The organism is Burkholderia sp. Ac-20392, assembly GCF_017104585.1.
GTDB classification, from domain to species: Bacteria; Pseudomonadota; Gammaproteobacteria; order Burkholderiales; family Burkholderiaceae; genus Burkholderia; species Burkholderia lata.
Map to the genome: position 1 here is coordinate 1 of NZ_JAAGPB010000014.1, position 55604 is coordinate 55604.

The window sequence follows — 55604 nt, forward strand, 5'->3', positions numbered from 1 at the left end:
CGGCCCCGGCTGTACCGGCATCGGCATCGGCTTCGGCGCCGGCCGCCGTCGAGCGTCCGCTCGTCCGGTTCCAGTCGAAACCGCTGTCGATCAATATCAACGGCAAGTCCGTCGGCCCGATGCAGGTGCCGGAAGGGCTGATGATGATCGAGTTCCTGCACGAGTACGCGGGCCTCACCGGTTCGCGGCTCGGCTGCGGGCAGGGCATCTGCCACGCGTGCGTCGTGATCGTCGACAAGCCGGACGGCACGAGCGAGGAAATGCGCACCTGCATCACCGGCGCGCACTTCTTCCACGGCCGCTCGATCCGCACGATCGAAGGCCATGCGAAGCGCAACGAAGCGGGCGAAGTGGTCGAGCTGTCGCCGATCCAGCAGAAGTTCCTCGAGCACTTCAGCTTCCAGTGCGGCTACTGCACGCCGGGCTTCGTCAACGCGGCGACCGTGCTGATCGAACGCCTGAAGCGCGAGCCGATTGCGAAGGCCGACGTCGAGCGCACGATCACCGAGGCGCTCGACGCGCACCTCTGCCGCTGCACGGGCTATGTCCGCTACTACGAAGCCGTCAAGGACGTGGTGCTGACGACGCCGGGACTCGTGAAGGACGCCGCATGAAACGCACATTCGCTCATCGTGTCGCGCGGGCTGCGGGCTTCCCCGCGCTCGCCGCGGCCTGCGCGCTGCTGCTCGCTGCGTGCGGCGGCCATGACGCACCGGCCTCGAACGCGGCTTCCGGCGCGCCGGGCGCCGACCAGATCGCGCGCGGCCGCTATCTCGTCAAGGCCGCCGACTGCGCGGCATGCCACACCGCGAAGGACGGCGCACCGTTCGCCGGCGGCGCGCCGCTCGAATCGCCGTTCGGCACGTTCTACGGCTCGAACATCACGCCCGACAAGGATCACGGGATCGGCAGCTGGAGCGCGGACGACTTCTATGCCGCGCTGCATGACGGCAAGGCGCCGGGCAAGCGCCTGTATCCGTCGATGCCGTACACGTCGTACCGTCAGCTCACGCGCGCCGATTCCGACGCGATGTACGCGTACCTGAAGACCGTCAAGCCGGTCGCCCTGGAAAACCGCGAGCACGAGCTGAAGTTCCCGTACAACCTGCGTTTCGGAATGGTCTTCTGGGACATGGTGTTCCTGAAGGACAGCCTGCCCGATGCATCGGCCGGCCAGTCCGCCGACTGGCAGCGCGGCCGCTATCTGGCGGGTGCGCTCGGCCACTGCGCGGAATGCCATACGCCGCGTGCGTTCACGGGCCAGCTCGACAGCGCGAAGCCGTTCGCCGGCGCCGCGCTCGGCCGCGTGGCCGCGCCCGACATCACGCCGGCCGGCCTGGCCGCGCGCGGCTGGACGGGCGCCGACCTGCAGACGTTCTTCGGCGTCGGCATCGCGCCGCAAGGCTCGGCGTTCGGCGAAATGTACCCGGTCGTGCACCTGAGCACGCAGTACATGACGAAGGACGACCTGCGCGCGCTGTCCGTGTACCTGCTGGGCGATACGCCGCCCGCGCCGCAACCGGTGAAGCCGGTGTCGGCCGACGCCGCGCAGCTCGCGGCCGGCCGCTCGGTGTATCTCGCGGTCTGCGCCGGCTGTCACGGCTTCAACGGTGAAGGCAAGCCGCACGTGGCGGTGCCGATGAACGGCAATTCGACGGTGCGTCAGGGCGACTCGCGCAACCTGCTGGTCGCGATGCTCGACGGCATCGGCGAGCAGAAGTTCGCCGGGTTCGAGAACCTGCAGCCGATGCCCGGTTTCGCGCACACGCTGAGCGACGATGAACTCGCACAGCTCGCGAACTACCTGCGTGCGACGTGGGGCGGCCAGCCCGCGAGCGTCACGCCGGCCGACGTGAAGGCCATGCGTTAAGTCGTGCCGCAGGGCGTGGCGTCGCGCGCGATTCAACCGGTTTCCGGTGCTCGCGCGCGACGCGTCGCCCGTTTTTTCGCGGCGGTTCTTCAGTAGCCGCTGCCACTCCCTCCGCTTCCGCTGCCTCCCGAGCTACCACCGCCATACCGGCTCATGCCCGGTCCCTGCGCAGGGCCACTACCCGACGACATACATCCCGCCGACAGCACGAGCACCAGCGCGGCGATCAGCGCCGCGGCCAACCTTGACGATTTCATGTCCGCCTCCTTGCCACGCGCAGGCCGAGGGAAAGGCCGGTTCGCGTGAACCACGCGTCTGCGTGCTGACGGAACATGAAACGTTTCGGGCGGGCGGTTTATTCCATGTTTTTTGCGGATCGTGGCCTGTGACGGGGGCAGACCGGAAGCATCTTGCCGTGCCTTGGTACACTCCGGCGGCCGCCATTCCGATTACAAAAAACATGAGTGCTACCGCAGAACGTCCGCCGTCGCGTCTGTCCAATCCCGTCGTGTTCGGCTGCATGTCGTTTGCCGTCGGCGGCCCGCTGGTCGCATCGCTCGCCTGGCCGGCCGTGATGCTGATCGCGTGGTCGTTGATCGACGGTCCGTCGTGGGAGGTACTGAAAGTCAGCGCCGGCATGGTGCCGCTGATCTTCTTCGCGTCGTTCCTGTTCGGCTATTTCGTGCCGGCGGCCGTGGCGGGCGGCATCATGGGCGCAATCGGCACGCGGATCCGGCGGCGCTGGTTCGTGCTGCTGGGGATGGTCGTCGGGGCAGGCGCGATGATCGGCTTCGTCGAACTCGTGGCCTACCTGCTGAAATCCGACAAGGTCGGCGACATCAACGCGATCGCCACGCTCGATGCGATCGTGACGTCGGCCGTGCTGTCGTATTGGCTGCATCGGCGGCTCGAACGCCGGCGTTGAACGTGACGCGGTGCGCGATCGGGCGCCCGCGTCGATCGCGCGCCTGCAGTGCGGGCGCCGCGTGGCCGCCTGCGCGGCCAGCGGGCCGGGATGCTGTTCCTGAAGCGGAGGCTGCCGTCGCGGCGGCCCGCGATCAACGATAGACGAGATCGGCGCGGCGGTTCTGCGCCCACGAATCCTCGTCGTGGCCGAGCGCAACCGGTTTTTCCTTGCCGAGGCTGACCGCCTCGAGTTGCGTGGCCGGCACACCGAGCGTTTCGAGCCCGCTCATCACGGCCTGCGAGCGGCGTTGGCCGAGCGCGAGGTTGTATTCGGACGTGCCGCGTTCGTCGGTGTTGCCCTGGATCAGCACGTGCCGCGACGGATGGCTGCGCAGGTAGTCGGCGTGTGCCTGCAGCAGCGACTCGTATTCGGGCTTGACGGAATACTGGTCGAAATCGAAGTAGATGCTGCGCTTCGCGAGCGGGCTGTTCGGATTATTGAGCTCGTCGGCCGTCACCGTTGCGACGGCTTCGCTCGAGGGCGTCGGCGCCATGCCGGCATTCTCGGGCGTCTTGGCCGCGTGGTGGCAACCGGCCAGCAGTACCACGGTTGCCAGGACCGCAAATCGGTTCGTTTTGCTCATCGTTCGTCTCCAGCGGTTGACTGCGTTGAACGCGTGGGGCGTGCGATCGCCACGCCCGTATCCGGCCGCAATGGCGCGAAAGGTCCGGCACTTACGACGTGAATCGTGTTCGTAAGCCGGTGGTGCGCCATATGAAAGAGTGTCGCGACCGGAACGCCCAATCTCGGCGTCGCTGCAAACAGATTAGGAAAAATGTCACAGCGTGACCAGTTTCTCCGCATTTTTTTGCGCCGACGCGACAGAGCGGGCGGCATTCTTGCCTCCGTGCGGGCGCAACCACAGTGAAAAAGGCCGCGCAGGGCGCGGCCTTTCCGGCTCGAGGCATGACGATCGGACTGTGCTGGAACGCTAGCCTTGCACGATCGGCGCAGCAACGTTGCGCCGCGCTGCGCGGTGCCGTGTGGCGTCGTCAGAACTTGTGCCGCAGCCCCAGTGCGACGACGACCTGGTTGCTGTTCGCCGACGGCGTCAGCGTCCAGACGGTTGCGTTGAACGCGGGATTGCCGTTGCCGCCGCTCACGCTCTGGTAGACGCCTTCGAGATACGCATCGGTGCGCTTCGACAGCGCATAGTCGGCTTGCGCCACGACCTGATTCCATTTCGGGCGCGTCTGGCCGGTGCGCGTGTCGAAGCGGCCCATCGTGTACGTGTAGGCGGCCGAGAGGCTCAACGCCCGCGTGACGACGTAGCGCCCGTCGATCGAGAAATTGTCGAACACGAGCGATTCGCCCTTCAGCGGCGCGATGCCGCCGCCCTGAAGCACGCCCGTCACGCCGTCGGTGGTCGAGTGCGACCACGCGGCGCCGACCGAATGCGGCCCGAATGCATAGCGGCCAGCCACGGCCCAGATCTGCTGGTTGCCGCCGGTGATCGTCGCCGAGCCGTCGACCGTGCTGAGCGCGCCATTCGGGTTCGGCGCATTGCGGTCGCGGCTGATCTTCAGGTAGCCGGCGCCGAGCTTCAGCGGCCCGTTCGCATACGACACGCCCGCGCTCCACGCCGCGTTGTTGGCGAACTGGCCGGCCGTATTCGAGAACCCGACCATTGCGCCGAACGTCAGCCCGCGGTACGTCGGGCTCGTGTACTTCACCGCGTGGTTGATGCGAAGGTTGCGGTTCGAATCGTCGTTGTCGTACGGGTGAACGGCGAGGTTGCCGCCCCAGCCGGGGCCGGACGCGCCGAGCGGCGTCACGAAATCGAGGATCAGGTCGTACTGGCGGCCGAACGTGAGCGTGCCGGCCGTTTTCGAGCTCAGGCCGATCCATGCCTGGCGGCCGAACAGGTCGACGCCTTTCTGCGACAGCGCGCCGGTGGTGCCCGAGAAGCCGTTCTCGAGCGTGAAGACCGCGGCCGTCCCGCCACCCAGATCCTCGCGGCCGCGCAGCCCCCAGCGCGACGCGTTCAGTGCGCCGCTCGTCATCGCGACGGTGCCGCTGCCCGGCGAGCCGGCGCCGTGCGTGCGCTGATTGGTCGCGTAGGTGATCGACGTGTCGATCAGGCCGTACAGCGTCACGCTGCTCTGTGCGTGTACACCGCCCGATGCGAGGGCGGTCAGGCAGGCGGCAATGGCGGTCCCCGCGAGTCGAGTGCTGGCGTGCTGGTTCATCTTGTAGGAATGCATAGGAGTTTTTATCGTTTTCCCGGCCCGGTGGCCGGCGGATCGAGCGGCCATTATTGGAGAACGTGTGGCGGTCGATTAAGGCGTTGCACAGGAAAGGTCCTCTGCGAAATCGCGTGGAATCGCGGCGAGGAGCGTGCGGTGCGCGGGGAAGAGCGTTGCTTCGTTTGCGATGCGTGCGCGGGCGACGTCGGGTGATTCAAGCCGCCGTCACGTGATGGTCTGTCGAGCGATCGACGGCGGACAGGTTAGCGGCGGGCAACCGGCAGCGCGGTTTCAACGCCACCGCTTCGATACGCGGCACGGACGGCGATCGTCCGGGCTTCGAGCGCTTCCGGCGAGAGCCAGCGTCGTAACCGGACCGAGACACGCGGCAACGCGGCAAGCTGATCGCGCAGGTGCATGATCGACCGACAGCCACGGAATGTCGACGTGCGCGCATCGGGGCCTGTCGCCGCATCCGCAAGCCCGGCCGTCCACTCGACGCCGCGATGGCCCCTGACTGCGTCGAGGTGCGGCAGATGCCGCGCGTCGCCCGATAACGCGATCAACAGCGCGGCCCATTGCGCGCCGCGCCAGCCGTGATCCGTGTCGCGCGTGAGGTCGGCCAGCAGTGCGTCGTCCAGCACGGACAGGCTTTGCTGGCACAGGTAGTGGAAGTCGAGCGGCTGGTAGCGGACCTGCGGATAGTCGCGCAGCACGTGCCCGAGTTCGGCGCCGGTCTCGACGGCGGCGGCGAGAAACCGTTCGGCCGGCGCGGGACGGTTCAGCAGCAGCGTCGGCACGCTCCGGTAGAGCCGGTGGATGTCGTCGGGGTGATAGTGCATCGCGAATGTCGGGGTGCTCGACCGGCGCGCGGTGCGCCGTTCAGGTTTTCTGCGGGTCGCCGGACAGCAGCGCCGTATAACGCCGCTGCATTTCTTCGGGTTCGACCGCTTCGATCGTATGCCCGATCAGCCAATCGTAACCGAACGGGTCGCGAATCTTGCCCGAACGCTCGCCGTAGAACTGATCCTGGATCGCGCGTGTCAGCTGCGCGCCGGCCGCGATCGCGGCGGCGATCGTCGCGTCGGCGTCGTCGACATGCAGGTGAAGCGACATCGGCGCCTTGCCGTCCGGATCGAGGGCGAAGATATCGTATTCGGGGAACTCGTCCGAGATCATCAGCGTGCACGGCCCGAGCTGCAATTCCGCGTGGCCGATGCGTCCCGACGGTTCGACGAGACGGAATTTCTCCTGCGCGCCGAACGCCTTCGCATAGAACGCGATGGCGTCGTCCGCGCGCTTGGCGCGCAAATAGGGAAAGACTTCGTGAATCGCCATGATGCCCTCCGGTGGGTGGTGTGGGGGTCGCTCGATCCTGTCGGGCCTCGCGGGCCTGGGCTTGAAGAAAATTTGCTGGCGCGCCTGACTCGGAAACGGCGGGTACGACGCCCGGGCCGAAGCGATGAAGGGCCGCAGGGCTTCGCCAGGGCGGCAGCTGACGATCATGTCATTTACCGTGTCGTGCACGGCTAGCACGCTGATTCTACAAACGAATAGCGTGGGTGGGGGAGCGGCGGTGATGGGGCGGCGAATGCGTGACAGGTGGACTGTCGTCCGCAATCTACCGGTCGGCCATCATAGCGATTCCACAGCAGGCCGAAAGCGATCCCGATACGCACCCGGACTCAGCCCGACCTTCTCCTTGAACAGCCGGCAGAATGAACTCGTATCGCTATACCCCACCTGGGCCGTGATCCGCTCGAGACTGAGATCGCCGGCCTCCAGCAAACCGCGCGCGGTTTCGATGCGCAGGCTCTGCAAATACCGCAAGGGCGGCTGATTCAGCGTGGCCTGGAATCGGCGGATGATCGTGCGCTCGCTCACGCCGAGGTCATGCGCCATCTCCGACATCTTCACGTCCTTCGTCATGTGTTTCTGCAGCCAATGCTGCGCGCGGTGAACCAGCGAATCGGCGTGCGTCTTGTCCGTCAGCAACGGGAGATACGGTAATTGCTTCGTCTGGCTGACGTCGATCAGCATCGCTTTGGCGCACTGCGCGGCGATGACAGCCCCGGCGAAACGTTCGATGACATGAATCGTCTGCAGCAGGTAGGACGCCGACGCGCCCGCACAGATCAGTCGATCCGCTTCGGTGACGACGGGTTCCAGCTGAAGGTCGACCCGGGGAAACCGGCTGCGAAACTGGTCCGCCAGCCACCACGTGGTCGTCGCGGGCCGCCCGTCCAGGAGGCCGGTGTTGGCCAGTACGAAAGTGCCGGTGCAGTTTGCCGCCAGGTGGGCCCCCGCGTTCCATTGCGAAACCAGCCAGTCGCATGCGGCCGACTGTCGGGCCAGCAACTGGTCGAAGGCCTTGCCGCTCGCGTAGTGCGCACTGGGAATGAAAACCAGGTCGAACGTGTCGCGCGGCCGGATCGGCTCCGTGTTCAGTTGCAGACCGTTGCTCGCCATGACGGGCTCCCCGGTCGGAGAGACGAACCGCCATTCGAATTGCGCATGTCCATCGCCTCTCTGGCGCCGCACATGCGCGTTCGCAATCTGAAGGATGTCGGCGAACCCGCCCACGCTGGAGGCGTAGCAATCGTCATACGCAAGGATGGCGGCGCGGGGCATGATGTGTCGAATATCGCATGCAATGTGTCAGTTTAGCCAATGTACGGCAATTCGAACTGCGAGGAAACTGTCGGTATCCACCTGGCACCGGCCGCCGGGCGGCGACTCGATCGTCAAGCGCAGGGCTGGCGGTTTCGCATGCCATCAGGGCTGCGCGAAGGCGAAGGCGGCCGGCGCCCGGGTATCTCCGGCGCGTCCGTTGCCTGGCCGCGTGGATTTCCATCGGCTTCGCACCGGCGATTCAGCCGTGCAGTGACACGCGTCGTGGTCGCAGCGCGTTCCCGGCATGCGAAGGCGCGTTCGTCTCAACCTGAACCGAAAACATCATGAAAACCAGGATCACCGAACTCTTCGGCATCGAATATCCGATCATCCAGGGCGGCATGCACCACGTCGGGTATGCGGAGCTGGCGGCGGCCGTCTCCAACGCAGGCGGCCTTGGCATCATTACCGGCCTGACCCAGCGATCGGCGGCAGATCTGGCTGCCGAAATCCGGCGTTGCCGCGAGATGACCGACAAGCCGTTCGGCGTGAACCTCACCTTCCTGCCGACCGTCACGTCCCCCGACTATCCGGGCTATATCCGGGCCATCGTCGAAGGTGGCGTCAAGATCGTCGAAACGGCCGGCAACAACCCGCAGCCCTACCTGGCCGCGCTCAAGGACGCGGATATCAAGGTGATCCACAAGTGCACGTCGATTCGCCACGCGCTCAAGGCTGAGGCCATTGGCTGCGATGCGGTCAGCGTCGATGGATTCGAATGCGGTGGCCATCCGGGCGAGGACGACATTCCGAACTTCATCCTGCTGCCGCGCGCTGCCGACGAGCTCAAGATTCCGTTCGTGGCCTCCGGCGGCATGGCTGACGGGCGGTCGCTGGTTGCGGCGCTTTCGCTTGGCGCGGATGGCATCAACATGGGTACGCGCTTCATCGCCACCCGTGAGGCGCCGGTGCACGAGAACGTAAAGCAGGCGCTGGTCGCGGCGACCGAACTGGACACGCGCCTGGTCATGCGTCCGTTGCGCAATACCGAGCGCGTGCTGCGCAATGCCGCGGTCGATCGCATCCTCGAAAAGGAAAGCAGGCTCGGCGCCAGTATCCGGTTCGACGATATCGTCGAAGAGGTCGCCGGTGTGTATCCACGCATCATGAAGGAGGGCGCGCTCGACGCGGGTGCATGGTCGTGCGGCCTGGTCGTTGGCCTGATCCGCGATGTCCCGACCGTCAAGGAACTCGTCGATCGCATCGTCAGCGAAGCGACGGAGATCATTCGCAGTCGATTGGCGCGTGTCGCGGGTTGACCTGCAGGCTGCCCGAATTCAAGCAGACGCGCGACCGGCCCCGGCCGGTGCTGAAGCACGGCAACGCGCTTCCGGCCTCGCCCGGCCCCATTGGGCCAGGCGAGGCTGGAGAAGGACGAGCCGCAGGCCGCCATCTTCGCGCGCAACACCACAAAAGCCCGCCAAATCCTGCCGACCTCCGTCGGCGGCGACGGCATTGCTGTCCAACGAGCGCCTCGTGCCTGATTTGTTGTAATGGCTCGTCAGAATGCCGCCGCCAGCCCGGCCGTATCGTTGTTTTCGGCGTCGATGCGCCGTTGTCGTGCGGGGCGTAGGCAAGGGTGGCGCCGCTGGTCAAGGGCTTCGGGCATTCGCCGTCGGCGAACCGCGCCCGTGCCTCCTTGATTGGCGTGCATCTTAAATGAGCGTGCGCAGCGAAAACTGACAAGTTCTGACATCCGGGGCGCGCGCGGCATCGGGGTGCCGGCGGGCGTCGCGGGTTCGGTTATAGTGTCGCCCGATCGCAGACACCCGTACGAATCGCGTGATGTTCCGGCTCATCCTCCTCATCTTGATTACCTGGGCCTCGGGGGCCTTCGCGGCAACGCCGATTACGCTGCCGGACGGCGGGCAGGTCGGCATCCGGAACGGCTGGGACCTGTTGCGCGATCCGGGCGACACGCTCACGGTCGAACGCATGTCGCAGCCCGAGATCGCGCGTGCGTTCGTCGGCCAGACGGCGGAGCCCGCGCTCGGCTATGTCAACGGCGCGGCGTGGCTGCGCCTGACCGTGACCCGCCCGGCGAGCGCACCGCCGATGTGGCTCCTGGAATTGCGGTCGTCGCTGCTGAACGACGTCACGCTGTACGTGCCGCAGCCGGACGGCGGGTACCAGCGCCACGTCGCCGGCGATCGCAAGCCGGTGGAACAACGCGACATCGCGTACCGTAACCCCGTGTTTCGCCTGGACCTTCCGGCGGGCCAACCGGTCACGCTCTATCTCCGGATCCGCAGCACCAGCACCATGAGTTTCTCGATGGCGCTGTGGTCGCCCGACGCGTTCATCTCCGCCACGAGCAAGGAATCCCTGCTGTTCGGCTTGCTGGACGCCGCGCATCTCGTACTGCTCGTCTCGAGCCTGTGGCTGTTCCGGGTGACGCGCGATGCGTCGTTCGGGCTCTACGGGCTGAGCGTCGTCGTGAACCTGCTCACCGCGCTCGGCGCCGAAGGCTACATCTATCAATACCTGCTGCCGGGCTTTCCGGCCGCGAGCAATGCGGTCTACCTGCTCAGCTGGCTGCTCGGCACGCCCGCCGGCACGCTGTTCACCGCGCACTACCTCGGCCTGTTCAACGGGCGCTGGCGGCGTCCGACGGTCGCTTTTTCCGCACTGACGATCGTCGTGGCGCTGGCTGCCGCGCCGCTGATGCTGGTCGTCAATGTCTGGTGGGTGCGCCCGCTCTACCTGTTCTGGCAGATCGCGGTCATTCTCGTCACGATGGGCGTTTCGCTCTGGCTCACCGCCCGCGGCCACCGGCATGCGCGCGTGGTCGTGCTCGTGCTGCTGCTGTTGCTCGGCGGCAGTGCACTGCGTGTCGCGCGCAACATTGGCTGGATCCCGCCGGGCTTGCTCGCCGACAACGCCGGATATCTGGGGATGCTCGCGTTCATGCTGATCATGAATTCGGCGATCAGCTCGCGCTACAACGCGATGCGCAATGCGATGGAAGCGGCACAGGCCGACGCATTGCGTGTCGCGCGTCAGGCCGAGCGCGATCTGGAGGCAAAGGTCGCGCTGCGCACCCAGGCGCTTCGGGAGGCGATGGAACAAGTGGAAGCGTCGCTGGCGATGGAAAAGCGCGCACAGGATGAGCAGCGCCAGCTTCTGGCAACCGTCTCGCATGAACTGCGGACGCCGCTGGCCGTCATCGATGCCACCGCCCAGAATCTTGACCTCGACGACTCCGGTTCCGATCCGCTGACCTCGTCGCGCTACCAGAAGATCCTGCGCGCGACGCAGCGCTTGACGGTGCTGATCAATGACTCGCTGCACGAGGACGGGTTCGAGCTGCTGCGACGCGGAACCCGCATCGGCGACACCCGGCTGGCGGCGCTGCTCGACGATGCGGCGACCGCCGCGGGGGCGCTGTCCGACGGCCACCGCCTTGAAATCGACGCGAAAGACCTGCCGGACGCCTTCGTGTGTGACGGCAGCCTCACGCGCCTCGTGCTGCGCACGCTCGCCGACAATGCCGTCAAATACACCCCCGGCGGCACCCGGATCGTGCTGCGCGGCCGGCGTGTGCCGGGCGGCGTGGAGCTGGAAGTCGAGGACGACGGCCCCGGCATTGCGCCGGCGGACCTGCCATACGTGTTCGATCGTTTCTTCCGCGGCCGCAACGTGGGCCGCAAGCCGGGAACGGGCCTCGGCCTCCCGCTGGCGCGCCGCATGGTCGAGATGCAGGGCGGCACGTTGAACCTGGTCAGCGAGGCGGGGCACGGCTGCCGGGCTACGGTCTTTTTGCCCGCGAACGCCGACAGGGCGGCCATTGCCGGTCAGGCGAGCATCAGCGGCGCGGCGAACGTGTAACCGGTGCGATGGACGGTCTTCAGCGGTAGTTCCGAACCCGTCTCGCTTCGCCAGCGCTGCCGCAGACGGCTGACCATCGTCTCCAGCCTGCGCTCGTCGTAGTCGATCCAGTCGAAACCGAAATCCTCGGCGATCTGCCGCCGGCTCACAGCCTTGGCGGGATGCCGCGCCAGCAGGGCGAGGAGGGCGATCTCGCTGGCCGACAGTTCGAGCCGGCCGCCGACCGGCGCGGACAGCACGCGCGCCTGGCAGTCGAGCCGCCAGTCGTTTGCCACCCGGCGGCCGAGTGCCTGGAGAATGGCGTCGAGCTCGAGCAGTTTCACCGGCTTGACGAGATAGTGATCGGCTCCGCCGATCAGGCCGTCGATCTTGTCCTGCGTGTCCCCGCGGGCGGTCAGCATGACGATGCCGCAGTCGCGATGCCGGGCCCTGAGCCACACGGCCGCATCGAAGCCGCTCCCGTCCGGCAGCATCACGTCGATGATCGCAAAGGCGAGATCCGACGCCCGTTCCTGGAACTCCGCGACCGTGCCGGCCTGATCGACCGTCCAGCCGCGTCTTTCCAGGAACGCGGCGATTTCCTCGCGCAACTCGACCTCGTCGTCGAGCAACAGCACCTTAGCCATACTGCTACCTTGGATCCGCGTTGTGAGTTTGCGGAGTCTTTGCTTATGTCTGCTCCGATCGGCGGCCGTGCCGCGCTGGATGGCGCGATGCAGCCGTCGTCGGCCCCGCGTTCGCCTGCGCTTTGCAGGCGCGGGGATTTTAGCCGACGGAGGCGGGTGCGATCGTGTTTCGCGGAAAAATCGAGGTGCGGAATGAGGGGGAGGCCAGCCCCGGTAAGCCGTGCCATCACGTGAGCCCGACTTTGCAACGAGAGGCGCGGCGAGCTTGCCGCGCCTCGTCGGGCCGTGCCGTGTTACTTGACGGAGCTCGCGCTGACCTTCGCGAAATCCAGGCTGCCGAAGCCGGTGTCGTCGTCCCAGCCGGCCTTCGCGGTGTAGCCGTGGCTACTGTAGCCGTTGTTGCCCGACGTCACGTCGTGGCGTAGCGACGTATTGGTCGGGAGGCCCTGATAGAACGCCGAAGTCGGCAGGCCGAGGCTGTTGTTGTTGGCCGATTCGACACGCGCCCAGCCGCCGACGAAAATCGGCGATGCGAGGCTGGTGCCACCGACAAGCTGGTTCGTCTGTCCGTTGATGACGATGTATGCGCCCGTCGACTGCGCGGCGTCGAACGCCACGTCGGGCAGTACGCGCTTCGTTACCGTGCTGCCAAGCGCGGCGGTCTGCCAGCTCGGTGCGGTCTCGAACGTGCTCACGCCGCCGCCCGTTGCCCAGATCCGCACGGCGTTGTCGACCGGGTTGCCGTTGCTGTCAAGGTCGGCATAGGCGACGCCTTCGTTCCACACGGTTTCGCCGGCCCACGTCGTGGTGCCGGTGGTCGAGAGCGTCGTGCCGCCGACGGCGACGACGTACGGCGAGCTCGCGGGCGACGACACGCTGTACTTGGACAGGTTGATCGTCGTCTTGACCGACGTGCCGTTGTACGTGCCGATATAGCCGGGTGCGCCCTGCGGTGACGTCGACCACTGATAGACGCCCGCGTCGCCTGCCGAGACGGAGAACACCTGACCTTGCGCGACCGCCTGCTTGAACACCGCGTCGTCGGCGGCGAGCGAGCCGTCGGAGTTGGCGGCGGTTTCGTCGAGGCCGAGCGACACGTTGATGACGGTCGCCTTGTTGTCGGTTACCGCCTTGTTGTAGGCGGCGGTCAGCGTCGCGTCGGTGAGGCCGCTGTCGTTGCTGTCGCCGTTGACGGCCGAGTAGAAGATCAGCTGTTTGACGCCGCCCGAGGTGCCGATGATGTCCTGGCTGTCGAGATCCCACTCGCCCGGATCGCCGTCGTCGGCCAGCGTGCCGGAGCCGCCCGCGACCACTGCCGTGTTGACGGTCGCCAGGCCGGCGTTCTGCGTGAAGGTGTTCAGGTCGGCGATGGTCTGGGTCATGTCGCCCCAGGTGATGATGCCCACCGTGGTATTGGTCGCGGCGGGCAGGCCGCTCGCGTCATAGATCTTTGCGAAATCGGTCGGCTGGTGGCCGACTTGCGAGCCGGCAGTCGCATTCTTCGAGACCACATTCGGCTCGACGACGGCGGACGGCGCGAAACGATGGAGCAGGCGGTGCGGCACGGCGGCGTTCTGCAGGCCGAGCACTGAATCGACGACCGAGCCGAGCGACGCCGGGATCAGCGCCGCCGAATCGTTCGCGTAGACCGGCTTGCCTCGATAGTTGAAGCGCTTGATGCTCGCCTGGAAGCCGCGCTGCACGTTACCGGCATTACCGTCGGCGGCGATCAGCGTGTTGTTGTCGGAGACCGTGATGTTGCTGAAGCCGTTTGCCTTCAGGTGAGCGACCACGGTTGCGACCTGTGCGTCGGTCGGCGAGAAGCGTGCCTTGAACTGGGCCGGCGTGAGGTACTTGTGATAGCTCGCGCTACCCGGCTGGTTGACGTCGCGAAGGAAGGTGTCGAGCTGGTCCGCGTTGCGGTTCTTCAGGACCACGGTCACGTGCAGCGGCTGGCTCAATTCGAGCGGCGTCACGTGCGTATCGGTGAGCGCCGGCGTGCCGACGCTGTTCAGCGAGTAGCCGGGTGCCGCGGCGGACGCGGCCAGTGCCTGCGAGGCGGCCGTGGCCGGTGCATTCGACAGGAGGAACGCGCTGGTGCGCGTCTGGACCCAGTTGGTTGCCGCCTGGGCGGACAGCGGGACCATCGTGGCTGCTACTCCAACTGCAATTGCCGTCAGCGCAAGGCGTTGCAGGCGTTTGCGATTGGCGTATTGAGTTCTCTGCATTGTGAGCTCCGAGATTTCGACGAAGAACGGGTACAGCGCGCGGCCCGAATCGCGGGTAGCGAAGGGCGGCCGATGCAACCTGACGCAAGCCAGAACGATCAGCAGAATTCAAGGCGACATGAATATTCCTCCCCACCCACCATCAGGATCGGAGGCCGGTCGGGTATCGGGCTCGCGTATCGCGGGCACCGATTCTGCGCTCGGCCCTCTTGTTTGTCGGGCTGCGCCGCGATCCTGCGTGCGGTGGTCCGACAATTGCTATGGGCACAGTCCGCGGTGTGCGGATAGAACAGCTTCGATTCGTTATCTATTGCTTAGGAATGCAATTTATTGGAGTCGGAAAAGACGATATTGCGATGCCGTTTGACGACCTGGGCTGCTACGGTTGTTCCAGGCGATTGCAATGCTGCATGCGACTGATGAGGCAACTTCGCGTGGCGCGAACGGTGCGGCTCGGCAAGCCAGGCGCGGCGGATGAGACCTGCCATGCCGTCAGGCAGAACGTGATGCCGGCGACTTCCTTGCGGCGCATCGTAACGAAACGGTCCAGCCTGAAGCGAAGCTGGATGACGGTGAATCGAGAACCTTTCCCTGGCGGAAGCAATTGCAGCTTTGCGAGCCGGATATCGCGCTCGCAATGTCGTAATTAAAATGGAAGTTATTTGTCGGGTTTTTGGTTTATTTGCGCCATTCAAACTCCCGTCGGTATTTCTTGCGGGAAAAGATAGCAAGGAAGAAAACGGAGCGTCAAATATTTTTTGATGAAATCTAAAATGTTTAGATCACGGTTTGGCGGGGTTGCCGAGAAAGGTTTCAAAGCTTGCGGTAGTCGTAAGTAGAACGTAGGGCGTCGCGCTGAATGCGCGGGGCGACGCGAACCGGTTCCTTGGGTGAACGTCGCGGGCGGGGAATCAAGAGGCTCGCTTCGACGCTGTTCGTTCGAGCGTGGGAGCGCTGTAAACACCTGGAAAGCGTGACAACGCGTGATCTATTGACATTGACAGTGGCAATACACGTGGGACGAGGTCGTGCAACCCAGTCAGCGATTTCGTCGATACCCGACGTGTTTCACGTCAGGTCAACACGATGTTCAGATTCTCGTCATCCCGCTGCGGCCGATGCGCATGGAAATCGCTCGTCGGCGGCTTCGCAAAGTGCGTGTTGTAAGCAGCGATAAAGGAGGCCGCATAAACGTTGGCGTCGTTGACCGTGCCGATTCCACGCAATCTCAACTCCTTGACCAGCCGATCCTGCCGCGTCCGGTGCGCACGCTCGACGCGCTCCTTGGCCGAGCTACTGTTCGCGCAGAACGTGTCGATGTTCATCGCGTACATCGACCGACCAAAAGGCGTCACGCATGCGTCACGCCTTTACCTGGCGTCGCCAGTATGGCCTTTGCAGTAGAACATGCCGGCCTTGCCGCTATAGAACGCGATCGGCTTGCCGTGCGAACCGACAGGGCCTCGAAATAGCTGAACGTCGATTCTGTGGTCTCGTGCCACCCCTAGCATGGCCGCTTCGTCCGTGATCTCGAGCCACTTCAGGGCGGTCGCGGTAAATGACGTGTCGTAACGCGATGCGCAGTAGCTGAGCAAGTCGATTGTGATGGGATGACTGCCACGTCGATTAGCGCTGGTCGTCTCAGGCTGGCCGCTCAGGTTGCTTTTCAGCCAAACCTGTCCGCACGTACTGCGTCAGGGTCCACCGCACGGGGTCTTCTGGCCCGATCCGGCAGCCATTGTGACAATGAACCCGTATCGGTCGAGTGTCAGGAAGTGCCGAGTGGAGGCGCCTATCAAGCATGTTGAGCGGTGTTGCCGTATCAACACGCTGCCATTGGAAGGACTGCTTATCGTCTATTCAGCCATGCGCCGAGACGCCGTCTGCTTCGTTAGCGAAGGGTAGAAACCAACCCATTGCTTTGCCGGAAAATTGTTTGGGGCGCAAGGCAAACCCTTGACAGGCCCAAGGGTATCTAGCCGGAAAAACGCATGGAGATCACAGGCGCCCCTGATCGGTTTCCTGACCGTCTCCTTGGCCAGCCGAATGCCATCGGCCGGTGCCGAAGTCGGTCAGCGACAGCGCCACGCGAAGCGCCGGACGGAACACGGTAGCGGGCTCGGCACATTTCGTCGTCTTCGCATTCGCTTTGAGCGTCGAGCCGACATTCACGAAGCGTTCATCAAACCTGGTTGCGCGCTTGTCTGATGAGTCAGATTCGGGTATGTCGATTATATTTTTAAAATAATCTTCAAATATATTTCACTCGCATTCTAATTTTGCTTGGTGGGGTATAACCCGTCAAGTTTGACAGGTGATTATTTCTTGGGTTTATCCTACGCTTGGCCGTCCCGTTTGGAAGCCATGGGAATGCCCGGCATAATGGGGCGGGATTTATATTTATGTCATTAAATGGGGCGGGAAACCTGATGCCCCCGGTTTACGCCGAAGGCCTGCCTCGATTTGTTAGATATAGCTCGGCGCCCGCTAAATAGGATCGAGAGTTGGAAGTACAGGCGAAGCTGAAAAACGTGTGCGGTGCTCCGTTGTGTAAAGAGGCGCCGAGACGCCCCATCAGTCGGGCTTTGAACCGGAACTCGACGAGGCAGTATGGCTTACGAAATACTGACACGTCCGGTCGAGTTAAATAAAAACGTAACAGTAATTTAAGAGCGCTGAAATAAAAGTGCCCTTTCTGATTGGTAAGGCAAAGCCGGATGCCGATCTCATGGATGTTGTTGCGCGATATTTTCTGAATTCCGGGTGCACGCACTAAAGGTAGTGACTCTTGTTTGTTTCGATTTCCTGGTTAATTGATAGTTAAATTTATCGTAGCCCTTATTGTTTTAAATTTTTTAATAATAGGAATTGTAAGTTTATTCTGGAGATGCCGTGAGCACGATACAGACCTCGCAGTGCATGACTCGTGAAATGACAAATGAACGCACCTCGCAGGAAGGGAATTCGGCCGGACATGACGCCATTGCGCTCGATGAATCGGTGGTCGAGCATGAGCAATTGATCGCGAAGGCGGCAGAAGTCGCCAGCGTGCTCGCGGAAGAATCGCGCGCGGCCGATACCGGGCGCCGCCTGACCGAGCGTGCCGTCGACGCGCTGACCGAGGCGGGGCTGATGCGGCTCTTCACGCCGCGCCGGCTCGGCGGCTACGAAGCGGGTCCCGCCACGCTGTTTGACGTCTGCTACGAGCTGGGGCGCGGCTGCTGCTCGGCGTCGTGGGTCACGAGCGTGCTCAACATGGGCAACTACATGATCGCTCACTTCCCCGAGAGTACGCAGGACGACGTATGGGGTGGTAACCGCGACACGCGCACCGCGCTCATCATTGCGCCTTCGCGCGCCCAGGTCGAACGCGTCGACGGCGGTGTCGTGGTGACGGGAGAGTGGGCTTATGCATCGGGCAGCCTGCACGCCGAATGGATCGGCGCGCTGATCCCGAAAGGCGTCGATGCCGACGACGAGACGATAAACCTGGTCCTCATGCCGATGAGCGAGCTCGAAGTCCGCGACTCCTGGCATATCACGGGCATGCGCGGCACCGGCAGCAACACGGTAGTGGCGAACCGGCAGTTCATTCCGCGCCATCGCGTGACACCCTACGCGCCGATAGTGCAGGGCCGGTCGCGCCTGCCGTCGGAACGGCACCGTTTATATAGCGGCGCGTTCTCAGGCTTGCTGTCGATCGGTCTGCTCGGGCCGCAACTCGGGGCGATCGTCACCGCGCTGGAACTCGTGCGCGATCAGGCCCACGAGCGCCGCGTCGCCTCGTCAACGTTCAAGAGCCAGGCTGTTTCGCCGGCGTTCCAGACCGACCTCGCCGAAGCTTCGATGATGATCGACGGCGCGCAGCTGCATGCCCGCCGCATCGTCGAAACGGTCGAACACCACGCAACGGCCGGCGTCCTGCCCGACGAAGTGACGCGTTCGCGCTTTCGGATGGAGTCGACGCGCGTCACGCGCCTGTGCCGCGAGGCCATCGATCGCCTCATGACGGCCTACGGCAGCGCCGCCTTCATGGAATCCAATCCGCTGCAGTTGATCTGGCGCGACCTGAACGTGGCGAGCCGCCATGCGGGCTTTGGGATGGGCATTCCGCAACTTGTCTACGGCCGCGCGCTGGTCGGCCTCGATCCGCGCGAAATCAGCTACCTCGTGTAATCCCACGCGGCCTCCCGGTTTCCGGCGGGGCGGCCCTCTTTGACTTCAGGAGCTTGCATGTCAGACGTCGAATCCCTCGAAAACACGTCGGAAAATCACGCGCACGTCGCGGCCCGACAGCACAACCGCAAGATCGTCGAGCAGTACATGCACACTCGTGGCGAAGCGAGGCTCAAGCGCCACCTACTGTTCACGGAAGATGGCGTCGGCGGCCTGTGGACGACCGACAGCGGCCAGCCGATCGCGATTCGCGGCCGCGAGAAGCTCGGCGAGCACGCCGTGTGGTCGCTGCAATGCTTCCCCGACTGGGTCTGGACCGACATCCAGATCTTCGAGACGCAAGACCCGAACTGGTTCTGGGTCGAGTGCCGCGGCGAAGGCGCGATTGTTTTCCCCGGCTACCCCCGAGGCCAGTACCGCAATCACTTCCTTCACTCGTTCCGCTTCGAAAACGGACTGATCAAGGAGCAGCGCGAATTCATGAACCCTTGCGAGCAATTCCGTTCGCTGGGTATCGAGGTTCCCGAAGTGCGCCGGGATGGTCTGCCGAGCTAACGCATACCCAATGGAGGAGACGAATGGCTGGTATCCCGTCGATTCAACCGTACGCGCTGCCCGATTCGAGCAGCCTGCCCGAGAATGTCGTGTCATGGAGTGTCGACCCGTCGCGCGCGTTGCTGCTCATTCATGACATGCAGAACTATTTCCTTTCGCCGTTGCCGCCGACGCTGCGCGAGACGTTGACGACCAATGTCGCGTCGCTGCGCAAACGGTGCAAGCAGGCCGGTATTCCCGTCGCATACACGGCTCATCCCGGGCGCATGACCGAGACGGAACGCGGTTTGCTGCGCGATTTTTGGGGGCCGGGCATGGAGACGACGCCGGCCGATCGGGACGTCGCCGAGGCCGTCGGCCCGTCCCCGGATGACTGGATGCTCACGAAGTGGCGCTACAGCGCATTTTTCCGCACCGACCTGCGCGAGCGTATGCGGGAGAGCGGTCGCGATCAGCTGATGCTGTGTGGCGTCTACGCGCACATCGGCGTAATGATGTCGGCTGTCGATGCGTTCACGAACGACATTCAACCGTTCTTCGTTGCCGATGGCGTGGCGGATTTTTCCGAAGACCATCATCACCAGGCGCTGGAATACGTGGCCCAGCGTTGCGGCAAGGTGGTGAGCACCGAGGAGGCGCTGGCATGAATGCCGCTCCGAACCGCAACCTATTCGATCGCGTTCTCCACGGACAAGCGCCGTGCTTCGCGTTGATCGCGCGTTCGACGGGTAGCGCCGGAGAGCGCGCGACGATCGACGTCTTCGCCGGCGCGGTTTCCTATCCGTCCTCCCTGGCCGAGCTTCCGTTGGCCGCGCCGACGGCGACGGGCGCGGACCGTCAGGAACTGCTTGTGATCGTGCCATACCGGCAGCTGCACGAGCGCGGCTTCAAGACACACGACGACGGCGCTCCGCTCGTCGCCATCACCTGCGACGAGCACGAAACGGTGTCCGCGCAGCTTGCGCTCGCCGCCATTCCCGATGCCGATACCGCGCTCGGCGAGCGTCACTTCGATATCGACGACGAGGCCTACGCCGAGATCGTCGAGCGCGTCATCACCGACGAGATCGGCACCGGCGCGGGCTCGAACTTCGTCATCAAGCGCACGCTCGAGGGCGATCTCGACGACTATTCGCCCGCCAAGGCGCTGGCGGTATTCAAGCGTCTGATGCGCCGGGAGGTCGGCGCGTACTGGATCTTTGTGATTCATACCGGGGAACGCACGTTCGTCGGCGCCACGCCGGAGCGCCACCTGACGCTGCATGAAGGTTGCGCGACGATGAACCCGATCAGCGGGACTTATCGGTATCCGCAAAGCGGGCCGACGATCGATGGGATCAACGCTTTTCTCGGCGATCGCAAGGAATCCGACGAACTGTACATGGTGCTCGACGAAGAGCTCAAGATGATGGCGCGCATCTGCCCGGCCGGCGGGCAGGTCACGGGGCCGCACCTGCGCGAGATGGCGCGGCTCGCCCACACCGAATACTTCATCGTCGGGCACACCGAGGCCGATGTTCGCGACTTGCTGCGCGAAACGATGTTTGCGCCGACGGTCACCGGCAGTCCGATCGAAAGCGCGACCCGCGTGATCGCGCGGCACGAGCGGGCCGGCCGCGGCTACTACAGTGGCATTGCAGCGCTGATCGGCCGCGATGCGCACGGCGGGCGCACGCTCGACTCCGCCATCCTGATCCGCACCGCGGAGATCGACCGCGCCGGCCACGTTCGCATCGGCGTCGGCTCGACGCTCGTCCGGCATTCGGACGCGGTATCGGAAGTCATGGAGACGCATGCCAAGGTGGCCGCGCTATCGAACGCATTCGATCCGCCGGAAGCCGGCCCGTCGCTAGGCCAGCATCCATCGGTGCAGGCGGCGCTGCGCGAGCGCAACGAAGGCATCGCGGACTTCTGGTTTCGGCCGTATGGCGGGCGACACGGTGAGATGGCCGATGAGTTGGCTGAGTTGAGCGGCTGCCGCGCGCTCATCGTCGACGCCGAAGATCACTTCACGGCGATGATCGCCCAGCAACTGTCGTCGCTCGGCCTCGCCACCGAAGTGTGCGGCGTTCACGACGCGGTGGACCTTGCGCGTTACGACGTCGTCGTGATGGGGCCGGGCCCGGGAGACCCGAGCGACGCCGGCGATCCGCGCATCGCCCGCCTCTACGCGTGGCTGCGGCATCTCATCGACGAGGGCAAGCCGTTCATGGCCGTCTGCCTGAGCCATCAGATCCTGAACGCCATCCTCGGCATTCCGCTCGTGCGGCGCGAGGTGCCCAATCAGGGCATCCAGGTCGAGATCGATCTGTTCGGCCAGCGTGAGCGCGTGGGCTTTTACAACACGTATGTGGCGCAGACCGTCCGGGACGAAATGGACATCGACGGCGTCGGCACGGTGGCCATCAGCCGCGATCCGCACACGGGCGAAGTGCATGCCTTGCGCGGTCCAACGTTCAGCTCGATGCAATTCCACGCCGAATCGGTCCTGACCGTCGACGGGCCGCGGATTCTCGGCGAAGCCATCACACACGCGATACGCCGCGAAAAACGCATGACAGCGTTGACGGCCTGACGACTCTTCACGCTTTTTAAAGAACCCTATAGGACACGCGTTTCATGATTGTCGACATCGTTTGGTGGAACCTCGACGGTTCCGAGCAGAGCATCGAATCGCTGAAGGCGCGTGTGGACGACAGCACCCTCGCGCGCTGGTCGAACGTGCCGGGCTTGCGCGAGAAGCACTGGATCGCCGACGAGGACAGGAATCGCTGGGGTGCGATCATGCTCTGGGACGGTGAGCGTCCGCCTGCGCATCTACTGCCGCCGAACGACGCGCAGACGCTGATCGGCTTGCCGGTTGCCGAGCGGCTGCGCTTCTCGGTGGAGGCCAGCACCGCGAGCGGTGAGATCGCGGCGCGCATGCGCGCGCTCGAACCGGCAGCATCGCACGCGAATACACACGTGGCGGCGCCGATCCATGCGTCGCATCCCATCGACTACATCGTCGTTGACGCCTTTACGCGCACGCCGCTCGAAGGCAACCCGGTTGCCGTCTTCCTGGTCGACGTTCCGCTGCCGGCGGAGCGCATGCAGCGGATCGCCCGCGAAATGAATCTGTCGGAAGTGGTGTTCGTGATGCCGCCGAAGCAGGGCGGCGACGTTCACGTGCGCATCTTTACGCCGGTCAACGAGTTGCCGTTCGCGGGCCATCCGCTGCTCGGCACGGCCGTGGCACTCAGGCACGTGAAGGCGCAGGATCGCTTCGTGTTCGAGACGGGCATGGGGCTCGTGCCGTTCGATGTGCGATCCGATGCGCCCGGCGAGGCTTACGTCACCATGCAGCAGCCGATCCCGACGTGGACGCGCTTTGATCGGACCGAGCGTCTGCTCGAAGCGCTCGGCGTCGAAGCGTCCGTGTTGCCCGTGGAGGCCTATCGAAACGGCCCGCGCCATGTGTTCGTCACGTTGCCCGACGCCTCCGCGCTTTCCGACGTGCATCCGGACCATCGCGCGTTGGCTGAGTTCGAGGATATGTCGGCCATGTGCGTGGCCCCAGCGGGCGACCACTGGCGCTGCCGGATGTTCTCGCCGGCCTACGGCGTCGTGGAGGATGCGGCGACGGGTTCCGCCGCCGGTCCCATCGCCATTCACCTTGCCCGCCACGGACTGATTCCGTGGGGCGAGCCGCTGCATCTTCTCCAAGGCGTCGAGATCAAGCGCCCCTCGCACATGCATGCGCTGGTGCACGGCTCGGAGCACGGCATCGAGGCGGTCGAGGTCAGCGGTCACGGTGTCGTCGTCGCGCGCGGCCGCCTGGGCGTCTAGCGTCGCCCCCGTCTTTTGCCATCATGAAAACATTGCCATGAACACCAGTCGATTCGAAAGCCTCACGGGAAGCGTCGATGTCCTGTTCCCCGAATATGACGACCCGCCGTCCGAGCCGATCACGCTGCTCAAGCGCTGGCTCGCGACGGCCGATGTCGCGCGCGTCCGCGAGCCCAAGGCGCTCGCGCTCGCGACCGCCACGTCCGACGGACGCATCTCTTCTCGCGTCATCGCGTTCTCCTCGATCGACGACCGCGGCGTGATCTTCTGCACGCATTCGACGAGCCGCAAAGGACGCGAACTCACGGAGACGGGCTGGGCCTCGGGCTTGCTGTATTGGCGCGAAACCGGGCAGCAGATCATGATTTCCGGCCAGGCGGTTCCGCTCGAGGAAAGCGAGAACGACAAGCTCTGGTTCGGGCGCTCGGTGCCGATGCATGCGATGTCGAGCGCCTCGCACCAGAGCGACGAACTCGTCGATCGCGAAGCGCTGCGCGCGCACGCCGCCGAGCTGCTCGCGCTCGGCGTCGCGTTGCCGCGGCCGCCGCGCTTCGTCGGCTATCGGCTCGAGCCTCACGAGATGGAATTCTGGGCCGCCAGCTCCGACCGGCTTCACCGGCGCCTCAGGTACGAACGCGATGGCGACGATTGGAAAACCACCCAACTCCAACCTTGATTCTCTTGCGGATAAGGAACCTGTCTGTGTCTACTTTCGATATTCCGGTTGGCGTCGGCCAAACCGCACTGTTCATTGCCTGGCAACGTCATGCCGAAGGCCAGCGCCCGGACGCCTTGTTTCACGATCCGTTCGCCGCGGCGCTGATCGAGCACCTGGCCGGCACGCAGACGCATGAGCACGTCAGCGAAGTCGCGCGGCGCGCGAACTTTCCGCAATATTTCGTCGTCCGCACACGCTACTTCGACGATGCCATTCTCGCGAACCTGAGCCGCGGAATACGGCAGGTCGTCACGCTGGCCGCCGGCGTGGACGGCCGCGTGGCACGCCTCGCGTGTCCGTTCGGCACGCGCTGGTTCGAGCTCGATCTCGACGACATCATCGCCTTCAAGCGCGAGCTCATGAAGCAGTCCGGGTTGCCGCTGCAGTGCGATTGGCGGCCGCTCGTCGCCGATCTGACCTCGAATTGGGCGAGCCCGTTGCGCGCGGCCGGCTTCGATCCCGCCAAGCCCACGATTTGGCTCATCGAAGGGCTGCTGATGTATCTGCGCGACACGGACTGCGATGCGCTGATCCGTCAAGTGGCCGACCTGTCGGCGCCGGGCAGCGCGCTCATGCTCGAGCATCTCGCCACGCGCATGATGAGCGAGGAGGGCAAGGAAGCCCGCGCGCGCGTCGAATCGCAGGGCGCTCGTTGGCTTTCGTCCCGCGACGATGTGCGCGACTGGCTCGGCCGATACGGCTGGACAGCGACCGTGCATGCCTCGGACGACCCGACGATAGCCTACGGCCGCAGCGTCGCGCGCATACCGGCGGGCTGGTTCGCCTCATCGACGCGCACGGCGCACGGCGGGAGCGGATCATGAATCTGTCGATTCCGATGCGGCGCGACGTGCGCTTGAAGGCGAAGCTGAAAGGCCTGCCGACACCGGACGATTTCGAAATCGTCACCGCCGCCGCGCCGGCGGCCGGCTCGGGTGACGTGCTGGTGCGTAATCGCTATTTCCTGGTCTCGGCTTCCTTGCGCGCGATGATCAGCGAAGGCGCGGAAGACGTGCCCGGTGTGCCGTTTCCGTGTTTGTCGGCGGGTGACGCGCTGATGGGCGAAGCGCTCGGCGAAGTGGTGAGCGCGCCCGCCGGCAGCGGTTTGTCGTCCGGCGACATCGTCACGCACTTCCACGGGTGGCGAGACTACGCGATGGTGCCCGCATGGGGCTGTCAGCGCGTCGGCGAGGCGCTGCCGAAGCCTGCCGGCTATCTCGGCTACCTGGGGCACGGCTGGACCGCCTACGCGGCGCTGACGCGCGGCGTGCCGATCCGTCCGGGTGACACGGTGTTCGTCACGAGCGCGGCCGGCGCAATCGGCGCGATGGCCGGACAGATCGCGCGGCGGCTGGGAGCGGGGCGCGTGATCGGCAGCACGAGTTCGCACGACAAGGCGCGACGCCTGGTTTCCGAGCTTGGGTATGACGCCGCCGTCATGCGTGGCGGCAGCACGCCGTTCGCAGAGCAGTTGCTCGAAGCGGCGCAGGGCGGCATCGACGTCCTGATCGATTCGGTCGGCGGCGAGCAATTACAGGCGGCCGTCACGGCCGCCCGCGAAGGGGCGCGCTTCCTGATCCTCGGCGCGCTGTCGGGCCAGCTGGCCGCGACGGGAACGGGGCGGACCGCACCCGCCGAAATCGATACCGTTCAATTTCTCCTGAAGCGGATCACGATGCGGGGCTACAGCGCCGACGACAATCCGGAGGCGAAGGGCGAATGGTTCGAGCGTTTCGCGCAGTGGCTGCGCGCCGGCGAGATCGTGTTCCCGCATACGGTGATCGACGGCCTCGATAACGCGCCGAGCGCGTTGTGCGACACGTCCAGCGGACGTTATCTGGGCACGGTGCTCGTCAAGCTGTAGCGGTAAGGAGCGTGGGCGTCGCCTGCATGCCAGGCGACGACACCGGCTCGATCGGCAGCATTTCATTACGGGAGTGGAACTGTGGAATGCAATCTCTCTTCGGCGCGTGTGGCCGAGAATTGGACACCGGCTTCCTGGAAGACGAAGCCGGCGCTGCAACAGCCGGCTTATCGCGATGTGGCGGCGCTCGATCGCGTCCTGACACAGCTACAAGCACTGCCGCCGCTCGTCGCCGCATGGGAAGTGCTGACGCTCAAACGCAAGCTCGCAGACGCTGCGGCAGGACGATGTTTCTTGCTGCAGGGCGGCGACTGCGCGGAAAGCTTTGCCGATTGCACGGCGCCGATCATCGCCAATCGGCTCAAAGTGCTGATGCAGATGAGCCTGGTGCTCGTGCATGGCTTGATGCTGCCGGTGGTTCGCGTCGGCCGCTTTGCCGGCCAGTACGCCAAGCCGCGCTCGGCGGATACCGAAACGCGCGACGGCGTGACGCTGCCTTGCTACCGCGGCGACATCGTCAACGCCAGCGCTTTTACGAAAGACGCGCGCGAGCCCGACCCGCAGCGCCTGCTCGAGGCTCATTCCAGATCGGCGCTGACGATGAATTTCGTGCGCGCGCTGAGCGATGCCGGTTTTGCTGATCTGCATCACCCCGAACATTGGGATCTGGCGTGGGCCTCGCATTCGCCGCTTTATGGCGAGTATCGCAAGATGACGCACTCGATCGGCGAGTCGCTGCGCTTCATGGAGGCGCTCGCGGGCGAGCCCTCCGGCAGCGATGCGAGAGTCGATTTCTACACGTCGCATGAGGTCCTGCTGTTGAATTACGAAGAGGCGATGGCACGGCAAGTGCCGCGGCATGGGGGCTGGTTCAACCTGTCGACGCATTTTCCGTGGATCGGCATGCGCACTGCGCAGCTGGACGGCGCGCATATCGAATACTGCTCCGGTATCCGCAATCCGATCGGCCTGAAAGTCGGGCCCGGGGTGAGCACCGACCAGTTGCTGCGCACGATCGACGCGCTGAACGCCACGAACGAGGCCGGCCGTTTGACGCTCATCACGCGCATGGGTGCGGCGAAGATCGAAGCGGAGTTGCCGAAGCATCTGCATGCGGTCAAGGCCGAGGGCCGGCATGTCTTGTGGTGCTGTGATCCGATGCACGGCAACGGCGAAACGACCCCGGGCGGCGTGAAGACACGGCGCTTCGGGAACATCCACGCCGAGCTCGAGGCGGCCTTCGACATTCATGCCGCCTGCGGCACGCATCTGGGCGGCGTGCATCTGGAGCTGACCGGGGAGGACGTGACCGAATGCCTGGGCGGCGCGCGCAATCTGACTGAGGCCGATTTGGCCCGCGCTTACAAGTCGACGGTCGATCCGAGGTTGAACTATGAGCAGTCGCTGGAGATCGCGATGCTGATTGTGCGCAAGTTGAGTATGACGCGGGTTGCCGAAATCGGCGCCAAGCGGCAATTGGCGTATGCGTAGCGGGGCGGGGCGGCTTGCAACAACTCGGTCGGCCGATGTTGCGTATTTCGTGCGGGCCATCTTGTTCGCCAACGCGACAGCGACTACGTTCGTCGGCCGTCGTGCCAACAGATCCCGCATGTGCGCCGGCAGATGCTTCGAACTTGATATCACGGCTCGTGCGCCGTGAATCAGCCGGGTTCGTAGATAAACGTCACCGCGTTTGCTGATTCCGCCGCGCTTTACTTTACCGCCGGAGCCGTTCTGTCTCGGAACAAGGCCCAGGTAAGCCGCGAGCTCCAGATACGTTCGCGTGGCCTCGAAGTAGCTGAAGGTCGATTCGGTCTGCGTGAAGTGCAGCGTCATCAGCCGGCTCGTCGCGTCGTCCACGTACACCAGCAGCGTGCAGGCCGGCGCCCGTTCCTCGAACCACCGATGATCGCTGCCGTCGATCTGGATCAGTTCACCGCAGCAAGCCCGCCGTGCTCGCGGCTGGTAGACCTTCGGCGGTCGTTGCCGGCGCGGAAGCAAGAACTCGGCGGTGACCGGTGTGAACTCGACTGACGTTGACCGCAAAAATACGATGCTGGTCCGCAGTGACGCTGGGGAGATCACTTGTCGGGCTCGCGACTGAAGCAGACCGACCAGGAGGCGAAGCAGAGTATCGCGACCATTTGCCCGATGGCGTCGATCCCGGGGCTCGATCGCGACGCCGCGGGAACTGCGTGTAACGTCGACAACGATGGCAACGCCTGCTGGCCGTTCGCTGCGGGTTGATTCGGTGCTTTCCTGTCTCCAAACGACGGGCAGGCCTTCGAAATGGGCTTCCCGGTAGAGGCGAACACTCGCATCCTCACCCCCCCAGTCATGGATGTGCCGTCTGACGATGGGGCAAGGGCTCGATCAAAAAATAAGAATTGTCAGATTTCATACCTCCATTCATTTATCTAAGATGACAAATCCTCGTCATTGAGGGGTGGCGCCAAATCAGAATTTATCGTAGAAATTTAACTAATATGGTTTGATGCGATATTTGATTTGGCGTTTTCTTGTGTTAATAAATTGATTATTGAGCTATGAAAATGATCGGAAAACTCATTTTTTCAGTGGGTGTGGCTGGAGTTTTGGTTGGTGCGGCATATGCCGCTCCGAAATCCGATAACCAAGTTTCCAAGAAGATTACGCTCACCGCGCAAATCAACGATGGAATCTTCGTGTCGAAGCCTGACGGCTCGACCTGGTACGGCACGGAACAGCTGGAGGCGGAAGACTACACGCAGAAGAAGTTCAACAAGACGTTGCCTATTCGAGTGTGGACGAAAAACGCTGATTTCAATGTTTCACTGGCACAGCCGCTGAAGATGTCGAGCGGTTCGTACGAAATGGCGAATGCGAAGGTGTCGTTGTTGAGCCAGGCAGGGGAAAAAGACGTTACGTTCGGCGCGGCCCAGAAAATCACGCAAGTGGCTACGGGTAGCGGTGGTTTCGACGAGATCCATGATCTGAAAATTGCCGTCGACGCCCCGGTGCAAGTCGGAAGTGTAAGTACGAATGGCAGCTATAGCGGTGATCTGGTGATGCTGTTCGAGCCGGTCGCGTCATCGGGCGGCGGAGAAAGCGAAGAGAGCCAGTAACAAGCTGTTCATTTTGGCGAGGCTCTGTGTTGTCCAATATGGAGCCTCGCCGACTACATCGCGTCGGTAGAGGTTTTTGCATGCTGATATGAATGTCAATGCATTAAATGAGAACTCTGCATGTCTTTGTGTCAGCCTCCATTTGGCTTCAATAAGCTGTGGATAGGAACATTCCTTCTTGCTTCATCCAATTTGCATGCAGAATTAAGAGTATCCTACGGGGTTCCGGAAGGATTTAGCGCGTCTGAAATGGACGACAGCGCGAAATACCTTGCTACTTTTAATGGGGTAACGCTCCCTGACTTCATTCGCTATTCGTCTTCCGAAGCATCGTTAGAGTTCGACGCGATTAAGTACGCTGCCAATGGTATCTCGCCAGATGATGTCGATGCCATTCGTAACGTGATCTCGAAAATTGAATACAAGCGGTGCAGAAACGGCTGCGATATCGAGGTTGACGGATATTACGTCACTATCGACAAGCTGAAGCGCTCGATTTCGATTCGTGATTCGCGCGAAGATTACGTCGAGCCGCCGACCGGATTCGGCGTGCTCAATAACCATTCGATCGACTTCCGAGCATCGACGGACGGCTATCGTGCGGCCAACATCAATGGCAATACATGGATCGGCTTGCCTTCACGCAGTTTCGGCTACTTGAGCTGGTACGGGAGCCGAACCGAATCGCGTGGCACGAGCAGTAGTTCGTACGGGTTGTCGTCGTACTACCTACAAAAGAATTTCCCTGGCACCTATGTGCGGGCAGGCAGGCAGAACAGTGTCGACTATGCGTCCGGCTCGGTCAGCACATTGTTGTCGCCGAGTTTCGATCAGTTCGTGACCGTGGGCAGCCAGAGCAATCTGCAGATCGATCGCAATGCAGGGTCGCTGGTGCTGTACTCGACTGCCGAAGGCAACTACGAGTTCTATCGCAACGGGCGTCTGATCCTGAAGCGGCCGGCGTTTCTCGGTCGCAACGAAATCAGCTTCGTCGATCTGCCCGGTGGCTATTACTCGACCGAGGTTCGTTTAGTCGATCGCAACGGTAACGTGGTCACGCGGGAAATTCGTGAGATCAACAATGTCAATTTCGGTGCAGGCGGCAGTAACGCGTGGCACTTTACCGTCGGCAAGGAGATGAGCGAGCAGGGAGGCCTCCTGATGGAGGCCGCCCTGAGCCGAAACTTCAGACAGTTCTACATGAACGTGTCGACGCTGGTCGCTCGCGGCGGCGATTGGGCGACCGAAATCAACGTCACTCGGCCGACGAAGCTTGGCGACATGGATATCACACCGACGCTTGGCGTGCTTGGAGGCGAGCGCAACGTCGGCGGGTACGTCAGCATTTCGATGGCGAGTGAAGCAATTGGCAGTCTCTCGGTGAGTCGGTACCTGAACAACGAGGTATCGCGGTTCTACCGCGGGGCGTCCAGCACCAGCCTGTCGTATAGCCGCAAGCTGCGAAAGGCGATCGTCGGCTACAACTACCAGCGCTCGGGGTTTGGCGAAACGCATCAGGCCGAGGTGCGCTGGAATTATCGCCCGAATGGACTGTGGGCAACATTCGCGCTTGGCGTTCAAAAAGGCAGCTTCAGCCGGACCGGTAGCGGTTATGGCGTGTACTTCAGCATGACCATGCAGCTCGAAAAGACCCAGGTGAGCTTCAGTGCCGCCCGCTCTGGCGGGCAGACGCAGCTGAGCAGCGATTATAAAAAGGACTTCCAGGACGGTTTCGGCACGACGACGCTCGGGATTAGCGGGAATCGGGTCAACGCTGATTTTGGGGTGAACGTTTACGGCAGCCGCTCCGGTACGCGCGGCGATACGTCGTTGAACCTGGGCTACGACGGCAACGTAAGCAATGTGGACTTCAACTACCGGGGAATGTTCGCGGCCAGCAAGGACGGCATGGCGTTCGGCCGATACAGCAGCAGCGGCGCGGCGATGCTGTTGACCACGCCCGAGATCGACGGGATGAAGTATGGCTTCAATGTCGAGGGAAATCCGGTCGGTGGAAACAGTACTTATGCTGTACCGCTCAATGCATACAGCGACGTGACGTTCGCAAGAGTGATGAGCAGCAGTGAAAAGCTGGACATGAATATTGAAGTGCCGGCCAACATCGTTCGAGCGCACCCGGGCCAAGTTTATGCGGCGACCGCCAAAGTCGACATCAACATGATCTATAGCGGATTTTTCAGGAATGCAGAAGGAAATCCGGTCAGCGGGAATGTCATCGAGTCCGGCGATACGGTCTATCGAAATGGTCTATTTTCGATCGTCAGCAAAAAGATGCTCTCGACCGTGACGGTTGAAGGCGACGGGATTCGGTATACGTGCAACCTGAAAGATGCCAACGGCAGCAATTTCCGCTGTACGCAGCAAAACGTCGAATGAACCTATTGAGAAACGATATGAACTTCACATTCCGAACCGCAGCTCCGATCCTGTTGGCATTGCTAGGCACAACGGCTCAGCCGGTTCAGGCCGAGGGTGAACTCATGGTGATCCCGGCGTCCACCAGAGTGTACGGCTCTCACGAACAGAAGGTAACAGTGAAGAACATGGGCGATGCACCGCTTTACCTGAACATCGCATTGCAAAAGGTGATGAATCCCGGAATGACGCCTGAGAAGAAAGTCGAACTCGGTCAGCTCGACAATCCTGGCTTGATCGTCAACCCGGACAAATTGACGCTGGGTCCGAGTCAGTCCCGGCAGATCGTGTTGAGGTCGCTGATGGAGCCGAGCCAGGAGGAGCTATACCGGTTGTACATCGTGCCGGTTCGGTCGCTCAAGGTAGACGATGCACCTCATGACAAGATTACTGCGCCGATGTCGGTGGCGATTGGCTATGGCGTGTTGGTTCGACATATGCCGCCGGTGAGCGAGATACGCACGGGATGGACGCATCGGTGTGAAGACGGTGGGATCACACTCGAAACCACGGGCAACGTGCGTGCGGTGTTGTCGAATGTGTCGTATGACGGCGTCCAGCAGCCACAAACCGTTGCCGTGTTTCCTGGCGTACCGCAGCATTTCATGACGAAGCGGATGACGCTGCGTGCGAACGACGAGCAGAGAACGCTGGTATGTCCGCAATGAAACGTGGGCTCGGTGTCATGTTTGGCCTGTTGGCCGCTGTGCACTGCACTGGCAGCCTGGCCGTGGGCATCCTGAAGCTGTCGCGTACCGAGATGACGGTCGTTCCGGACAGAGAGCCGGGAGACCTATGGGTCGAGAACAGGGGCAATACGCCTTTGTACCTCGATGTGACGCAGCAACTCGTTGCGAACCCGGGGCATATGCCGGAAAAGCTCGTGCCGGTTGAAGAGGTGCTACACCCTGGTTTGCTGATCATGCCTCGTCGAGTAACGATATCGCCGGGGCAAAAAACCCGCGTGATGTTAAAGGTGCTGGATGTCCCCCGGCGAACGCAGATCTGGCGCGTGACCTTTAGGCCCAGAGAGCGCATTGTGGTCGATACGGGTGATGCCACGAGCGGGCCCGCGCCGTTGTTCATTGGCCTAGGTTACGGAGTCCTTATATATCACAAGAAGATAGAGTAAAACTGTGACCGAATAAAGGAATCAAGAATTCTTTCGCGTATATATAGGTTGCGCCGGATAATTAATGGGCGGTCTGCCGAGAATAAGTGGTGGTGAGTGTGAATAAAGTTGAAAAATTTAATTTTAAATTTATTTTGATAATAATTCTGATGCTCTTTGCTGGTAATGCCAGTTCTTCGTTAGTGAATGACAAGACGGCTGATGGATATAGTGCATGTTCATGGACCAGTAACGGCGATGGCACAAGTTTGATTAAAGTTACTATTAAATATAAATATGCGAATTCAGCCGGGGCGTACTGGTGGTCTCGAGGCGTATTGTTGTACTCCTACAAGAAGGACGGAACTATTAATTCGTATAATATGCGCGCCAAGCGTGTTAAATTAAATGATATCTCATCTGGATTGGTGTATAATGGCGGGGATTATATAATGTATACGGGATATGTTGCCGATGGGAAGCCCGTGGCGTCTCAGTGGAATATAAAGGAGCCATTTGACGCCAATTTTGAAATCCTGATTGATGATTCGATAGTTCAAGACTGGCCAGCGATATCCGTGCAAGCTGGAAATTTCACAAGTGCATGGGATGTCGCGGAAATTACTGGTGGCGCCTATATTAGTCGTTACGGTGCCGACGGGGCGTGTGAAGTCGTTGACCCGATCGTCCCACCCGCGCCAACTATCGGAATCGAGGTCACGGCTCCCGACTGGGATCTCGGCGAACTTCCGGCGGGAAACGGCGAGAAAGTATTTTCTAATAGAGCGGATCAGCTTTGTTTCGACTATAAGGGTGCGGGCGTGAACAACAAGCGCTTTGTCATCAACGCTAGTGGCGTGAACGGTCAAGTAGAAAATCGCTATCGATTGCGGAGTCTCGAGGATCCTGCTCAAGAGGTGCCATATGACATCAAGCTCGACAGCGGGTCCAATATTGTTAATTTGCCAAATATTAATAATGCCGGGATTGCGCTTGATGGCTCTGGTAAAACATGCTTCGTTCCGACGTTCCATACAACTGTCGACAAGTTATTGGAGCCGGGAGACTATAGCGACGTACTTACGTTCACGGTTGTCACGAAACCATAGGGTCATTAATTAAAATGAACTGCATCGTCTGGCTATTAGTCGTCGTGTTTTCGTTTCCCGTAATTGTGCGAGCTGAAGTTCGAGTGACTGGAAAGGTGCAGAGTAAGGTGACTGCACGGGTCGTTAAGATGTTCAAGCTTGAGGTTGAAGACGAAAAAGGTGGCTGGTTCGACCACGGACTGGAAATGCAGCAGCTCGGTGGCTGGTCCACGCCTTACGAGGTGAAGGCGCGGCTGCGTGTGGTATCGACCAGCCGCGAGTTTCAGGTTCGTCTAGACGAGCCGTTACAGATTCGGAATCAGTCGAATGCCGCGCAGGTTTTCCTGCGGCCGGTAGTCAGTTTGGCCTCAGAGGAGGGAGTTTCAAAGCCGCTTCTTGTCGGACAAAGTGTGGGATTTCAGAATCCGGCGCCACCGGCGCCAACCGACGATTCCATCGGTATGTACACGCTGTCGGTTTCCGCGTATCCCCCGGAGGGCGACTTCAAGAGTACGGCTGGCACGTATAGCGGCACGCTGTCTATGACTTTTGAGCCAATCATCACGATACCTGCTCGAATGCCGAGTGAATGATCTGCTCTTCGAAATCAGTTTTCGAATATTTTCCACTATGAAGAATCACATGGTTGTACGTGCTATCACAGTGTTGGTGGCCGGATGGTCGATTTCGGTGCCGATTTTCGGTGCGGTTGATCTGATTCCGAAGGAAATCGAGGTTCGTGATGAGGCAGTTTCAGCTCAGATAGTCAATAACGGTGATCACGCGGAATTCGTATCCATTTCCCTTGCGCATCTGCTCAATCCCGGCGTGCCACTTGCGGACGAAAAGATTGAGTCGGTCGGCGACATGGCGGAGCCTGCGCTGTATGTCTATCCGTTTCGTATGAGTATCGCGCCGGGGCAGCGTAAGACGATCACGTTAAAGCCACTAAAGTCAGTCGATTCGGAGGTAGTGTACCGGCTCGACGTGAAGCCGGTAATGAAGATGCTCGGACAGACTCGGCGCGATGTGAAAGGTAATGTCGCCGTCAATCTTGCGTTCAGTGGGCTGGTGCGTCAGTTGCCGGCCGAGGAAAGGGCAGCCCTATTGGTGACTTGCGATTCGACCGGGGCTCGGGTCACGTCCACAGGCAACATTCGTTACAACGTGAAGGGGGCGACAATCGACGGCCAGATGATGGATGATTTCAATGTCTATCCGGGCGTCTCGCGGCCACTGACGGGGCGCGTCGTGACTATTCCTGGACAACCCACGTGCCACGGTACTGCCACGGAATGACTACGCGCATTCCGCGATTCATATCTTGTGCAAAGCGAGAGGCGTCGGGGGGGCAAACAGCGGCCGATAATGTCCAAGATTGTGCGCAGGACGCGAACGTAGACTACAGCATGCTTGACGCCTTTGACGGATCCGAATATTGCGGTTCCCGTCGCGGGTGAATGATAGAGATAGCTGGTTAATGAGTCTGCCGGGCGGAGACCCAGTTGTAGCCATGATACGGGATGCGGCGTGACGGCGAAGTTGGTGCAGGAATCGGAGTTGGTTGATCCTGGAGCTAGGCACGGCTGAGACGATGAGTGTTTATCGTCGCAGCCGTAATGAGATACGAAATTAAGAGCCGTGATAGATCGTGTCGTTCAGGCGTTTAATCGTGCCGTCCTTCTCGGCTTTGATCAAGTCGTCGATGACCTCACGGCGTGTTAGCGCATGCTGCGGTTCTGGTGTGGCACTCTGCTGGATAGCGGGTTGTGCTGCGCAGTCGGTCGGAGGCGTTGTACAGGGGGAAGGCGTCGCAATTGCAGTTGAAGCGACGGCACTCAGGGTCAGTGCCGACAGTGCGAAATAAATGTTCAGAATTCTCTTGTTCATGATGTTGCTCCTACCTGGTTTCGATTCATGCAATAAGCAGTGCGATTTACTTTCTGCATGGACGAAATTCTATGGATGGCGGTCCATCATGAAAAATGCAAGTTTGTGAGATCAGCTATAACTTCAATGTATGGCATAACCGTGGAGGCGGTGCCATTCATCAGAGATCGCCGCCGTAGTTACATCGTCATTTCTCTGCGGCGCAGTGCTCGATCATCATCTCGCGGAAGCGTCTTGCGCTCGGGCTCAGCGTGCTGTCCTTGCGCCAGATCATCGTCAGGTCGCGCTCAATGATCAGATCGTCGACAGGCAGGCGCGCGAGCAGACCGGTTGCCAGTTCCGGCTCGATCGTCATCCGCGAAACCCACGCAATTGCGGTGCCCTGAACCAGCAACCTGTTCATCGCTTCGGCACTGCCGACCGACAGGCGCGGCGAGAATTCCAGCCCGCATCGGGCAAACGCCGCCTCGACGGCATTTCGAGTGCCGGAGCCGGGTTCGCGGGACAGCACGTCGTGACGCTCGATCTCATCGATCCCGATCTTGCGTTTGCGTGCGAGCGGATGGGACGGTGCGGCGACCGGAATGAGGGGGTCCTGGCCGAACAGCACCGAGTCGAAGGAGGCCGTGTCGTACGGACCTTCGACGAAGCCGAGCTGGCGGTCGTACGCCAGTACGGAGGCTTCGACCTGCTCGGTGTTCATTTCCATCACATCGATCGACACATTTTTGTACTGCTGACAGTACGCCTGCAGTACGGGCGGCAACAGATAGCTGCCGATCGTGCGGCTGGCCGCCAATTTAAGGTTGCCGCGCACGAGGCCCGAGAACTCGTCGAGCACGGCTTCCGCTTCGTCCGACAGGGAAAAGATGCGCACGGCGTAGTCGGCCAGTAATCGTCCTGCTTCGGTCGGGCTCATGCCCCGCGGGAGCCGATCGAACAGCGTGACGCCGACACGTTCCTCGAGTTCGCGAATTTCGCGGGTAAGCGCGGGCTGGCTGACGTGTAGCCGCGCGGATGCGCCGGTCACGCTACCTGCTTCGACCACCGCCAGAAAGGCGGCCAGATGAGTGAAGTTCATCGATGTATATAAAAAAAGTATGGCATCGATGATCTATATGTATTTTTAATATGTCAAGCGCATCGCTATCGTGACGTCACAGGTAGTCGATGGAGAACAGGATGAACAGATTGAATGTCAATGCAAGTGCCGCGCCGACGGGTTTCCTGTCGAATAAGGTCCGGCAGTTCACGCCCAACTGGTTCGCGGTCACCATGGGCAACGGTATCGTCGCGCTCGTGCTTGCGGCGCTGCCATTTCGCTTTTCCGGCCAACAGGGCCTTGCCACCGCGCTCTGGTGCGTCGACGTCGTGCTGTACGCCGTATGCGTCACGATGCTGCTGATGCGTGCGATCCGGTTTCCGGACACCATCCGGCCGATGCTGCACCACCCGTTGCAGTCGATGTTTCTCGGCGCGATCCCGATGGGGCTCGTGCCGCTCATCAACGGGCTCGTGCTGTTCGCCGCGCCGACGATCGGGCCGGCTGCCTATTCGATCGCGCAGGTGCTTTGGTACATCGATGCGTTGCTGGCGGTCGTGATCGCGATCGCGGTGCCGTACCTGATGTTTACCGAGCAGAGCCATGCATTCGAACGCGTCAGCGCCGTGCTGCTGCTGCCGCTCGTCGGCCCGGAAGTGACCGCGTCGAGCGGTGCGGTGATCGCCCCACACCTTGCGCTCGACGCCGCCCGCACGGTGATCGGCATCAGTTATGCGCTCTGGTCCATTTCGCTGGCGATGGCGTTCGCGGTGCTGACGCTCGTCTTTTTCCGCCTGGTCATTCACAAGCTGCCACACCGTGATCTCGCACCGTCGAGCTGGCTCACGCTCGGGCCGATCGGGACCGGCGCGCTCGGCATCCTCGGTCTCGGCAAGGTGGCGCCCGCCGCGTTCGACGGCAGTGCGTTCGCACCGCTCGCCGCACTCGCAAACGAACTCGGCGTGGCATGCGCGCTGCTGCTCTGGAGCGCCGGCATCTGGTGGTTCGTGATCGCCGTGCTGTTCACGCTGCGTTACCGCCGGGAAGGGATGCAGTTCAACCTCGGCTGGTGGGGCTTCACGTTCCCGCTCGGTGTGTACACGGCAGCCACCATCGGCCTGTATCGCGCCACCGATATGACGGTGTTCGCCGTGCTCGGTACGTCCTTCGCACTGTTGCTGTTCTGCTTCTGGGGAATGGTGGCAACGCGTACGCTGCGCGGCGTGTTGCAAGGGCGGCTGTTCCATGCACCGTGCCTCGCGACGAACAACTGAATCGTCATACGCCAATCTGATGCCGACGAGGATCATCGGGTCCGCGTCGAGGATCGAATCGATAAATTTAGGAACTCGAAATGAATATCATGAAGCCGGATGTAAAGCGAATCGCCGTGACGGGAGCCGCTGGAAATATTGCCTATTCGCTGCTGTTCCGAATCGCACGCGGTGACCTGTTCGGCAAGGATCAGCCGGTCATTCTGCAACTGCTCGACTTGCCGGAGGCCTACGGTGCGATGCAGGGCGTCGTGATGGAACTGCAGGATTGTGCGTTTCCGCTGCTGCGGCGCGTGGAAGTGGCCACCGATCCTTACGTCGCGTTCCGGGATGCCGATTGTGCATTTCTTATCGGATCCAAGCCGCGCGGGCGCGGCATGGAGCGTCGCGATCTACTGGCAGAGAACGCGGCGATCTTCCGGACGCAAGGCAAGGCGCTTAATGCCGTCGCGAGTCGCAACGTCAAGGCGCTCGTCGTCGGCAATCCGGCGAACACGAATGCGGCCATCGCGCGTCGTTTCGCGCCCGATCTACCTGATGACGCGATCACGGCCATGATCCGCCTTGATCACAACCGGGCGGTGTCGATGCTCGCTCAGCACTGCGCGATCGCGGTCAACGTGATCGGCAACATGATCGTCTGGGGCAACCATTCACCGACGATGTTTCCCGATTACCGGTATGCAAGGGTCGGCCGCTATCTCATCAAGGATCTGATCAATGACGAGAGCTGGTATCGGGAAATTTTCATTCCAAAGGTGGCCGGTCGCGGCACGGCCATTATCGAAGCGCGCGGCGCGTCGTCGGCGGCTTCCGCTGCGAATGCGGCGATCGACCAGATGCGCGACTGGGTTCTCGGCAGCGATGGCCGCTGGGTATCGATGAGTGTGCCGTCCGATGGCAGTTATGGCATTCCGCACGGGCTGATGTTTGGCGTGCCGGTGATCTGCCACAACGGCCGCTATGAGCGTGTCGAGGGGATTCTGATTGACGAGTTCTCGCGCCGCTGCATCGATCGGTCGGTGCGCGAGCTTCAGGACGAGGCTGCGATGGTCGACGCACTGCTCGTGGAGCTGTGAGGCAATAGATGCGCCTGGAATCGGGGCGAATCATGAGCAACCTACCCAGTCCAGCGTATCGAACACTCGCCACCGATGCAGATCAACACAATCTTGCGAACTTTCTGACTATTCAAATTTACCTGTGCCGGCTTATAGGCAAAGATCCACTGTCAATTCAATGGAGCAGTCATGTCGAATCAGATTCTGGTGGAGCAAGCAACAAACGTTAGCCCGATGCGAGCGGGTATCCGGGGCTGGATTGCAGTGGGTGCGCTGTCGATGGCCGTCTGCGTATGCGCGTTCGCTACGAACGCGCATGCCACGGTCGTCCCTTCGTTACTGACGTTTTCGAAAGCGTCGAACGATCTGCCGATCGTCATGCCGATCTGCTGCCAGCGGCGCGAGATCTGACTCGTTCGAACATCGGCGCGTTGCGCCGATGCTGCTTCAACGCAACAAGGAAGGACTTATGAATTTCACACTGGGCGTGCTGCTCAGCCTGTCGTTCATCATTACGGTGCTCGGGCTGTTCGTCTTCATCTGGGCACAATCGAGCGGCTTGCTGAAAATGGGACAGTCGGCCGCCTCGGTGATCTTCGCCGAAGGCGAGATCGGCCATGCTGAAACGTTCGCGGGCGTTTCGCCCGACAGCGGAGCCGGGGGCGACACGCATCCCGATTCCTCGGAACTCCGCGATCGAGTGTTAGCCGACCAGTCGAGCAGCGCGGCTGCGCTCGCATTTATTGCGTCGTCCGTGGGCTGGCTCTTGCTCGGATCCCTGTTCGGCATACTCGCCTCGCTCAATTTCCAGGTCCCCGACTGGTTGTCGGCTTCGCCACTGGTGACGTTCGGCCGCACGCGAATCGTGCACCTGAATATCGTGACCTACGGATGGGCGTCGATGGCCGGTATCGGCGTCGCGCTGTGGCTGCTGCCGCGTTTGCTGAAGACGCAGCTCGTCGGTGCGCGTTTCGCGATCGCCGGCTCCGTGCTGTGGAATCTCGGTGTGGCGATGGGTTGTGCGGCGATCCTGTTTGGCTGGAGCGACGGCCTCGAGTGGCTCGAAATCCCCTGGCAGATCGGCATCCTGCTCGCGATTGCGGGCGCGCTGGCCGCCGTGCCGCTGTTGCTGACCTTGCGGCATCGCAAGGTGGATCACCTGTACGTGTCGGTGTGGTATCTCGCTGCCGCGCTGCTCTGGTTCCCGATCCTGTATGTCGTCGCAAAAGTACCGCACGTGCATTTTGGTGTCGAGTCGGCCCTCGTCAACTGGTGGTTCGCGCATAACGTGCTCGGCCTCTGGCTCACACCGCTCGGTCTCGGTACCGCCTACTACCTGATCGCGAAGATCGTCGGCCGGCCGATTCACTCGTACAACCTGTCGCTGATCGGCTTCTGGGCGCTGGCCATGTTCTACAGCCAGGCCGGCGTGCACCACCTGATCGGCGGTCCGGTGCCGGAATGGATCGTGACGGTGTCGGTGGTGCAGAGCGTAATGATGGTCGTGCCGGTGATTGCCGTGGCGATCAACCACATGATGACCCTCAAGGGACATGGCGCGATCCTGAAGCAGTCGTATTCGCTTCGCTTCGTCGCGCTCGGATCGGCGCTGTACACATTGGTGTCGATGCAGGGCTCGCTTGAGGCGGTGCGTTCGTTCAATCGGATCGTGCATTTCACGCAGTACACGATCGCTCACGCGCACCTCGGCGTATACGGCTTCTACTCGCTGATCATGTTCGGTGCGATCTATTTCCTGATGCCTCGCGTCGCCGGGCGCGAATGGCCGAACCCGAAGCTGATCGCCTGGCACTTCTGGCTGGTCGTAGCGGGTATCGGCATCTACTTCGTGTCGCTCACCATCGGCGGTGTGTTGCAAGGGCTGGCGATGCTCGACCCGAAGCAGCCGTTCATGGCATCCGTGAACGTCACGCTGCCATATCTCGCTGCACGTACGGTGGGGGGCACTCTGATGACCATCGGCCACTGCGTGTTCGCGTATCACTTCTGCAAGCTTCTTGCGATGCGCACGGACAGTCGTTCCGTTCCGACCGTGACAGCTGACGCATCGTAATCGACGAGACTTCACATGAAACGAATCATGACCGTCATCATCGGGTCGCTGATCCTGATCGCGATCTCGATGGTTGTACTGATCGCGATGCCGTATCGCGAACTCGAGAAGGAAAAGGCACCGGAGAAGCTCAGTCCGTACACGCTGGCGCAACTCCGCGGCCGGGCAACCTATGTGTCGCTGGGCTGCGCAACCTGTCATTCTCAGCAACCGCGCCCGGCAGCGATGGGCCCGGATGCGCTTCGCGGCTGGGGGCGCGCGGCCGTGCCGAGCGACTATGTCTACGACTACCCGCACCAACTGGGCACGTCGCGCACCGGGCCGGATCTGTTCAACATCGGTGCGCGTCAGCCGAGCTTCGACTGGCAACTCGCCCACCTCTACCAACCGCGCGCGGTGACGCCAGGAAGCGTGATGCCGGCGTTTCCGTACCTGTTCAGAAATGTCGATACGCCGCTTGCAGGCGATACGGTGGTGAAGCTGCCGCCCGAGTTTTCTCCTGAACACGGGCAGATCGTCGCAACTCAGGAAGCACTCGATCTTGTCGAGTATCTGGTCGGATTGAATCACACGTATCCGGTCGAAAAAATCGAGAAGGAGGGCGGTGCGAAATGAGTATCGACGAGCACAAGAACGAAGCGGCCCGGCGCGAGAAGGCCGAGCCGACAGAGGGTACGAGGCCGGTGCCGTGGCTGTTCGTCGGCATCATCGCATGCCTCACTGCCTGGGGCGGCTTCACGCTGTATCACGGCTCGGGGCGGGAGCCCGATCAATCGCTGGCGTCCGGAAATCTGCCACAGGTGATCGACGGCGGTGTGTTGTATACCGCGCATTGCGCGGCGTGCCACCAGGCGGACGGTAAGGGCGTGGCCGGTGCGTTTCCGCCGCTTGCCGGGTCTGAATGGGTCAACGGCAAGCCGGACATGGTCGCGCGGATCCTGATGTTGGGGATAGAAGGCACGATCGGCGTGAAGGGCAGCCAGTACAACGGTTCGATGCCGGCATTCGGCAACACGCTGTCGGATGCCGAGCTGGTCGCGGTTGCCAATCATATCCGCACGGACTTCGGCAACGATGCGAAGCCGCCGCTCGACGCGCAGACGCTGAAAGCTGAACGCGAGAAACTGAAAGACCGGACCAAGCCGTGGAGCGGCGGTGCAGAACTCGGGAGTCCAGAATGAAGATTGCCGACCGGCAGAAGCCAGTGGCAACGACGGAAGCCGGGGGTAGCGCCGTGGTCGATGTACGCGGCATGTGGTGCCCGAGTTGCGCGAATGCCGTCGAGCGGGTCCTGGCTAGACAGCACGGCGTGCTCGACGCACGCGTGAGTTTCGCGGCCGAGGCTGCGCACGTGCAGTGGGACGCAACGCAGACGTCGCTCGCGACGCTGCTCGACGCCGTCGCCCGTCTTGGCTATACGGCAACGCTCGAAAGTACGAACCGCGACAGGCGGGCACATCTTGCCCGCGAAGCTGCGCGCGTGCGGATGCGGCTCATCGTCGCGATCGTGTTCGGCATGTGGGCGATGCCGGCGCAGTGGACGCTCTATCTCGACGCGCAGAACACGATCCCCGAGTCGATTCGGCTCGGGCTGGCGTGGTTTGCGGGCGCGACGACGCTACCGGTTCTGCTGTTCAGCGGCTGGTCGTTCCTGCGCGCCGCATGGCGCACGCTGCGTGCAGGCGCACCGGGGATGGACGTGTTGGTCGCCTGCGGCGCGACCATCGCATTCGGTCTGTCGGTGTGGCGATTGCTGACGGGTAGTTCGGACGTATTTTTCGACTCGACGGCGATGATCGTCACGCTGCTGCTGGCGGGGCGACTGATCGAGCACACGATTCGCGCACGCGCATCCGATGCGATGCAGGCGTTGCTGGCGCTGCCTGCGGAGACGGTGATGATGGTCGGGGACGATGGCAGCCAGCGCGAGGTGCTCGCGAAGCGTGCCGTGGCCGGGCAACGGTTCGTCCTTCGTCCCGGCGAGCGGGCGGCACTCGACGGGCGCATCGAGAGCGGCGTCTCGACACTCGATCGCGCGCTGCTGACGGGTGAATCGCAGCCGGTGGCGGTGTCTGCCGGCGATATGGTCGAAGCCGGCGTGCTGAACGGCACTGGCAGTCTGACGGTGCGCGTGACATCCGTCGTCGGAGAGCGCCGTGCCGACGCGATCGCGCAGACGTTGAGACGCATGCTCGCTCGCAAGACCTCGACGGATGCGCTCTCCGAGCGTTTCACGCGCTACTTCGTCCCGTTCATTTTCACGGCGGCTGCGGCGACGTGCGTCTATGGCGGATGGTCGGGCATCGGATGGGGTGCCGCGCTTGAGCATGCGATTGCCGTGCTCGTCATTACCTGCCCGTGCGCGCTGGGTCTCGCAACGCCGCTGGCTCTGATGGTTGGCGCAGGGCGTGCCGCACGCGCGGGCATCCTGTTTCAGGATGTCGAGGCGATCGAGCGCGCAGGCCGTATCGACGCCGTGTTCTTCGACAAGACCGGAACGTTGACGCTCGGTCAACCGCACGTCGTCAGCGTTCATCCGGAATCCGGCTCGTGCGAGGAGGCCGTGCTCGCCGCGGCGGCGATGGCCGAGCAAGGCAGCGAGCATCCGCTCGCGCGGGCGCTGCGCTGTGGCGTGAGCGATGTTGACGTGAGCGCAGGCGAAAGCGAAGCGATTCCCGGCATGGGCGTGGTGTGGCGCGGTGATGAGGGTACGCGCATTGTCGTTGGGTCGGGCGCGTTGCTCGCGCGGGAAGGCATCGCAGCCGCAGACCGGCCGGGTACCGAAGGTACGGTCGTTTTTGTTGCCCGGAATGGCCGATTGCTTGGCCACGTGGTGCTGTCAGATGCGCCGCGCGCGGATGCGTCCGCAGCGATCTCCGAGTTGCTTGCGCGACGTATCGAGGTTGGCATGCTGACCGGCGACCGCGCCGGGCCAGCGATCACAGTGGCCGATGCTGTTGGTTTGCCACGCGACTGCGTGCGGGCAGGCGTGAGCCCCGAGGAGAAGGCGGAAATCGTCGCGGATGCCCAAAAAGAGCGCCGAGTCGTCGCATTTGTCGGAGATGGGCTCAACGACGGGCCGGCGCTCGCGGCAGCCGATTACGGCATTGCCGTTCAAAGTGCTTGCGCGTCGTCGTCGGCCGCCGCGGCTGTCGTGCTCTCGCGCGGCGATGTTGGCCAGGTTGCCGACGCGATCTCGATCGGACAGCGCATCGCCCGCGTGATGCGCCAGAACCTCGGTTGGGCCGCCACTTACAACCTGATTGCACTGCCAGTCGCCATCGCAGGCTACGCATCGCCCGCGCTTGCTGCCGTGGCGATGGTTTGCAGTTCGGTATCCGTCACGCTCAACGCGTGCCGGCTGAACGCATTGCCACGGCGCCACCAACAGGAACGGGCTTCCCTGTCTCCGGCCGCGTTATCGGGATTCTATTCGAAACAGGATTGCACTCAATGAACAAGATGACATCGCGACTTTCCGTCACGGGGCGTCGCAAGTTTCTCGAGCGAATGTTCGGGCTCGGCCTCGCCGGGTTGGCAGGCGCCAACGCATGGGGCGCAGTCGAGAAAACGATCGAGCTGCCGTTCGGCAACGGGCGTCGAACGATTGCGGAAGGTTTTCCGCAGAAGGACGGCGTCATTCTGCAACGTACGCGCCCGCCGCTGCTGGAAACGCCGTTCGACGTGTTCGATCGGCACATTTTCACACCAAACGATAAGTTTTACGTACGGTGGCATATGGCCAATATCCCTTCGAGCGTCGATGTCACCAAGTTTCGTTTGAACGTACGGGGTCATGTGAAGCAGCCGGTGTCACTGACGCTAGACGACTTGATCCACGATTTCGAGCCTGTCGAGGTGGCGGCCGTCAACCAGTGCTCGGGCAACTCGCGCGGCTTCTATACGCCGCGCGTGCCAGGTGCGCAATGGGGGCACGGTGCGATGGGCAATGCGCGCTGGACTGGCGTCCGCCTCAAGGACGTGCTCGATCGCGTGGGGGTCCGGGCCGGCGCGGTACAGGTTCGGATGCACGGCATGGAATCGCCGGCGGCGCCGCAGACGCCTTACTTCAAGAAATCGCTGGCGATCGATCATGCGCTCGACGGGGAAGTGATCATCGCGTACCTGATGAACGGCGAACCGCTGCCGCTGCTGAATGGTTTTCCGCTTCGCGTGATTGCACCGGGGTGGTACGCGACGTACTGGATCAAGATGCTCTGCGATCTCGAAGTGCTCGACGAACCCGACGACAACTACTGGACCAAGAGTGCCTACCTGATTCCCGATACGCCGGGCGCGAACGTCAAGCCGGGCCAGACCGGCATGAAGATGATTCCTATCAACAAGATGGTGCCGCGCTCGTTCATCACGAGCGTCAAGGACGGAGATGTGTTGAAGCGGAACGTGCATACGGAAGTTCGCGGGTTTGCATTCGGCGGCGATTGCGGTCTCGCGAACGTGCGGATTTCGGCGGACGGCGGGCAGACCTGGATCGATGCGCGGCTCGATCGGGATTACGGGCAGTACAGCTTTCGCCGCTGGACGTTCGGCTTTACGCCGCCGGCCACGGGGCCGCTGGTGCTCATGGTTCGTGCCACGAATATGGCCGGACTCGCGCAGCCGATGCAATCGAACTGGAACAGTTCGGGTTTCATGCGCAACGGAGTCGAGTCCGTCGTGCTGCACGTTGCTTGAACGAGGAGGAACTGAACATGAATCGTCAAGCGCTTCGTCTCGCTTTGATGTGGGGTATTCCGATTGTCGCCGGGGTAGCGATCGCGGCTGCGTGGATGCCAACGGGCGGCTTTGATTGGCGGCGGCATCCGGAAAGGGTGGCGAAGATTCCGTCGGCGGATGTGACCTTACCGGTGAGTGCCGAGCGGTTTCCGCCCGGGCAGGGTTCGGATATCGCCAATGCGCAGTGTTTGATCTGTCATTCGACGGGGATGGTGACGCGTCAGCCGCCGTTGACCGAAAAGGAGTGGGCCACGATCAGCAACAAGATGCGGCTTTTTTATGGGGCGCCGTTGCCGGCTGATCAGGTCGAGGCGCTTGCGAAGTATCTGTACAGCATTAATGGGCGGAAGGAAGAGGGGAAGGGACCGTCGGTGGTGGATATGCAGGGGAGTTGAGCATACCGTCGAAGGGAGCGCTGCGAATAGACGCGGCGCTGTGTCAACAGCACGCCGGCATTGGCGCGGTGCGATTCTCCTCCGCGCATGGCGCCAACTGTCGGCAAGAGGTCAGCATGATGAAGAAAGGATGGGTTCGCACCGCGTTGATCGCGGCGCTTTTCGTTGTAATTCAGGGCAGACACGAGGCGCAGGCCGGCATTCGCACGCTCGACACGCCGGTACCTGTCAGCGTGCCGGCCGGCAAGATCGAAGTCGCCGAGTTCTTCCATTTCGGTTGCCGCTATTGCCGGCAGCTCGAACCGGCCCTCGCGACCTGGCGGAAAAAGCAGGGCGACAGGATCGTGTTCCGACGCGTGCCGGTTGCACCGGTTCCTCAGCTATTGCCGTACGCGAAGCTCTATCACGCGCTGATTGCATTGCGTCAGGAGGCGTTGATTCCGACCGTGTTTGACTCGATTCACATGAATGGCAACCGGTTGCTGACCAAGGAGCAACAGATGACGTTTGCTTCGACGCATGGCGTCGATCCGCAACGTCTTGCGGCCGCTCTCGATTCGCCTGCGACGCAACGGGCGTTGCAGGCGGATCGGCATGACTGGGAGACGTACCGCGTGCGTGCGGTGCCGATGTTGGCGGTGCAGGGAAAGTTTGTCCCGGAGCCTGGCGGAACGCCGGACGAGGTGGTCAGGATGCTCAATGAAATTACCGACCGGAAACTGTAACGGCGTAAGCAGCACACCATCGGTGCATTGAGTTTGAGCGCGAGAGCGTTTTCGCCGACTGCGCACCTGCGTCGTCGGCTCAAAGGCCGGTAGTACGTCAGACGGTTGTGCGGTATGGGGTTGCCGCGGGCCGTCAGCTCAGTGCATCGCGTGCTGGCCGCCCTATCGGCGCATGAACGACGCGTCAAAAGGTGGCGGGGGATGGTTTCGATTCGCCAGCGTCCAGCTGCGCTTGGACGAACAACCCCGACGCCGGCCCCACCGCTCAGGTGCTGAAGATATCGTCGATGCCGCGACGCGACTCATAAACGATCTGATAGAGATCCGCGTCGCGCTCGACGCCGAGCTTCTGCATCGCCCGTATCTTCTGTGCGCTGATAGTCTGCCGGGTGCGACTCAGCTGTAATGCGATCTCGGTGACCGATCGCCCGGACACATACAGACGCAGCACTTCGATCTCGCTCTTCGTAAGGCTCAGGTGACGGCGTCCGATGCGCTGCTCACGACGGGCAGACGACACCCGCGGTGACAGATACTCGGCATTCGCGAGCACCGCATAGACCGCCGAGATGAGGTGAGCGACATCGTCGGCCTTGTTCACGATCGCCTTGACGCCAAGTTTGAGCAGCTTGTTCGTCAGCCCGGCGCCGTCGAGGCCCGTGAACAGGATGATCCGTACCTCGGGAAAGTGGGCACGCAGATACGACAGCATCGCAAGTCCGTCGTTGTATTTGCCGTCCGGCATCGCGAAATCCGTTATAAGCAGATCGCATGGCTGGCTCGACAACAAAGTGACGATTTCGGTGGAGTTGCTGGCCGTTCCAGTCACACGAACTGGGCGGAGATTGTGCAACGTTGCTTCGATTCCAGCGAGAACCGCGGGATGATCGTCGGCGATCACGACGTTGAGGGTGGTGGTGGTCAGCATGAGCAGGTGTGCCTCGCTTGAGAGATGAATTCTCTTCGAATTTAGCGACGCGCTCGAATGCAGGGTTACATACTTGTCTTATTTCTGGGATCTTTTTATAGGACAAGTCTTATATCGGCGGACTGTCCGCCGGGAGCTCAGCTTTCGCCTGTCTGGCCAGCCGCCGCTAGCCCAGTTTCGTAAGCATATTGAAATAAATCGGCGTCGCGCTCGATACCTAGCTTTTTCATTGCCCGGACTTTCTGCGCACTGACCGTCTGCTTGGCCCGATTCAATCGAGCCGCGATTTCGCTGATTGACAACCCGGATGTGTAGAGACGAATCACCTCCGCCTCGCGCGGTGTCAGCGAAGGCACCGACTGCGGTGCGGATACAGGCGCCTGTGTACGCTCCTTGACGGTGGTCGAAAAATACGTGGCGCCCGCATGAACGGCATGAACCGCCGCGATCAGATGGCCGACGTCGTCGAGCTTACTGAGCACACCATGTACGCCGCCTTTGGCCATTTCCTGCAGCATCGCGGGATTGTCGATCGTCGTCAGGACGATTACCTTCATGTCTGGCCACGTACGCCGCAAATATTGAAGCAGCGGCAGCCCGTCGACGAACGTCCCACCCGGCATGGCATAGTCGGTGATCACCACGTCGCAAGGTGTGTTGGCCAGTAGCGCAATCAACTCGTCGGAGCGCGGAACTGTTCCGACGATCTCGATCGTGGGCGCGCGACCCAGTTCGTGGCGGACGCCCGACAGGACAGTCGGGTGATCGTCGGCCAGGACCACACGGATATTCATGTCGATGGGCTGCGTGCGAGTTCGTTAGTGCGTAGATCAGCCAGTTTACCCGATCGCGGAAGTCCGAAGGCATCTATTCTGGGCCGGCGGCGCTGGCGTTACACTCCACCATTCGAGTCACGTTTCACCGATTATCCATGCCCATTCTCAGACAGACACTGGACGAGCTTCTTCGCTACCACCGTCTTCTAATGGGCGGAGGCCGCTGGGCGGCCGCGGCGGTCGTGGTGCTCGCGCTATTTGCGGAAGTTGCGGTGCTGGTGCGCGGTTACATGACGGACGAGCGTCAGCGCTTCGCTGTGGCGCACCGTCTGGTGAGGGGGCGTGTCGCGGCGAACGAGCAGGCGTTCCTGAGTGGCTTGGTTCGTGCAGAGCTGTCGTCGGGCGACGAGCGCCCGGTGCCGCACAGTCTTGTTGAACGCTTCCGCGTGAACGGCAACCTGCTCAACTGGAAACCGTTCCCCGCCGAGAAACTGAAACTCATGATTGCCGCTGCGCCGGACGCGTCAATCGACGATGCGACAGTCGCGCGGTATTTTCAGTGCGCGACACAGATCTCACGCTCGAACATCGCAGCAGCGAAGGTGCTTGGGCGCCAGCCGACTCAATCGTTCTCGAGTCTCGATCGGCAGATTTTCGCGATCATGCCAGCTTCGGCGATCGTAGACCCCGAACGACTTTCCAGCGATGCCGGCCGCAATGCCTTCATGAAGGAACTGACCAGTGGAATCGGGCAACTGGCGGATGCCGCTCCGGCGAGTTCGAACGGCAGGTTGCCGAAGGCATCCTGGTCTCCTCATCCATATTTGCTTCCGCAAGGACAATCGACACTGACGTTGGCTGCGAAGGTGTCTGAAGGAGATTGCGCGGGGACAATTCTCGTCACCGAGGTAGACCCGGGAGATCTGATCTGGCCGCTGGTCGGTGGTGAGTACGGGGGCGTCTACGCGATCGTCGATGCCGACGGTGATATCGCCGCGACGGCGGCGCATTACGGCCCAGGGGGGCCGCTAAGGGATCTTTTGACTCGCTGGCGGCGTTCCGAGCATCCCGATCCGGACACGCTCCTGCAACAGCCCTACGATGGGCGCATGGTGCTGGCTCAGCAGCTTGGCGACACGGGCTACACGCTCGTCTATACATACTCGTGGCATGACGTGCTCGCGGCGATTCGGAACAGGACATTGGCGACTGCGTTCGTGCTCGCGGTCATCCTTGCCGTGATTTGGCTGCTGCTCTTCCTGCTGGACCGCCGCGTATTCTTGCCGATGTACGCGCGATCCGAGCGAGTGTTCGAGAGCGAGCGGCTGAGCAGAACCGTGATCGAAACGGTTCCCGTAGGCATCGGTCTGGTGTCGATCGGCACGGGTGAGCTGCTGCATGGCGGCTCGTCGCTGGTGGCGCTGGCCGAGCAGATTGACGGTGGTATGGGGCGCCTGCTGGCGGAGCTGGCGACACGCTATGCCCGGCGGCTGGCCGCCTACCGCGATGCGGCGGCGGAGTTGGTATTTGTCGAGGATGTCACGCTGCCGACTTGCGACGACGGGGAGATTGCGCTGCAGGCCCGCTTTGCAGTAGGTCGCTATCTTGGCGACGACGTGCTGATTGCTGCGTTTGTCGATATGAGTGCGAGTCAGCGGCTCGCACGGCAATTACGAGACTCGAAACGTGCGTCCGACCAGGCGAATGCCGCGAAATCCGCGTTCCTGGCAACGATGAGCCATGAAATCCGTACGCCTCTGAACGCAATCCTTGGCAACCTCGAACTGTTTGCCCATTCTCCACTGAGCCCGTTGCAGCGTGACCGGCTCCAGAGCATCCGAGCGTCGTCGAACGGGTTGCTCGCGATCATCCAGGATGTGCTCGATTTCTCGAAGATCGAAGCCGGCGAGATGCAACTGGAGCATATCCCATTCAACGTCGCCGACGTAGCGACGCGGGCGTTGATGATGTTCGCCCCGGTCGCACAGGCGAAAGGCATTGTCCTGTACGGCGCGTTTGGAGCGTCGATCGATGAATCGATGCGCGGTGATCCGGTGCGCATCTCACAGATCGTACACAACCTGCTGTCGAATGCGATCAAATTCACAAACGAGGGCAAAGTCGTACTAAGTGTCGGGACCCACGCGCCGGACTATGACACCGCGGCCGATGGCATGCTGATTGTCGAAGTCGCGGATACAGGAATTGGCATCGATGTGACACAGCGCGAGAACCTATTCGATGCATTCGTTCAAGCCGATTCGTCGATCACGCGGCGTTTCGGTGGCACGGGGCTTGGTCTCGCACTTTGCCAGCGCCTCACCCGGGAAATGGGCGGTACGATTGGCGTTGACGGTGAGAAAGGGAAGGGTAGTCGCTTCACTGTCAGGTTGCCGCTCGATCGCGTGACGCCGGCCAATGGCCGCATGATGACTGATGCTCGACCGTTTGCCGGTGCACGCCTGGTTTTCGTTGCCGGCGCCGACGAATGGCACGCTTATGCCGTTCCGCTGCTCTCCGCATGGGGAGCGGAAGTCAGCACGGCTCACCATCCGGATGTGGTTCGAAGCGACAGCGGCCGCGTACTGATACTTTGTGGCGATCGGAGCGCATGGTCGGCCGACAGCGAGAATCGACTCGTCGAGGAATGGCCAGTCGTCGTTCATTGCACTGTGAACGGCCCGCAGCAGCCGCTGCAGGTGGGCCGCATTCTGACCGTGTCGTGCTATGCGCCGGCGGGCTTACAGGCGGCACTTGCATATGCTTTGAACGGCGTGCCGTTGGCACCGCTCGACAGTCCGGCAAATCGCGGCGGAACTGATGACGCCGATTCGATGCCCCGACTGGGTCTGCATGTGCTGGTCGCTGAAGACAACGAGGTGAACCAGCAATTGATCGTTGAACAGCTGTCGATGCTCGACTGCACGGCGACGGTCGCGGCTGACGGGGTTGATGCTTTGCAGATTCTGTCGGACACGAGTTTCGATATCGTGCTGACCGATCTGAACATGCCGCGTCTCGATGGTTACGTGCTCGCGGAAATCATGCGGGAGCGCTGGCCGCACACGCCACTCGTTGCCGTCACTGCGGATGCGACGGCCGACGAACGGCGCCGTTGCGCGGAACTGGGCATTCGCGCTGTCGTGTCGAAGCCACTGTCGCTCGGCAGCCTCGCGCGCGTCCTTTCGCGGACCATCGAATGGAACGGCGGGCAGCCTGCCTTTGGCGCTGCGTCAGACACGCTGCTGGGCGATCGAACAATGCCGCCTGAAGTCGTTGATGCGTTTCATCGCGGATGTGCGAAGTCGATTGATGCGTTGCGCGATGCGCTGACACGGGGCGACAAGCGAACGACGCTGTCACAACTGCATGCATTGAAAGGAGCGTTGGGCATATTCCAGCAACACGAACTAGCGCAGTATTGCAGCGATCTCGAGCGGCGGATCAAGTCGCGCGGGTTCGACGATTCGCGCGATGCGCTGCGTACGCTGCTTGATCGCCTGGTCGCCCTAAGAGCAGAGCAGTTGAGGCGATAGCGGCGGGATGGCTGATGCGTGGAGAGAGGCGACAGGCCAACGTGGCTCAAGAGGAGGCGAATCTTCTGGAGCTCGAGCTTTTGTGCATAAACCGAAGGCGGTCGAGCTGGCAATGTCTCATTGCATGGGACGTTGACTGGTGTTCACAAAGGGCAATCGGACATTCGTACGTTCGCATGTATCGACCCCTGTCTCGATCAGGGTACTTCGAACGGCCTTCGACATGCTTCTTCCTGGCGGTCACTTCCGACCCGAGGTGCGGTGTGTCTGCCCTTGGGGCATCGTGGGGGTAACCTACGAGCGCCCACCGGTCCGTGCGCTCGCGGCCGCGTTGATGGCCGCCCGTGCATCGAGCAGGCCCCGTCCGGCAGGAATCACCCGGCAGGAGCGCGTCGTCTTGGCGACTTCCGGGAACCGCGCGGTGCGCTTCAGGATGTCCGCGATATCGCGCGGCGACAAGCTCGGGTTGACCGCAAGCATGAGCGACACCACGCCGGACACCTGTGGCGTCGCGAAACTCGTACCGCTCGCAATCCCCAAACTGGCCGCGCCAGGTGCGCGGGCGCCGTCGTTGGCCAGCGAATAAATGCCTACGCCCGGCGCGCTCAGCGTCACTGCCGGATGCGTGTTGCTGTCGAATGCGCGACGGCCGGTGTTGTCGCTCGCCCCGACCGAAATCACTCCACGGCAGTTGGCAGGCATGTCGATCGCATTGCTGCCGCCGTTGCCGGCGGCTGCCACGACGGTCACGCCTTTTGCGAGCAGATCGTCGACCGCATCCTGGAACGCGCGGCTGCACGTGCCGGCCGAGCCGAGGCTGAGGTTCACGACCCGCGCGGGATGCGGATTCAACGGCACGCCGGCGACGGGCAGGCCCGCGGACCAGCGCATGCCGTCGACGACGTCGCTCGTCGGGCCGCCGCCCTTGCCGAGCACGCGGACCGGCAGGAGCCCGCCATACCAGTTGATCCCGGCGATGCCGATGCCGTTGTTCGCCGCGGCGCCGATGATGCCCGCGACGCGCGTGCCGTGCCAGCTGCTGTCCTGCATGGGCCATCCCTGGAACGGTCCGCCAGCCGACACATCTTCGGGCGAAATCCAGTCGCCCGGATCATCGGCGCGCGGCCCGCGGGGTACGCCATTGGCGGCGACTGCGCTGCTAACGAAGCTGTATCCGGGCAGCAGGTTCGCCGCCAGCTCCGGATGGGCCGTGACGCCGGTGTCGATCACTGCGGTGACAATCTCCCGCTTGCCCTGCGTGATGTCCCACGCGCCGGGCATGCGAATCGACACGTCGCCGTCGTGCAGATGCCATGTGTCCCGGTAGTGCGGATCGAGCGGCTCGGCGCTGGCGCGCACCGGCATATCCGGTTCGGCGTACTCGACTTCCGGATCGCGCATGAGTTCGGCCGCCAATGCGGCAGCGGACGCCGACGTGCCGCTCGCGGTCAGGACCGCGCTGCCGCCGGACATCAGCCGCTTGACGTCGAGCCGCACCGGAAGCCCGCGCGGTGCGTTCGCGCTGCTGCGTGCATTGATGCGATCGACGACACGGGTGAGCGCGGCGACGTCGGCCGTGGCGTCGCGCGGCCCGAGGCCGAATGCCGAAGCGCTACCGGACGATGACGTTCGAAGTTTCACGACCAGCTGATTCGTCTTCACGTTCAATGCGGGCCCGTCCGCTGCCACCATCGACGTGTCGTCGGCGTAGCACTGCTGGTGCCACGTGTCGTCATCGGCGTGGCCACCGGAACCGTTGCCGGGTTCGGACGGTTCATGAATGGAGGAATCGTCGACCGCGCCGGGCGAACCGTCCGGGTTGCCGCCGTCGCCGCCACCACCACCGCATGCAACCAGCAATGCCGGAAGCAACGAGATGGTCATGCCTTTCATCGTGTGAGACTGCATCAAGCGATTAAATAAGGTATCCATATCGTTTCCTTCGGTAGTGGTGGATTGAAAAACGGTTCTCGCGCGAAGATCGCCCGAGACAGGCGTGTTGCCGTGAAGATGAGCGCGCAAACGCGGCTTGATCCGGGGCAGGGTATTGGGTACACCAGCGTGTCGGCGCTCGTGTGCTGCCGCCCCGTTCAACGTTCGGAAGGCCGCGCATGGCTTCGCGAATGTGTCGACGGATTTCGCGATTGCACCTGCGCGACGGCGCATCGTGGTGTCGGGTCGAAATCGCGGGTGCCGCGAAGCGATCGGGCTTGCCGCGGCAAGCGATCAAACTCCCGAGCGTCGGTGTGGCGACCGGACGGAACGGCACATGGCCGGGACAGCTCGGCGTTCAGTCGGGCGACGAAAGGACGCGGCGACGGGCCAGCCTACGCGGCTGGCATCCATGACATGGCCCTGCGGCGATCAACGAGTGGCACGTGATGCGGCAATCGAGGGGCAGGTGCCCGTCATGCGTGCGGTGCTTTGACTTGACCGATCGATGCGCTCGAGGGCCTTCGGCGCGTTCGGCCAGCGGGAGGGTTAGGTTGATCTCTGCGCGACTCGGTGGTACATCGGTCGTGCAGTAACGACAGCCCGAAGTATGCTTGAGCGAGCCGGTCGCGGGTATAGGACGCGTCCTAAATTCGAACGCGATTTTCAAGCGACCGACGTCATCGCCAGGCGCGGATGTCCAGCATCACACAACGATCCCATCCGGACCAACCGTACCGTGACGGCATTGAGGATGTCTTGGACCATCCGAAGAAGGTGCGTAGTTTTTGGAGGGCTTCGTCCATCGCGTCGCCTTGTTCAAGCAACTGATGAAGTCGCATCACGGCGCATGTATGGCGCAGGTCGTGTGGTGTGATGGATCTTTTGCCCGTTCGATCTTTCAGTTCCTTCAAAACTGAAAGGGGCAAGCGGAGCGAGATCTGCGCAAATATCTTTGATACCTTCGGCGGACGCTGTCGGCGCGGAACCCACAAGCCAGCGTCCGTCATCAGCCTCCTGACCGTTTCCTTGGCCAACCGAATGCCGTGGCATTCCCAGAGCTTCTCGCAGGCCAGCGTCGGCCCGAAATCGGCGTAGCGGTCGCGGATGATCGATAGCGCCCGGTCAGCAGCTCCCGGGTCGAGACGGCGGTTGCCGGGCTTCGCTCGGTGTCCCGACACCAGTCCCGCCGGGCCGTGCTCACGTAGCCGGGCAACCAGCCGGCGAACCTGTCGCGTCGTCAACTCCAGCCGTTCTGCCGCACGCCATGGCTTGAGCTTGCCGTCGGCTACGTCCTGGATGACCTTGAATCGGTCCAGCTCGCGCATCGCCATCGTGATCCGTTCCGTTGCAGCCATCGCAGCCTCCGGCGCCGGACAAACGGCGGCCGGACAGCTTACGCGGCCCGAAAGCGGACATTTCAATCTAGCTACTACAGCACATGTCATACCCGGATTCAGATGTCGTAGCGCCAGCTAAATACAGATGTCGCATGTTTCATCGGTTTTCCGCCCTTCAGCGTTGAAGCGCCGAGCTTGAAGCAGCAGGGCGCTTGCGTTCACCCGCGGGCCTTGGCAGACCGTCGGTTCGATTCTGCTTGAGATGTAACCTGCAGAATCGCTGCATCCATGTCTGCCACCGTGAACCGGCGTGGCTTCTTCGTACCGGATTGCGCTTCGTTCGCTCGTACCGGAAGCCCTCGATGCGTTCGCGATGGCGCAGTTCCGATCCGCCGGCTGTCGCGCTGCGCCTGAAACGCTTGCGCCACTTGCAACGCATGACTCAGGCGCTTGTGGTCCACGATTGCACCTTGATCGACTTCAGCCAGTCGGTCATAGGATTGGGCCGGTAACCGTCCGGTTGCATCGTCGATGAACACCAACAGCGTGCAAGCTGGCGCACGGTCCTCGAACCAACGGTGGTCACTACCGTCGATCTGAATCAACTCCCCGAGGCATGCACGGCGGTTGCGCGGT

At 62.3% G+C, this 55604-nt stretch carries 45 protein-coding genes and 4 pseudogenes; 32 read left to right on the top strand and 17 right to left on the bottom strand.

Annotation, left to right across the window (positions count from 1 at the left end; all coding sequences use genetic code 11):
* From G3N99_RS03575 to G3N99_RS03585, 3 genes are all read left to right on the top strand, one after another.
* The coding region (locus G3N99_RS03575) for a (2Fe-2S)-binding protein (protein ID WP_241011452.1) at nucleotides 1-614 on the top strand (614 nt) is incomplete at its 5' end.
* Nucleotides 611-1870, top strand: a complete 1260-nt coding sequence (locus tag G3N99_RS03580; RefSeq protein ID WP_174940983.1) for a cytochrome c — start codon at nucleotides 611-613, stop codon at nucleotides 1868-1870. The genes G3N99_RS03575 and G3N99_RS03580, both read left to right, overlap by 4 nt.
* Nucleotides 1871-2330: 460 nt before the next feature.
* Nucleotides 2331-2795, top strand: a complete 465-nt coding sequence (locus tag G3N99_RS03585) for a hypothetical protein (RefSeq protein WP_206121680.1) — start codon at nucleotides 2331-2333, stop codon at nucleotides 2793-2795.
* A gap of 133 nt (nucleotides 2796-2928) precedes the next feature.
* On the opposite strand, the gene pal is transcribed toward G3N99_RS03585, so the two are convergent.
* From pal to G3N99_RS03610, 5 genes are all read right to left on the bottom strand, one after another.
* Nucleotides 2929-3420, bottom strand: coding sequence for a peptidoglycan-associated lipoprotein Pal (gene pal, locus G3N99_RS03590; RefSeq protein ID WP_174937758.1), 492 nt, complete (start codon nucleotides 3418-3420; stop codon nucleotides 2929-2931).
* 409 nt (nucleotides 3421-3829) lie between these two features.
* The gene (locus tag G3N99_RS03595; protein WP_206121681.1) at nucleotides 3830-5041 is read right to left on the bottom strand and encodes a porin; all 1212 of its coding nucleotides are present in this window, start codon (nucleotides 5039-5041) and stop codon (nucleotides 3830-3832) included.
* A 245-nt stretch (nucleotides 5042-5286) separates the two neighbouring features.
* A complete protein-coding gene (locus G3N99_RS03600) occupies nucleotides 5287-5865 on the bottom strand; it encodes a hypothetical protein (protein WP_206121682.1) in 579 nt (192 codons plus the stop codon).
* Between the two features lie 40 nt (nucleotides 5866-5905).
* Nucleotides 5906-6361, bottom strand: a complete 456-nt coding sequence (locus G3N99_RS03605) for a VOC family protein (RefSeq protein WP_174937964.1) — start codon at nucleotides 6359-6361, stop codon at nucleotides 5906-5908.
* 297 nt (nucleotides 6362-6658) lie between these two features.
* On the bottom strand, nucleotides 6659-7654 hold the full coding sequence (locus tag G3N99_RS03610; RefSeq protein ID WP_206121683.1) for a helix-turn-helix domain-containing protein: 996 nt from the start codon (nucleotides 7652-7654) through the stop codon (nucleotides 6659-6661).
* 326 nt (nucleotides 7655-7980) lie between these two features.
* On the opposite strand from G3N99_RS03610, the gene G3N99_RS03615 reads away from it, so the two are divergent.
* The gene (locus tag G3N99_RS03615; RefSeq protein ID WP_206121684.1) at nucleotides 7981-8955 is read left to right on the top strand and encodes a nitronate monooxygenase family protein; all 975 of its coding nucleotides are present in this window, start codon (nucleotides 7981-7983) and stop codon (nucleotides 8953-8955) included.
* Between the two features lie 526 nt (nucleotides 8956-9481).
* Nucleotides 9482-11524: a sensor histidine kinase gene (locus G3N99_RS03620; RefSeq protein WP_206121685.1), complete on the top strand. Its 2043-nt coding sequence runs from the start codon at nucleotides 9482-9484 to the stop codon at nucleotides 11522-11524.
* Here G3N99_RS03620 and G3N99_RS03625 read toward each other — a convergent pair.
* The 4 genes and pseudogenes from G3N99_RS03625 to G3N99_RS03640 form a co-directional block, all read right to left on the bottom strand.
* Nucleotides 11491-12150, bottom strand: coding sequence for a response regulator transcription factor (locus G3N99_RS03625; RefSeq protein WP_174937782.1), 660 nt, complete (start codon nucleotides 12148-12150; stop codon nucleotides 11491-11493). The two genes, G3N99_RS03620 and G3N99_RS03625, sit on opposite strands and share 34 nt — an antisense overlap.
* A gap of 293 nt (nucleotides 12151-12443) precedes the next feature.
* The gene (locus G3N99_RS03630; RefSeq protein WP_206121686.1) at nucleotides 12444-14378 is read right to left on the bottom strand and encodes a S53 family peptidase; all 1935 of its coding nucleotides are present in this window, start codon (nucleotides 14376-14378) and stop codon (nucleotides 12444-12446) included.
* 1214 nt (nucleotides 14379-15592) lie between these two features.
* Nucleotides 15593-15867, bottom strand: a pseudogene (locus G3N99_RS41735) (hypothetical protein); the annotation flags it as partial.
* Between the two features lie 509 nt (nucleotides 15868-16376).
* Nucleotides 16377-16550: a hypothetical protein gene (locus G3N99_RS03640; RefSeq protein ID WP_206121715.1), complete on the bottom strand. Its 174-nt coding sequence runs from the start codon at nucleotides 16548-16550 to the stop codon at nucleotides 16377-16379.
* 720 nt (nucleotides 16551-17270) lie between these two features.
* Between G3N99_RS03640 and G3N99_RS03645 the strand changes: the two genes are divergently transcribed.
* The 9 genes from G3N99_RS03645 to G3N99_RS03685 all read left to right on the top strand — a co-directional run bounded on the left by G3N99_RS03645 (nucleotide 17271) and on the right by G3N99_RS03685 (nucleotide 27010).
* Nucleotides 17271-18554 carry an acyl-CoA dehydrogenase family protein gene (locus G3N99_RS03645; protein ID WP_174937786.1) on the top strand — a complete coding sequence of 428 codons (1284 nt, stop codon included), beginning with the start codon at nucleotides 17271-17273 and terminating at the stop codon, nucleotides 18552-18554.
* 57 nt (nucleotides 18555-18611) lie between these two features.
* On the top strand, nucleotides 18612-19109 hold the full coding sequence (locus G3N99_RS03650) for a PhzA/PhzB family protein (protein ID WP_174936501.1): 498 nt from the start codon (nucleotides 18612-18614) through the stop codon (nucleotides 19107-19109).
* Nucleotides 19110-19132: 23 nt separating this feature from the next.
* Entirely contained in the window at nucleotides 19133-19756 is a 624-nt protein-coding gene (locus G3N99_RS03655) for an isochorismatase family protein (RefSeq protein WP_174940991.1), read from the top strand.
* Complete coding sequence (locus tag G3N99_RS03660; RefSeq protein WP_206121688.1) at nucleotides 19753-21684, top strand: anthranilate synthase family protein; 1932 nt, start codon at nucleotides 19753-19755, stop codon at nucleotides 21682-21684. Before G3N99_RS03655 ends, G3N99_RS03660 begins: the two co-directional genes overlap by 4 nt.
* Before the next feature lie 44 nt (nucleotides 21685-21728).
* The gene (locus G3N99_RS03665; protein ID WP_277396324.1) at nucleotides 21729-22937 is read left to right on the top strand and encodes a PhzF family phenazine biosynthesis protein; all 1209 of its coding nucleotides are present in this window, start codon (nucleotides 21729-21731) and stop codon (nucleotides 22935-22937) included.
* On the top strand, nucleotides 22903-23613 hold the full coding sequence (gene phzG, locus G3N99_RS03670; RefSeq protein WP_254601414.1) for a phenazine biosynthesis FMN-dependent oxidase PhzG: 711 nt from the start codon (nucleotides 22903-22905) through the stop codon (nucleotides 23611-23613). The genes G3N99_RS03665 and phzG overlap by 35 nt, the downstream gene beginning before the upstream one ends.
* Entirely contained in the window at nucleotides 23586-24479 is an 894-nt protein-coding gene (locus tag G3N99_RS03675) for an SAM-dependent methyltransferase (protein ID WP_241011453.1), read from the top strand. The genes phzG and G3N99_RS03675 overlap by 28 nt, the downstream gene beginning before the upstream one ends.
* Entirely contained in the window at nucleotides 24476-25519 is a 1044-nt protein-coding gene (locus G3N99_RS03680) for an NADP-dependent oxidoreductase (protein ID WP_206121689.1), read from the top strand. Before G3N99_RS03675 ends, G3N99_RS03680 begins: the two co-directional genes overlap by 4 nt.
* An 81-nt stretch (nucleotides 25520-25600) precedes the next feature.
* Entirely contained in the window at nucleotides 25601-27010 is a 1410-nt protein-coding gene (locus tag G3N99_RS03685; RefSeq protein ID WP_174937797.1) for a 3-deoxy-7-phosphoheptulonate synthase class II, read from the top strand.
* 39 nt (nucleotides 27011-27049) lie between these two features.
* Here the strand turns inward: G3N99_RS03685 and G3N99_RS41740 are convergent.
* A pseudogene (locus G3N99_RS41740) lies at nucleotides 27050-27517 on the bottom strand (transposase); the annotation flags it as partial.
* A 554-nt stretch (nucleotides 27518-28071) separates the two neighbouring features.
* On the opposite strand from G3N99_RS41740, the gene G3N99_RS03695 reads away from it, so the two are divergent.
* The 7 genes from G3N99_RS03695 to G3N99_RS03725 all read left to right on the top strand — a co-directional run bounded on the left by G3N99_RS03695 (nucleotide 28072) and on the right by G3N99_RS03725 (nucleotide 34557).
* Complete coding sequence (locus G3N99_RS03695; protein ID WP_346778463.1) at nucleotides 28072-28623, top strand: CS1 type fimbrial major subunit; 552 nt, start codon at nucleotides 28072-28074, stop codon at nucleotides 28621-28623.
* Between the two features lie 249 nt (nucleotides 28624-28872).
* Entirely contained in the window at nucleotides 28873-31020 is a 2148-nt protein-coding gene (locus G3N99_RS03700; RefSeq protein ID WP_241011454.1) for a TcfC E-set like domain-containing protein, read from the top strand.
* Nucleotides 31021-31037: 17 nt separating this feature from the next.
* A complete protein-coding gene (locus G3N99_RS03705) occupies nucleotides 31038-31727 on the top strand; it encodes a pilus assembly protein (RefSeq protein WP_206121692.1) in 690 nt (229 codons plus the stop codon).
* The gene (locus tag G3N99_RS03710; protein ID WP_206121693.1) at nucleotides 31724-32191 is read left to right on the top strand and encodes a hypothetical protein; all 468 of its coding nucleotides are present in this window, start codon (nucleotides 31724-31726) and stop codon (nucleotides 32189-32191) included. The genes G3N99_RS03705 and G3N99_RS03710 overlap by 4 nt, the downstream gene beginning before the upstream one ends.
* Before the next feature lie 98 nt (nucleotides 32192-32289).
* The gene (locus tag G3N99_RS03715) at nucleotides 32290-33279 is read left to right on the top strand and encodes a hypothetical protein (RefSeq protein WP_206121694.1); all 990 of its coding nucleotides are present in this window, start codon (nucleotides 32290-32292) and stop codon (nucleotides 33277-33279) included.
* Nucleotides 33280-33407: 128 nt separating this feature from the next.
* Complete coding sequence (locus tag G3N99_RS03720; RefSeq protein WP_241011455.1) at nucleotides 33408-33851, top strand: hypothetical protein; 444 nt, start codon at nucleotides 33408-33410, stop codon at nucleotides 33849-33851.
* A complete protein-coding gene (locus G3N99_RS03725) occupies nucleotides 33844-34557 on the top strand; it encodes a hypothetical protein (protein ID WP_346778464.1) in 714 nt (237 codons plus the stop codon). Before G3N99_RS03720 ends, G3N99_RS03725 begins: the two co-directional genes overlap by 8 nt.
* A gap of 333 nt (nucleotides 34558-34890) precedes the next feature.
* Here the strand turns inward: G3N99_RS03725 and G3N99_RS03730 are convergent, their stop codons facing one another.
* Both G3N99_RS03730 and G3N99_RS03735 read right to left on the bottom strand, forming a co-directional pair.
* Nucleotides 34891-35148, bottom strand: coding sequence for a DUF4148 domain-containing protein (locus tag G3N99_RS03730; protein ID WP_206121695.1), 258 nt, complete (start codon nucleotides 35146-35148; stop codon nucleotides 34891-34893).
* 187 nt (nucleotides 35149-35335) lie between these two features.
* Entirely contained in the window at nucleotides 35336-36229 is an 894-nt protein-coding gene (locus G3N99_RS03735; RefSeq protein ID WP_206121696.1) for a LysR family transcriptional regulator, read from the bottom strand.
* A 101-nt stretch (nucleotides 36230-36330) separates the two neighbouring features.
* Between G3N99_RS03735 and G3N99_RS03740 the strand changes: the two genes are divergently transcribed.
* From G3N99_RS03740 to G3N99_RS03785, 10 genes are all read left to right on the top strand, one after another.
* Entirely contained in the window at nucleotides 36331-37464 is a 1134-nt protein-coding gene (locus G3N99_RS03740) for a TDT family transporter (RefSeq protein ID WP_206121697.1), read from the top strand.
* A gap of 89 nt (nucleotides 37465-37553) precedes the next feature.
* Nucleotides 37554-38543, top strand: coding sequence for a malate dehydrogenase (locus G3N99_RS03745; protein ID WP_206121711.1), 990 nt, complete (start codon nucleotides 37554-37556; stop codon nucleotides 38541-38543).
* 171 nt (nucleotides 38544-38714) lie between these two features.
* The gene (locus G3N99_RS03750; protein ID WP_206121698.1) at nucleotides 38715-38936 is read left to right on the top strand and encodes a hypothetical protein; all 222 of its coding nucleotides are present in this window, start codon (nucleotides 38715-38717) and stop codon (nucleotides 38934-38936) included.
* Nucleotides 38937-38994: 58 nt separating this feature from the next.
* Nucleotides 38995-40599: a cbb3-type cytochrome c oxidase subunit I gene (locus G3N99_RS03755; RefSeq protein ID WP_206121699.1), complete on the top strand. Its 1605-nt coding sequence runs from the start codon at nucleotides 38995-38997 to the stop codon at nucleotides 40597-40599.
* Nucleotides 40600-40614: 15 nt separating this feature from the next.
* Nucleotides 40615-41214: a cbb3-type cytochrome c oxidase subunit II gene (locus G3N99_RS03760; RefSeq protein ID WP_206121700.1), complete on the top strand. Its 600-nt coding sequence runs from the start codon at nucleotides 40615-40617 to the stop codon at nucleotides 41212-41214.
* Complete coding sequence (locus G3N99_RS03765; protein WP_206121701.1) at nucleotides 41211-41780, top strand: cytochrome c; 570 nt, start codon at nucleotides 41211-41213, stop codon at nucleotides 41778-41780. The genes G3N99_RS03760 and G3N99_RS03765 overlap by 4 nt, the downstream gene beginning before the upstream one ends.
* Nucleotides 41777-44056, top strand: coding sequence for a cation-translocating P-type ATPase (locus tag G3N99_RS03770; protein ID WP_206121702.1), 2280 nt, complete (start codon nucleotides 41777-41779; stop codon nucleotides 44054-44056). The genes G3N99_RS03765 and G3N99_RS03770 overlap by 4 nt, the downstream gene beginning before the upstream one ends.
* A 53-nt stretch (nucleotides 44057-44109) precedes the next feature.
* A complete protein-coding gene (locus G3N99_RS03775; protein ID WP_241011456.1) occupies nucleotides 44110-45294 on the top strand; it encodes a molybdopterin-dependent oxidoreductase in 1185 nt (394 codons plus the stop codon).
* 17 nt (nucleotides 45295-45311) lie between these two features.
* Nucleotides 45312-45731, top strand: coding sequence for a cytochrome c (locus tag G3N99_RS03780; RefSeq protein WP_241011457.1), 420 nt, complete (start codon nucleotides 45312-45314; stop codon nucleotides 45729-45731).
* Nucleotides 45732-45847: 116 nt separating this feature from the next.
* Entirely contained in the window at nucleotides 45848-46456 is a 609-nt protein-coding gene (locus G3N99_RS03785) for a thiol:disulfide interchange protein DsbA/DsbL (protein ID WP_206121703.1), read from the top strand.
* Between the two features lie 265 nt (nucleotides 46457-46721).
* On the opposite strand, the gene G3N99_RS03790 is transcribed toward G3N99_RS03785, so the two are convergent.
* The gene (locus G3N99_RS03790) at nucleotides 46722-47384 is read right to left on the bottom strand and encodes a response regulator transcription factor (RefSeq protein ID WP_206121704.1); all 663 of its coding nucleotides are present in this window, start codon (nucleotides 47382-47384) and stop codon (nucleotides 46722-46724) included.
* Between the two features lie 137 nt (nucleotides 47385-47521).
* On the bottom strand, nucleotides 47522-48178 hold the full coding sequence (locus tag G3N99_RS03795) for a response regulator transcription factor (RefSeq protein WP_206121705.1): 657 nt from the start codon (nucleotides 48176-48178) through the stop codon (nucleotides 47522-47524).
* 137 nt (nucleotides 48179-48315) lie between these two features.
* On the opposite strand from G3N99_RS03795, the gene G3N99_RS03800 reads away from it, so the two are divergent.
* Nucleotides 48316-51696, top strand: coding sequence for a hybrid sensor histidine kinase/response regulator (locus G3N99_RS03800; RefSeq protein WP_206121706.1), 3381 nt, complete (start codon nucleotides 48316-48318; stop codon nucleotides 51694-51696).
* Between the two features lie 294 nt (nucleotides 51697-51990).
* Here the strand turns inward: G3N99_RS03800 and G3N99_RS03805 are convergent, their stop codons facing one another.
* The 3 genes and pseudogenes from G3N99_RS03805 to G3N99_RS03820 all read right to left on the bottom strand — a co-directional run.
* A complete protein-coding gene (locus G3N99_RS03805; protein WP_241011458.1) occupies nucleotides 51991-53718 on the bottom strand; it encodes a S8 family peptidase in 1728 nt (575 codons plus the stop codon).
* An 869-nt stretch (nucleotides 53719-54587) separates the two neighbouring features.
* A pseudogene (locus tag G3N99_RS03815) lies at nucleotides 54588-54986 on the bottom strand (helix-turn-helix domain-containing protein); the annotation flags it as partial.
* 200 nt (nucleotides 54987-55186) lie between these two features.
* Nucleotides 55187-55604, bottom strand: a pseudogene (locus G3N99_RS03820) (hypothetical protein); the annotation flags it as partial.

What these genes read in the sequence shown, in the direction of transcription:
- G3N99_RS03605 (WP_174937964.1), bottom strand. Translation starts at nt 6,361, where the DNA reads ATGGCGATTCACGAAGTCTTTCCCTATTTGCGCGCCAAGCGCGCGGAC.
- G3N99_RS03625 (WP_174937782.1), bottom strand. Translation starts at nt 12,150, where the DNA reads ATGGCTAAGGTGCTGTTGCTCGACGACGAGGTCGAGTTGCGCGAGGAA.
- G3N99_RS03580 (WP_174940983.1), top strand. Translation starts at nt 611, where the DNA reads ATGAAACGCACATTCGCTCATCGTGTCGCGCGGGCTGCGGGCTTCCCC.
- G3N99_RS03695 (WP_346778463.1), top strand. Translation starts at nt 28,072, where the DNA reads ATGATCGGAAAACTCATTTTTTCAGTGGGTGTGGCTGGAGTTTTGGTT.
- G3N99_RS03755 (WP_206121699.1), top strand. Translation starts at nt 38,995, where the DNA reads ATGAATTTCACACTGGGCGTGCTGCTCAGCCTGTCGTTCATCATTACG.
- G3N99_RS03630 (WP_206121686.1), bottom strand. Translation starts at nt 14,378, where the DNA reads ATGCAGAGAACTCAATACGCCAATCGCAAACGCCTGCAACGCCTTGCG.
- G3N99_RS03735 (WP_206121696.1), bottom strand. Translation starts at nt 36,229, where the DNA reads ATGAACTTCACTCATCTGGCCGCCTTTCTGGCGGTGGTCGAAGCAGGT.
- G3N99_RS03775 (WP_241011456.1), top strand. Translation starts at nt 44,110, where the DNA reads ATGTTCGGGCTCGGCCTCGCCGGGTTGGCAGGCGCCAACGCATGGGGC.
- G3N99_RS03615 (WP_206121684.1), top strand. Translation starts at nt 7,981, where the DNA reads ATGAAAACCAGGATCACCGAACTCTTCGGCATCGAATATCCGATCATC.
- G3N99_RS03800 (WP_206121706.1), top strand. Translation starts at nt 48,316, where the DNA reads ATGCCCATTCTCAGACAGACACTGGACGAGCTTCTTCGCTACCACCGT.
- G3N99_RS03660 (WP_206121688.1), top strand. Translation starts at nt 19,753, where the DNA reads ATGAATGCCGCTCCGAACCGCAACCTATTCGATCGCGTTCTCCACGGA.
- pal (WP_174937758.1), bottom strand. Translation starts at nt 3,420, where the DNA reads ATGAGCAAAACGAACCGATTTGCGGTCCTGGCAACCGTGGTACTGCTG.
- G3N99_RS03600 (WP_206121682.1), bottom strand. Translation starts at nt 5,865, where the DNA reads ATGCACTATCACCCCGACGACATCCACCGGCTCTACCGGAGCGTGCCG.
- G3N99_RS03740 (WP_206121697.1), top strand. Translation starts at nt 36,331, where the DNA reads ATGAACAGATTGAATGTCAATGCAAGTGCCGCGCCGACGGGTTTCCTG.
- G3N99_RS03720 (WP_241011455.1), top strand. Translation starts at nt 33,408, where the DNA reads ATGTTCAAGCTTGAGGTTGAAGACGAAAAAGGTGGCTGGTTCGACCAC.
- G3N99_RS03665 (WP_277396324.1), top strand. Translation starts at nt 21,729, where the DNA reads ATGATTGTCGACATCGTTTGGTGGAACCTCGACGGTTCCGAGCAGAGC.
- G3N99_RS03790 (WP_206121704.1), bottom strand. Translation starts at nt 47,384, where the DNA reads ATGCTGACCACCACCACCCTCAACGTCGTGATCGCCGACGATCATCCC.
- G3N99_RS03795 (WP_206121705.1), bottom strand. Translation starts at nt 48,178, where the DNA reads ATGAATATCCGTGTGGTCCTGGCCGACGATCACCCGACTGTCCTGTCG.
- G3N99_RS03705 (WP_206121692.1), top strand. Translation starts at nt 31,038, where the DNA reads ATGAACTTCACATTCCGAACCGCAGCTCCGATCCTGTTGGCATTGCTA.
- G3N99_RS03655 (WP_174940991.1), top strand. Translation starts at nt 19,133, where the DNA reads ATGGCTGGTATCCCGTCGATTCAACCGTACGCGCTGCCCGATTCGAGC.
- G3N99_RS03680 (WP_206121689.1), top strand. Translation starts at nt 24,476, where the DNA reads ATGAATCTGTCGATTCCGATGCGGCGCGACGTGCGCTTGAAGGCGAAG.
- G3N99_RS03785 (WP_206121703.1), top strand. Translation starts at nt 45,848, where the DNA reads ATGATGAAGAAAGGATGGGTTCGCACCGCGTTGATCGCGGCGCTTTTC.
- G3N99_RS03620 (WP_206121685.1), top strand. Translation starts at nt 9,482, where the DNA reads ATGTTCCGGCTCATCCTCCTCATCTTGATTACCTGGGCCTCGGGGGCC.
- G3N99_RS03585 (WP_206121680.1), top strand. Translation starts at nt 2,331, where the DNA reads ATGAGTGCTACCGCAGAACGTCCGCCGTCGCGTCTGTCCAATCCCGTC.
- G3N99_RS03745 (WP_206121711.1), top strand. Translation starts at nt 37,554, where the DNA reads ATGAAGCCGGATGTAAAGCGAATCGCCGTGACGGGAGCCGCTGGAAAT.
- G3N99_RS03770 (WP_206121702.1), top strand. Translation starts at nt 41,777, where the DNA reads ATGAAGATTGCCGACCGGCAGAAGCCAGTGGCAACGACGGAAGCCGGG.
- G3N99_RS03730 (WP_206121695.1), bottom strand. Translation starts at nt 35,148, where the DNA reads ATGAACAAGAGAATTCTGAACATTTATTTCGCACTGTCGGCACTGACC.
- G3N99_RS03765 (WP_206121701.1), top strand. Translation starts at nt 41,211, where the DNA reads ATGAGTATCGACGAGCACAAGAACGAAGCGGCCCGGCGCGAGAAGGCC.
- G3N99_RS03595 (WP_206121681.1), bottom strand. Translation starts at nt 5,041, where the DNA reads ATGCATTCCTACAAGATGAACCAGCACGCCAGCACTCGACTCGCGGGG.
- G3N99_RS03610 (WP_206121683.1), bottom strand. Translation starts at nt 7,654, where the DNA reads ATGCCCCGCGCCGCCATCCTTGCGTATGACGATTGCTACGCCTCCAGC.
- G3N99_RS03710 (WP_206121693.1), top strand. Translation starts at nt 31,724, where the DNA reads ATGAAACGTGGGCTCGGTGTCATGTTTGGCCTGTTGGCCGCTGTGCAC.
- G3N99_RS03750 (WP_206121698.1), top strand. Translation starts at nt 38,715, where the DNA reads ATGTCGAATCAGATTCTGGTGGAGCAAGCAACAAACGTTAGCCCGATG.
- G3N99_RS03780 (WP_241011457.1), top strand. Translation starts at nt 45,312, where the DNA reads ATGAATCGTCAAGCGCTTCGTCTCGCTTTGATGTGGGGTATTCCGATT.
- G3N99_RS03700 (WP_241011454.1), top strand. Translation starts at nt 28,873, where the DNA reads ATGGACGACAGCGCGAAATACCTTGCTACTTTTAATGGGGTAACGCTC.
- G3N99_RS03650 (WP_174936501.1), top strand. Translation starts at nt 18,612, where the DNA reads ATGTCAGACGTCGAATCCCTCGAAAACACGTCGGAAAATCACGCGCAC.
- G3N99_RS03760 (WP_206121700.1), top strand. Translation starts at nt 40,615, where the DNA reads ATGAAACGAATCATGACCGTCATCATCGGGTCGCTGATCCTGATCGCG.